The organism is Mycobacterium asiaticum (genome assembly GCF_001673635.1).
In the GTDB taxonomy this organism is placed as follows: Bacteria; Actinomycetota; Actinomycetes; order Mycobacteriales; family Mycobacteriaceae; genus Mycobacterium; species Mycobacterium asiaticum_C.
The window spans coordinates 56,995-114,665 of sequence record NZ_LZMH01000043.1 but is presented as its reverse complement, the minus strand read 5'-3'; the positions used below and the strand labels follow the sequence as shown (position 1 = coordinate 114,665).

At 65.0% G+C, this 57,671-nt stretch carries 49 protein-coding genes and 3 pseudogenes (2 of these 52 only partly in view); 29 read left to right on the top strand and 23 right to left on the bottom strand.

Annotation, left to right across the window (positions count from 1 at the left end):
- Positions 1-636, top strand: partial view of a hypothetical protein gene (locus A5645_RS12620; protein ID WP_065129719.1) — the 3' portion only. 396 nt of this gene lie to the left of the window's left edge; only the last 636 of its 1,032 coding nucleotides appear in the window; the start codon falls outside the window, past its left edge; the stop codon is at positions 634-636.
- 26 nt (positions 637-662) lie between these two features.
- Here the strand turns inward: A5645_RS12620 and A5645_RS12615 are convergent, their stop codons facing one another.
- Positions 663-1,700 (bottom strand): hypothetical protein, encoded by a 1,038-nt coding sequence (locus A5645_RS12615; RefSeq protein WP_253866971.1) that lies wholly within the window; start codon positions 1,698-1,700, stop codon positions 663-665.
- Between the two features lie 153 nt (positions 1,701-1,853).
- Between A5645_RS12615 and A5645_RS12610 the strand changes: the two are divergent.
- Positions 1,854-2,402: pseudogene (locus A5645_RS12610) on the top strand (type 1 glutamine amidotransferase domain-containing protein); the annotation flags it as partial.
- A 219-nt stretch (positions 2,403-2,621) separates the two neighbouring features.
- Positions 2,622-5,165: an excinuclease ABC subunit UvrA gene (locus tag A5645_RS12605; protein WP_065129717.1), complete on the top strand. Its 2,544-nt coding sequence runs from the start codon at positions 2,622-2,624 to the stop codon at positions 5,163-5,165.
- Positions 5,166-5,181: 16 nt separating this feature from the next.
- Here the strand turns inward: A5645_RS12605 and A5645_RS12600 are convergent, their stop codons facing one another.
- Positions 5,182-6,114, bottom strand: coding sequence for a DUF389 domain-containing protein (locus A5645_RS12600; RefSeq protein WP_065035582.1), 933 nt, complete (start codon positions 6,112-6,114; stop codon positions 5,182-5,184).
- Between the two features lie 102 nt (positions 6,115-6,216).
- On the opposite strand from A5645_RS12600, the gene A5645_RS12595 reads away from it, so the two are divergent.
- Complete coding sequence (locus A5645_RS12595) at positions 6,217-6,981, top strand: RsiV family protein (protein WP_065129716.1); 765 nt, start codon at positions 6,217-6,219, stop codon at positions 6,979-6,981.
- A gap of 132 nt (positions 6,982-7,113) precedes the next feature.
- On the opposite strand, the gene A5645_RS12590 is transcribed toward A5645_RS12595, so the two are convergent.
- Positions 7,114-7,596, bottom strand: a complete 483-nt coding sequence (locus tag A5645_RS12590; RefSeq protein ID WP_253866969.1) for a MarR family winged helix-turn-helix transcriptional regulator — start codon at positions 7,594-7,596, stop codon at positions 7,114-7,116.
- A 195-nt stretch (positions 7,597-7,791) separates the two neighbouring features.
- Between A5645_RS12590 and A5645_RS12585 the strand changes: the two genes are divergently transcribed.
- A complete protein-coding gene (locus A5645_RS12585) occupies positions 7,792-8,439 on the top strand; it encodes an FMN-dependent NADH-azoreductase (protein ID WP_065129715.1) in 648 nt (215 codons plus the stop codon).
- Entirely contained in the window at positions 8,381-9,076 is a 696-nt protein-coding gene (locus A5645_RS12580; protein ID WP_301336991.1) for an NADPH-dependent F420 reductase, read from the top strand. The genes A5645_RS12585 and A5645_RS12580 overlap by 59 nt, the downstream gene beginning before the upstream one ends.
- Positions 9,077-9,132: 56 nt before the next feature.
- On the opposite strand, the gene A5645_RS12575 is transcribed toward A5645_RS12580, so the two are convergent.
- Positions 9,133-9,966 (bottom strand): hypothetical protein, encoded by an 834-nt coding sequence (locus A5645_RS12575; RefSeq protein ID WP_081288316.1) that lies wholly within the window; start codon positions 9,964-9,966, stop codon positions 9,133-9,135.
- Between the two features lie 252 nt (positions 9,967-10,218).
- On the opposite strand from A5645_RS12575, the gene A5645_RS27755 reads away from it, so the two are divergent.
- Positions 10,219-10,656 carry a hypothetical protein gene (locus tag A5645_RS27755; protein ID WP_155767981.1) on the top strand — a complete coding sequence of 146 codons (438 nt, stop codon included), beginning with the start codon at positions 10,219-10,221 and terminating at the stop codon, positions 10,654-10,656.
- A gap of 87 nt (positions 10,657-10,743) precedes the next feature.
- Here A5645_RS27755 and A5645_RS12570 read toward each other — a convergent pair whose 3' ends face one another.
- A complete protein-coding gene (locus A5645_RS12570) occupies positions 10,744-11,688 on the bottom strand; it encodes an AraC family transcriptional regulator (RefSeq protein WP_065129713.1) in 945 nt (314 codons plus the stop codon).
- Between the two features lie 194 nt (positions 11,689-11,882).
- Between A5645_RS12570 and A5645_RS12565 the strand changes: the two genes are divergently transcribed.
- The 4 genes from A5645_RS12565 to A5645_RS12555 all read left to right on the top strand — a co-directional run bounded on the left by A5645_RS12565 (position 11,883) and on the right by A5645_RS12555 (position 16,520).
- Complete coding sequence (locus A5645_RS12565; RefSeq protein ID WP_065129712.1) at positions 11,883-12,365, top strand: YkgB family protein; 483 nt, start codon at positions 11,883-11,885, stop codon at positions 12,363-12,365.
- A gap of 96 nt (positions 12,366-12,461) precedes the next feature.
- Entirely contained in the window at positions 12,462-12,605 is a 144-nt protein-coding gene (locus tag A5645_RS27750) for a hypothetical protein (RefSeq protein ID WP_155767980.1), read from the top strand.
- A gap of 168 nt (positions 12,606-12,773) precedes the next feature.
- On the top strand, positions 12,774-15,524 hold the full coding sequence (locus tag A5645_RS12560; protein ID WP_081288315.1) for a glycoside hydrolase family 2 protein: 2,751 nt from the start codon (positions 12,774-12,776) through the stop codon (positions 15,522-15,524).
- 39 nt (positions 15,525-15,563) lie between these two features.
- Complete coding sequence (locus tag A5645_RS12555; RefSeq protein WP_065129710.1) at positions 15,564-16,520, top strand: NAD(P)H-dependent flavin oxidoreductase; 957 nt, start codon at positions 15,564-15,566, stop codon at positions 16,518-16,520.
- Between the two features lie 168 nt (positions 16,521-16,688).
- Here the strand turns inward: A5645_RS12555 and A5645_RS12550 are convergent, their stop codons facing one another.
- The 11 genes and pseudogenes from A5645_RS12550 to A5645_RS12505 form a co-directional block, all read right to left on the bottom strand.
- Positions 16,689-17,477: an alpha/beta hydrolase fold domain-containing protein gene (locus tag A5645_RS12550; RefSeq protein WP_172830526.1), complete on the bottom strand. Its 789-nt coding sequence runs from the start codon at positions 17,475-17,477 to the stop codon at positions 16,689-16,691.
- A 291-nt stretch (positions 17,478-17,768) separates the two neighbouring features.
- Positions 17,769-18,419: pseudogene (locus A5645_RS12545) on the bottom strand (IS3 family transposase); the annotation flags it as partial.
- Positions 18,420-18,573: 154 nt separating this feature from the next.
- Entirely contained in the window at positions 18,574-19,053 is a 480-nt protein-coding gene (locus tag A5645_RS28345; protein WP_216638313.1) for a DUF3427 domain-containing protein, read from the bottom strand.
- Positions 18,996-21,659, bottom strand: a complete 2,664-nt coding sequence (locus tag A5645_RS12540; protein WP_216638304.1) for a DEAD/DEAH box helicase family protein — start codon at positions 21,657-21,659, stop codon at positions 18,996-18,998. The genes A5645_RS28345 and A5645_RS12540 overlap by 58 nt, the downstream gene beginning before the upstream one ends.
- A 168-nt stretch (positions 21,660-21,827) precedes the next feature.
- Positions 21,828-22,400, bottom strand: a complete 573-nt coding sequence (locus A5645_RS12535) for a nucleotidyltransferase family protein (RefSeq protein ID WP_436405494.1) — start codon at positions 22,398-22,400, stop codon at positions 21,828-21,830.
- Positions 22,369-25,446 (bottom strand): multicopper oxidase domain-containing protein, encoded by a 3,078-nt coding sequence (locus A5645_RS12530; protein ID WP_065129774.1) that lies wholly within the window; start codon positions 25,444-25,446, stop codon positions 22,369-22,371. The genes A5645_RS12535 and A5645_RS12530 overlap by 32 nt, the downstream gene beginning before the upstream one ends.
- A gap of 127 nt (positions 25,447-25,573) precedes the next feature.
- On the bottom strand, positions 25,574-26,017 hold the full coding sequence (locus A5645_RS12525; RefSeq protein WP_065034879.1) for a nuclear transport factor 2 family protein: 444 nt from the start codon (positions 26,015-26,017) through the stop codon (positions 25,574-25,576).
- Positions 26,014-28,734 (bottom strand): molybdopterin-dependent oxidoreductase, encoded by a 2,721-nt coding sequence (locus A5645_RS12520; protein ID WP_065129708.1) that lies wholly within the window; start codon positions 28,732-28,734, stop codon positions 26,014-26,016. The genes A5645_RS12525 and A5645_RS12520 overlap by 4 nt, the downstream gene beginning before the upstream one ends.
- Entirely contained in the window at positions 28,731-29,531 is an 801-nt protein-coding gene (locus tag A5645_RS12515) for an FAD binding domain-containing protein (RefSeq protein ID WP_065129707.1), read from the bottom strand. Before A5645_RS12515 ends, A5645_RS12520 begins: the two co-directional genes overlap by 4 nt.
- 99 nt (positions 29,532-29,630) lie before the next feature.
- A complete protein-coding gene (locus tag A5645_RS12510; protein ID WP_065129706.1) occupies positions 29,631-31,583 on the bottom strand; it encodes an aconitate hydratase in 1,953 nt (650 codons plus the stop codon).
- A gap of 78 nt (positions 31,584-31,661) precedes the next feature.
- Positions 31,662-32,150, bottom strand: a complete 489-nt coding sequence (locus A5645_RS12505; RefSeq protein WP_065129705.1) for a glutathione peroxidase — start codon at positions 32,148-32,150, stop codon at positions 31,662-31,664.
- 62 nt (positions 32,151-32,212) lie between these two features.
- Here A5645_RS12505 and A5645_RS12500 point away from each other — a divergent pair, with 62 nt between their 5' ends.
- Complete coding sequence (locus A5645_RS12500) at positions 32,213-33,100, top strand: TPM domain-containing protein (protein ID WP_065129704.1); 888 nt, start codon at positions 32,213-32,215, stop codon at positions 33,098-33,100.
- A gap of 3 nt (positions 33,101-33,103) precedes the next feature.
- Here A5645_RS12500 and A5645_RS12495 read toward each other — a convergent pair whose 3' ends face one another.
- The 3 genes from A5645_RS12495 to A5645_RS12480 form a co-directional block, all read right to left on the bottom strand.
- Positions 33,104-34,666, bottom strand: a complete 1,563-nt coding sequence (locus A5645_RS12495; protein WP_065129703.1) for a serine/threonine-protein kinase — start codon at positions 34,664-34,666, stop codon at positions 33,104-33,106.
- Positions 34,667-34,821: 155 nt separating this feature from the next.
- Entirely contained in the window at positions 34,822-35,349 is a 528-nt protein-coding gene (locus tag A5645_RS12490; RefSeq protein ID WP_081288327.1) for a hypothetical protein, read from the bottom strand.
- A gap of 603 nt (positions 35,350-35,952) precedes the next feature.
- Positions 35,953-36,351, bottom strand: a complete 399-nt coding sequence (locus A5645_RS12480; protein WP_172830524.1) for a DUF732 domain-containing protein — start codon at positions 36,349-36,351, stop codon at positions 35,953-35,955.
- 131 nt (positions 36,352-36,482) lie between these two features.
- Here A5645_RS12480 and A5645_RS12475 point away from each other — a divergent pair, with 131 nt between their 5' ends.
- Entirely contained in the window at positions 36,483-38,252 is a 1,770-nt protein-coding gene (locus A5645_RS12475) for a DUF6311 domain-containing protein (RefSeq protein WP_065129699.1), read from the top strand.
- A gap of 104 nt (positions 38,253-38,356) precedes the next feature.
- Positions 38,357-39,715, top strand: a complete 1,359-nt coding sequence (locus A5645_RS12470; protein ID WP_253866988.1) for a phosphatase PAP2 family protein — start codon at positions 38,357-38,359, stop codon at positions 39,713-39,715.
- Between the two features lie 3 nt (positions 39,716-39,718).
- Here the strand turns inward: A5645_RS12470 and A5645_RS12465 are convergent, their stop codons facing one another.
- Positions 39,719-40,417 carry a sensor domain-containing protein gene (locus A5645_RS12465; protein WP_253866965.1) on the bottom strand — a complete coding sequence of 233 codons (699 nt, stop codon included), beginning with the start codon at positions 40,415-40,417 and terminating at the stop codon, positions 39,719-39,721.
- Positions 40,418-40,517: 100 nt separating this feature from the next.
- Between A5645_RS12465 and A5645_RS12460 the strand changes: the two genes are divergently transcribed.
- The 10 genes from A5645_RS12460 (at position 40,518) to A5645_RS12420 (ending at position 49,117) form a co-directional block, all read left to right on the top strand.
- A complete protein-coding gene (locus A5645_RS12460) occupies positions 40,518-41,105 on the top strand; it encodes a MerR family transcriptional regulator (RefSeq protein WP_065129698.1) in 588 nt (195 codons plus the stop codon).
- Positions 41,102-43,897, top strand: coding sequence for a DUF4349 domain-containing protein (locus A5645_RS12455; protein ID WP_065129697.1), 2,796 nt, complete (start codon positions 41,102-41,104; stop codon positions 43,895-43,897). Before A5645_RS12460 ends, A5645_RS12455 begins: the two co-directional genes overlap by 4 nt.
- A gap of 50 nt (positions 43,898-43,947) precedes the next feature.
- A complete protein-coding gene (locus A5645_RS12450; protein WP_065036293.1) occupies positions 43,948-44,460 on the top strand; it encodes a hypothetical protein in 513 nt (170 codons plus the stop codon).
- Positions 44,453-45,064, top strand: a complete 612-nt coding sequence (locus A5645_RS12445; protein ID WP_081288312.1) for an RES family NAD+ phosphorylase — start codon at positions 44,453-44,455, stop codon at positions 45,062-45,064. The genes A5645_RS12450 and A5645_RS12445 overlap by 8 nt, the downstream gene beginning before the upstream one ends.
- A gap of 4 nt (positions 45,065-45,068) precedes the next feature.
- Positions 45,069-45,944, top strand: coding sequence for a hypothetical protein (locus A5645_RS12440; protein WP_065129696.1), 876 nt, complete (start codon positions 45,069-45,071; stop codon positions 45,942-45,944).
- A gap of 83 nt (positions 45,945-46,027) precedes the next feature.
- Positions 46,028-46,300 (top strand): hypothetical protein, encoded by a 273-nt coding sequence (locus A5645_RS28340; RefSeq protein WP_155770118.1) that lies wholly within the window; start codon positions 46,028-46,030, stop codon positions 46,298-46,300.
- A gap of 99 nt (positions 46,301-46,399) precedes the next feature.
- On the top strand, positions 46,400-47,332 hold the full coding sequence (locus A5645_RS12435; protein WP_065129695.1) for an SAM-dependent methyltransferase: 933 nt from the start codon (positions 46,400-46,402) through the stop codon (positions 47,330-47,332).
- The gene (locus tag A5645_RS12430) at positions 47,329-47,952 is read left to right on the top strand and encodes a class I SAM-dependent methyltransferase (RefSeq protein ID WP_065036290.1); all 624 of its coding nucleotides are present in this window, start codon (positions 47,329-47,331) and stop codon (positions 47,950-47,952) included. Before A5645_RS12435 ends, A5645_RS12430 begins: the two co-directional genes overlap by 4 nt.
- 126 nt (positions 47,953-48,078) lie before the next feature.
- On the top strand, positions 48,079-48,555 hold the full coding sequence (locus tag A5645_RS12425) for an ATP-binding protein (protein WP_081288311.1): 477 nt from the start codon (positions 48,079-48,081) through the stop codon (positions 48,553-48,555).
- A 109-nt stretch (positions 48,556-48,664) separates the two neighbouring features.
- Complete coding sequence (locus A5645_RS12420; protein WP_065129694.1) at positions 48,665-49,117, top strand: anti-sigma factor antagonist; 453 nt, start codon at positions 48,665-48,667, stop codon at positions 49,115-49,117.
- Between the two features lie 9 nt (positions 49,118-49,126).
- Here A5645_RS12420 and A5645_RS12415 read toward each other — a convergent pair whose 3' ends face one another.
- Positions 49,127-51,400: a SpoIIE family protein phosphatase gene (locus A5645_RS12415; RefSeq protein ID WP_253866964.1), complete on the bottom strand. Its 2,274-nt coding sequence runs from the start codon at positions 51,398-51,400 to the stop codon at positions 49,127-49,129.
- A gap of 189 nt (positions 51,401-51,589) precedes the next feature.
- A complete protein-coding gene (locus A5645_RS12410; RefSeq protein WP_216638303.1) occupies positions 51,590-52,258 on the bottom strand; it encodes a TetR/AcrR family transcriptional regulator in 669 nt (222 codons plus the stop codon).
- 50 nt (positions 52,259-52,308) lie between these two features.
- Here A5645_RS12410 and A5645_RS12405 point away from each other — a divergent pair, with 50 nt between their 5' ends.
- The 3 genes from A5645_RS12405 (at position 52,309) to A5645_RS12395 (ending at position 55,859) form a co-directional block, all read left to right on the top strand.
- Positions 52,309-53,592 (top strand): glycosyltransferase, encoded by a 1,284-nt coding sequence (locus A5645_RS12405; protein ID WP_065129692.1) that lies wholly within the window; start codon positions 52,309-52,311, stop codon positions 53,590-53,592.
- A 75-nt stretch (positions 53,593-53,667) separates the two neighbouring features.
- Positions 53,668-55,593, top strand: a complete 1,926-nt coding sequence (htpG, locus tag A5645_RS12400) for a molecular chaperone HtpG (protein ID WP_065129691.1) — start codon at positions 53,668-53,670, stop codon at positions 55,591-55,593.
- Positions 55,594-55,643: 50 nt separating this feature from the next.
- Positions 55,644-55,859: a hypothetical protein gene (locus A5645_RS12395; protein WP_065036285.1), complete on the top strand. Its 216-nt coding sequence runs from the start codon at positions 55,644-55,646 to the stop codon at positions 55,857-55,859.
- On the opposite strand, the gene A5645_RS12390 is transcribed toward A5645_RS12395, so the two are convergent.
- Positions 55,860-56,828, bottom strand: coding sequence for an aldo/keto reductase (locus A5645_RS12390; RefSeq protein WP_065129690.1), 969 nt, complete (start codon positions 56,826-56,828; stop codon positions 55,860-55,862).
- A 93-nt stretch (positions 56,829-56,921) separates the two neighbouring features.
- Here A5645_RS12390 and A5645_RS12385 point away from each other — a divergent pair, with 93 nt between their 5' ends.
- Together A5645_RS12385 and A5645_RS12380 are read left to right on the top strand one after the other, a co-directional pair.
- Positions 56,922-57,446 (top strand): VOC family protein, encoded by a 525-nt coding sequence (locus A5645_RS12385; protein WP_065129769.1) that lies wholly within the window; start codon positions 56,922-56,924, stop codon positions 57,444-57,446.
- 19 nt (positions 57,447-57,465) lie between these two features.
- A pseudogene (locus A5645_RS12380) lies at positions 57,466-57,671 on the top strand (MBL fold metallo-hydrolase); it runs 378 nt beyond the window's last position.

The window sequence follows — 57,671 nt, the reverse complement described above, 5'->3', positions numbered from 1 at the left end:
GTTCTCGGCGGACGAGACCGTCGGATCGCGCCTACCACGCGGCTCGATGGCCCGCCCGTTTCGGTCGTTGACGCGTGGTTGTGGTCCGCGGAGTTCGATGAGCTTCTCGCCCTGGGCGGCAGCCTCAATGGAGCGGATGCACGCGGGCCTGCACTGACGGAACCGACTCGCTGCTTGCTTTTTCCCAACCCTTATCTGGCCGAGCAGCTGGGGTCGTTTGCCTTCCGAAAACACCTGCGGCTGCAGCAATCACTTTCGCGGCCGAGCCTGATCGTCGACATGGACGACGATGCGATCCGCCTGATCGAGCCGGATAGCGATGGGCCCACTGCCTGGGCGTCGCGCGGGCATGTGACCGCAACACCGGCGGTCTTCCAGCCCGACAGTGTCACGAGCGGCGATGGAAGCACCTATAACTATCCCGCGATCACCGGCCTCGTTGTGTCCCTTCCGGGTGCGCGGCCACTGACGATCGGGTGCCTCGATTTGGTGGGGTCGAGATTCAGATTCACGTGGCGAGGAGATGTGCCTAGGCGGAATGAACGTACTACTCATGTGGTCTCCGGCGGTGACTTGATGGGTTTCGCCGAGAAATTCGGGTTGACCGCGGCCTTGGAAGACAGAGCTATTCGTTGACTCGCGGTTGCGGGTGCCCGGCCGACTCAGTTGCCGGGTGTGCGCGAGTTCGCCTGTGCGAATCGCTGCCTTTGTCGAATACCGTATGCCGCCGCCTTCACGGCGTCGTCGTCCTCCATCCCCGATCCCAGGGCACCGCCCAACGTGGCGACCGCCGCCACGAGCCAGGCCATGAACAACAGGGTCGGGAGGCTGACAGGGTGGCCAATGTTCTTGGCGACCAATTGCGGAGGGAGCGTCCACCAGGCTGTCACCAGCAGCAGGAGAAACAACGCAGCGTGGAAGATCACGACACCGATCAACAGCGTGACGACAGTAGATGCGTTGTATAGCGCCGCGCGTTCACGTTCGTCAGGTGAGTGCGGGCGTTCCCATAATTTGTGTTCGATGATGAGCCAGGCGATCAACGCTGTACTCGCCAAAATCGTCGCCGTGCTCAATCGCCAGCGGCCCATGGTGTCCGACAGCTGCCACATCGTCGGATACGCGAGGCTTACTGCGCCCGTGGCGAATGCCGCCATCATCACCTTGGACATGCCGGTAACCAGTCGCCACGGGCGATTCGCGTAAACCATCCCCGCCAGCAGTCGCAGACGTGACAGAGTTCTCGGCCCGACGTAGCGGACAACGTCGTGGTCCTGCGTCCGCGTGAGCCTCTTCACCGACGGATTGCACTTGTCCGACTCACCCGTTACCTCGGCCACGATGGTCTGCGCCAGGTTCGCCACCCGGCGGTCGATGAACACACCACCGACGCAGGGAATGGAAATCACTCCGAGTCGGCCAGACATGCTGATGTCGGCTATCACCGGGGTGGTCCCCTGGCGTCGGGGCAGGTCCGTCAGATAGACGACAATGTCCTCCGATTCACCACTCGGGTCGATGGTGCCGACCACCTCCGATACTTCGGCATGCTCGTCGATTGGGTAGGCGTGACGACGCACAGACACTTCCCACTTGTCGCCTGCCGCGGCCCCGTCCGTGAGCGCCGCCCCTAGCCAACCGGACAGGCGTTCGGCAATCGCCGTGGGCGCTCCGGGATCGGCGATCAGCAAGATTGACATTGGTTCGCCTGGCATCATCCTCGCCTACCCGGGCTCCGCGCGGCCAAACGTCGCCCAAGTTGGAGCATGTGTGCACTCGTCGTATGTGGGTACGCGTGGACGGATTGGTCAGCCGTCGGCCCGCTATGGGGCCACGAGTGAAGCGAGGAAGCCATGCCCAACGTGCGTCGCCTGTCAGGACGAAAAATCGCCGCTCTGGCGGCTGATGGCTTCGAGAAAGTCGAGTTGACGATCCCGATGCGCGCGTTGCAACTTGCCGGCGCGAAGGTCGACGTCATTTCCCTGCGGCACGGACGGATACGGGGAGTGAACCTGCACATGCCGGCCACGCGGGTCGGTGTGGACAAGGTTGTCACCGACGCCGACCCCGGCGCCTACGACGGATTGCTGCTTCCCGGCGGCTTTATCAACCCCGACCTGTTGCGGCAGTCGGCGGCGGCCCGGGAATTTGTCCGCGCGTTCGACCAGGCTGGAAAGCCGATCGCCACGTTGTGTCACGGGCCGTGGGTGCTTGCGTCGGCAGGATTGCTCGATGGGCGGACCCTGACCTCGTGGCCGGGGATCCGTGACGACCTGGTGAACGCCGGCGCCACCTGGCTTGACCGCGAGGTCGTGCGTGACGGCAATCTCGTCACGAGTAGGGGGCCCCAGGACATGAGGGCGTTCTTGCCGGCGATCCTTGACATCTTTGGCGAGTCGACGGATCAATCGCAGACGGTCAGCAACCACAACGGTTCGGATCCGCAGCTCGACAAGCCGCTCGGCTGGGCAGTGTCCGCGTTGCGCTGGTCGCCGAAGCCGTCGGCGGCGGCACTGACCAGTGCGGCTGCGGCTGTGCTGGCGTCGCCCCTGCGGAGACGGGTCTCCATCAAGAACTAGCCATGCTTGCGTGGCTGCGGCGCGGGTACTCGTCTGAGCGCTATGACGGAAATGTCCTACCGAAGCGCGGACGACATCGACCCTTGCGTGCGTGTCTACGGCACCCGGGTCCACAACCTGCGGGGTGTCGACGTCGCAGCGCCGCGTGATGCGCTGGTCGCGTTCACCGGCATCTCCGGATCGGGCAAATCGTCGTTGGCCTTCGGCACCATCTATGCCGAGGCGCAGCGCCGCTACTTCGAATCCGTGGCACCGTACGCGCGTCGCCTGCTATTGCCAGCCGGCGCGCCGAAAGTCGATGACATCACCGGGCTACCGCCCGCCGTCGCATTGCAGCAGCGCCGGGGCTCGGCGACGTCGCGGTCGACGGTCGGCACCGTCACCACCCTGTCGAACCTGCTGCGGATGCTGTTCTCTCGCGCCGGTACCTACCCGCCCGGCGCCACGGAACGACTGGATTCCGACGCCTTCTCCCCGAACACCGCGGTCGGAGCGTGTCCAGAGTGTCACGGGCTCGGACGCATCCACCGGGTGACCGAAGAGACACTGGTGCCGGACCCGTCGTTGACCATCCGTCAAGGCGCCGTCGCAGCGTGGCCGGGGGCCTGGCAGGGGCAGAACCTGCGCGACATCCTGATCACGCTCGGGTATGACATCGACAAGCCATGGCGCAAACTCCCTAAACGGCAACGCAATTGGATCTTGTTCACCGATGAGCAGCCGACTGTCGAGATCGATCCGACCCAGCATCCGGTGCAGGCGGATTATTACTACAACGGCACGTTTTCCAGCGCCGAGCGCCATGTCCGTCACACATTGGCGAACTCCCACAGCGCGATGATGCGCCGTCGCGTGTTGCAATTCGTCGAAAGCGCCGATTGCCCGCTGTGTGAGGGCTCCGGGCTGCGGCCGGAGGCGCTGAAGGTGACTTTCGCCGGGCGCACCATCGCCGAGTACGCGGCGATGCCGTTGGCTGACCTCGCTGACATGTTGCGCCCGACTGCTTCTCGGACCGATGCTGCGCCAGCTTACGAGTCGACGGAATCCGGTGAGCGGACGGAAGTTGCCACCATGATCGCCGCGGACCTCGTCGCGCGCCTGCAGGTACTCATCGATCTCGGCCTCGGCTATCTCACACTCAGTCGCCGCACTCCGACGGTGTCACCGGGAGAATTGCAGCGGCTGCGGCTGGCCACGCAACTGCGAGCCGGCTTGTTCGGCGTGCTCTATGTGCTCGACGAGCCATCGGCTGGATTGCACCCCGCGGACGCCGAACCGCTACTCGACGTGCTGGATCGCCTACGGCGAGCTGGCAATTCGATATTTGTGGTCGAGCACGACATGGACGTGGTGCGTCGGGCGGACTGGATCGTCGACGTCGGACCCGGGGCCGGCGAGCTTGGCGGGGACATCCTCTACAGCGGGCCGGTGTCGGGTCTCGCCGACATCGAGGGGTCGATCACTCGCTGCTATCTTTTCGACCGGGACGAGCCGCCGTCGCGTCAGCCCCGCCAGCCGACCGGGCGACTTCGGTTACAAGGCATCAACTTTCACAACCTGCGCCACCTCAACGTGGAACTGCCATTAGGTGTGTACACGGCGGTCACCGGAGTGTCCGGTTCGGGCAAGTCGACATTGGTGGTCAAGGTCCTCGGCGATGTCGTGCACAACCATCTCGGCACCGGACGCGCTGCCGAGCCGGCCGAATCGGACGACGGCGAAGCCGGCGCCGGGATCGTCGACCTGGATCACGACGCCAGCATTGGTGTGGCGGCCGAGGGGGTCGAGGAGATCAACCGGTTAGTGTCGGTGGATCAGCGCCCGATCGGGCGCACGCCACGCTCGACGCTAGCGACATACACCGGCCTGTTCGACGCCGTGCGCCGCGAGTTCGCCGCGACCCCGAAGGCGCGCCGTCGCGGTTGGACCGCGGGCAGGTTTTCCTTCAACGTGGCCGAGGGTCGCTGCCCGACGTGTCAGGGGGAGGGGTTCGTGTCGGTCGAATTGTTGTTCCTGCCAGGCACATACGCCACCTGCCCGGCGTGTCACGGTGCGCGCTACTCCGATGAGACGCTTGAGGTTCGCTATCGGGACAAGACGATCGCCGACGTGCTCGCGATGACGGTCGACGAAGCCTCGGAATTCCTTACCGACGTCGCCGGCGCCGCGCGGAGTCTGACCACGCTGCAGGAGGTGGGACTGGGCTATCTCCGTCTCGGACAGCCCGCGACCGAGCTGTCCGGCGGCGAGGCGCAACGGATCAAACTCGCCTCCGAGCTGCAGCGACCCCGTCGGGGGCATACCCTGTACGTCCTTGACGAGCCGACTACCGGGCTGCATCCCGCTGATGTGGATCTGCTCGACGGGCAATTGCACCGCCTGGTCGACGCGGGCAACACCGTCGTCGTGGCCGAACACGACATGCGCATGGTTGCGGGCGCCGACTGGGTGATCGACCTGGGGCCGGGCGCCGGCAGTGATGGCGGTCAGGTCGTTGCGGCGGGTACGCCGGATGCGGTGGCGAGTGCGAAAGCCAGCCGCACGGCGCCCTATCTCGCGAAGCGATTGGCGTCGGCTCGGACGTGACAGAGGCGAACGGTAACTATCCCCGGCGCTGAGGCCGCCGGCGCGACCCAGTTCGGAGATAGACCCAGAGGACAAGCACCCCGGCCAATACGATTCCCGCCAGGTTGACTCCGAGTTGGGTCGCAGACTGCTCCGCGATCTGCCAATCGCCCACGGTTGCGGCGACCACTGCGAACCCCGCGGCGGGGACCGTGGTCACCGAGATGAAAACGCCGACCAGTGCAGAAGACTTCGCCGAGACCAGCGACAGCATGCCAGCCGCGCCTGCCAGCAGGGCGACCACGAACGACAGCGGCCCGACCTGAAAGATGAAGTCAACTTGATGGAGCTGCCGGATGGTGCCCAGCCTGATCCAACCCACAGCTTCACCGCCCAGCACGGTGATCGCCGTGACGCACATAGCCAAGGGGAAACCGACCACCAGCGCCAGCGCCGCGCGCCGCGCAAGGTAGCCGCGCCGTCGCACGATCGCTACCGCGAGCGCGGCAAGTGGACCGAACTCCGGGCCCACCACCATTGCGCCAACAACTGTGACCGGGGAATCGGTGACGACCCCGACCGCCGCGATGAGACAAGCCAGGGACAGAAACGATAGGTAGGTGGCGTTCAGCGCCGACTCTTCGCGGGTTCTTTCCGCCAACTCGTCCCAGATGACCGCATCGGCGGGGTCGCCTTCGGCTTCCCTCTCGGCGCGATATGCCGCGGTCGACACCACCGTGTCGACGACATCGAGCGTGATCGCTCCCTGCCGTTTCAGCCCAAGCGCCTTCAGTTCGTCGATGACGTCGTTGGCGCTTTCGCGCGCGACGTCAGCCGTGATCTCGTCACCCCTCGGATCCAGGGCGGCTTCGCGGTGGACGACGATATGAGTCACCCCCACCTCGCGGCGAAGGACTTCGAGCACCGAGTCGGTTGACTCAGTTGGAGCGATCACCCGCAGATGGAGCATTCACGGCACCTTAGCGGCTTCGACGGTTTATGTTCCGCGGTCGCTGCACGCTAGTGTCGTGACGGCGGGGGGCTGCCGCGTTTGCTAGGGAGGGATTCACTTATGCGCATGTTCAGTGTTGCCGTTGTCGTCGCGGCCATCTTCGGTTCGTCTGTCGCACCGGTGGCGGTGGCGGCGCCGAAGGATTACTGCGCCGACCTCAAGGGCAGCAGCACCGGCAGCACATGCGAGATCCAGCTCTCCGACCCTGCCTACAGCGTGGACATCAGCATCCCGCTGGATTACCCCAACCAACAGCCGATCGCCGACTTCATCTCCCAGACACGCGACTCGTTCGTCAACGCGGCCAAGTCGGGCGCGTCCCACTCTGAGCTGAAGATCAAGCCGACGGAGTACAACTCGGCAATCCCACCGCGTGGCACGCAAACGGTGGTGTTCAAGGTGAACCGAAACGTCGGTGGCGCGCAGCCGCAGACGACGTTCAAGGCGTTCAACTGGGACCAGACCTACCGCAAGGAAATCCTCTACACGGCCAAATCTGACGACAAACAAAACACGCCGCTCTGGCGGGTCGACGATCCGCTGAAGGTCGTCGCGCCGATCGTCCAAGCCGAACTGTCAAAGCAGCAGGCGCCGCCGCCAGCGGCCGGGCCAGCAACGCCGCCCGCGCAACCGGGACAACCGGCCACTACTACGCCGCCACCGGCGGTGCCGATCTCGGCAACCGCGCTGTATGACCCCGCCAACTACCAGAATTTCGCGGTCGTCAACGATGGGGTGATCTTCTTCTTCGACCAGGGCGCGTTGTTGCCGGACGCGGCCCAGGTGCTGGTGCCGCGGTCGGCGATCGACCCGATGCTTGCTTGAGACCCCGCAGCGCTGGTCCCCTCGAACTCGCGCTCGACATGGCCCTTGCACACATCGCCGCCTACCGACGTAAGTCGACGGGAGAACCACCGCGCAGATCTGCTGGGCGGGGGTAGATTCACTTTGCGCACTTCAGACTCGTGTTGTTCCCGCAGCGACTTCGTCAAGACGCGCTGCGTTCGCCATGGCTTTCGACAGGAGTGTGTGCAGGTTAGCGATTTCTTTCGGTTTCAGGCCGAGGACTCGTTCTTCGATTACGGAGGCGACCCGTTCAATCTCCGCGAGCCGGCGACGCCCGGCCTTGGTGATCGACACGTTGTGCTTGCGTCGATCCTCTGCTGACCGCCGGCGCTCGATGAGTCCTTCGTCTTCAAGGCTGTTTAGTAGCGCCACGACACCGGTGGAATCGATTCCCAAAGCTTGCGGCAGGTCCGACTGAGCCTGTTCGCCAAAGTCGCGCAGGAGTGTCAGCGCGATGGCGTGCCGGCTCTTCATCCCATGCGGCAGGAGACCACGATCCGCTTCGGCGCGTAGGCGCCGAAGCAGGTAATCCATGATGACGCCAACCAGGTTGTCCGGTGACTGAACAGCATTGCGGTCTGTCAAATTGCTCACCTCGATAAGACTAACGGTGGTTGTTGATAGTCCCACTTTCCGATCAGTTGATGTGTCGCAAACGATCATTGGCGCGGTCGCCGCAGACATTCAGGACAAGAGGGTCGGGAATAACGCGGCGCCATGCGTTGTCATGATAGTTTGCAACGTACAAACGATCTGTGACACGCTAGGTAAGACCCGAAAGGTACAGACATGAGCCACCTCCTGCACATCGACTCCTCGATCCAAGGTGATGCATCCGTCAGTCGCAGGCTGACCGCGTATGCCGCCCAACGTTGGGTTGAAAACCACCCCGGCGGGACGGTGACGTACCGCGACCTGGCCGCCGACCCGATACCGCACTTCGATGCCGTCAGTGGATTGGCTCGCAACGTCCCCGCCGAGCAACACACCCCCGCCCAGGCCGAATCTTTCGCTCTGTCAAGGCGTTTGGTCGAGGAAATCAAGGCGGCCGACACGGTTTTGCTGGGCTTGCCGCTCTACAACTACGGCGCCCCCAGCATTGTCAAGTCATGGGTGGATCACATCGTCGCCGGCGGCCTGTCGTTCGATCCCGCGACCGGCGCGGGCCTGCTCGGCGACACCGAATTCGTGGTCCTGGAAAGCCAGGGCGGCGGATACGGGCCCGGCACCCCGCGCCACGGCTGGGACCACGCGGGCAACTGGATTGTGCATGGCGTCTCGCCCACCGGACTGGTACCGCGCATCATCAGGGCCGAACTCACCATGGCACCGGTCAACCCCGCCATGGCCGGCCTGATTCCTCTGCACGAGAAGAGTTTTGCCGACGCACTGGCCGAGATCGACAGGCTTTGGGCTGCCGCCGACCTCACCGCCTGACACGCCCACCTCGTCACTTCACACGGAAAGAAGACCCCAAATGAAGATCGGATTTATCGGCGCCGGCATGATCGGCCGAGCCGTCAGCACCCAACTGGCCAAGGCAGGTCACGACGTACTGGTCAGCAATAGCCGCGGACCGGAGTCACTGAAAGAGACATTTGATCCGCTCGGCATCAGCGTGGGCACTCCACAGGAGGCCGCCGCCCAAGACGTAGTGTTCCTAGCGGTGGCCTGGAGCAACATTCCCGCAGCACTAGCGGGAGTGGACGTGTCCGGCAAGATCCTCGTCGACACCAACAACCCGATCATCATGCCGGGCTTCACCCGCGCCGACACCGGCGGAAAAACCTCGAGTGAGGTCATCGCTGACCTCGCGCCGGGCGCGCACATTGTCAAGGCGTTCAACCACATGCTGTTCTCGAGCTATGACGAAGGCCCGCTGGTTGACGGGTCACCCAAGGTGCTCTTCCACTCCAGCGACCACGACGACGCCCACGCCGTGGCCGAACGGCTCATCAAGGATCTCGGCTACGTGCCGATCAATCTCGGCGGCCTTGTCAGCGGCGGTGCCCTCTACGAGTCACCGGGCCCATTGGCCGGTCGCGTCTTCGTCGAACCCGCAGTCGCTCAGTAACCGGGTCCGTGCCCCAGGCGACCGATCCTTCTAACCACACCAAACTGCGCGTTTCGCTACGTTGCCTTTTCGGGCACCATCGATGATCCGGTGAATGGGACCTCTACGCCACGCTGGAACGACAGGGCCGCGCCCTGAAGCAGCAACGTAGCCGCGAGCAGGCCTACCCACACCCAGGCTTCGGTCGGCGAGATGTGTCCGGCCGGATTGGCATATCCGAGCAATGCGACCGAGCGCATGGTCACGGCGATAGCGAGCGCGATCGTCGTGTACGGGACCGATGACTGGAAGTGTTGGGCTAGGCCGCTCACCGGTGCTTCGGAACGCCTCCGTTTGATCCCGATCACCCACATGACGGCACTAATGCCGATGAGTGCCACCGGTATCAGGGTCGAGAGGTGATTGGCCTGGTCCCAGAGCGGTTGCAGGGGCTGCCGTGTTTCTGGGTTGCCTAGTGCCAGTGCGAGATGCGCGAGTGTCTGTGCGACGAACGCCACGGCCAGCGCTGGAGCGATGACGGCGAGGATGAAGACACAGTGTCTGACGAGGAGGGCCGACGTACCCGAGAAGAACTGCACGATGGCGTACAGCAAGGTGTAGAGGGAGGCTGCCAGCGATACCGCCGCCAGCACCGCCGCGGACCCGGCTCGGCCTTCGGTGAGGGCACATCCGCTCTCGCCGGCGAGCAGGCTGTAGCGCAGGGTGGTCAGAACCAGCCCCAGGAACGCGCACACCAGCGCGATCCCTATCTGGGTTTCGTGCGCGGACTCGCGCGGATCGAGCACACGACTATCGCCACGACGGCGATAGGCACGGTCCAGCACGAGATTGATGACGACGAAAGCGAAGCCCGCCAGGATGCCGGCGAATTGGGCGTAGCTTCTGGCCACGATAGAAGGATCGAAGCCAGACCAAAGGACGCAGGGTTCAGCAACTAGTCCTATCGCCATTGCCGCATATTAATGACGCTCCTGGTATTCAAGTGCGCTGTGACGCTGCGTGTCCGAAGTCTGCGACGATGCGTTTCGCGCACTGACGCCCTGCGCCGCCTCGCGAACCCGTTCGACGGGCGCCATCGGCTTAGTCTTTGTGCTATAGCAAATTCCTAGGCCGTCGAGCAGGTCATAGGGGAGGATGCCGACATGACCGTTTCACGACGCATCGCCGCAGCCGTCGTAGTCGTGGTGTGGCTGGCTATTGGTTCGGCTGGTACCGCGTGCGCTGCCCCCGCTCTGAGTGGCCACTACGTCGCGACCGTAACCTCAGCTTCGGGTGAGACCACCGATAGTGACTGGTACTTCACTCCCTGCGGTGATGGCTGCGCTTCGGTGGCAAACGCGCCCGGTGGACCGGCTTTCGGTAATGCACGACTGGTTAACGGCCAGTGGACCCTGGTGTGGCACTCCGATGCGTTCTGTCCAGGGGGTTCGCGGGTTCCGGGCGTGTACGTCAGCTACGCAAGCTGGGATCCGGTCACCCTTGAGGGCAAAGATGACTCGGGCATCGACACGCCGATATGCGGCTCGGGAGGCAGACCACCAAGAGTCACTCAGCATCTGCAACTCACCCAAGTGGGCTGATTGCCGCGCGCCTTGGATTTGACGCAATTTGCGAAACGGATACGAGCGAATCTCGTTGAACTGCTTGCAGAAAGGTAAGCCTCGCCCTTAGTCGCGAGGGGTCGTGTTTTCCTGCCATCGCCGCTGCTGGGTACGTCGAAAGCGAGCGGGTGTCGTTCCGATCTCGGCGCGGAAGGCGCGGGAAAACGCCGACTCGGACTGATATCCGACCTGAACAGCGATGCTGGCGACGGTCGCGTCACTCGAGCTGAGCAGGTCTGCTGCAGCCATCAGGCGCACACGCACCAGAAATACGCCAACTGTCATGCCGGTTTCCTGACCGAAACGACGTATGAACGTCGCCCGCGACATGGCGGCCGTACGACTTAGCCGATCGATGGTCCAGTCGGCGCCCGGCTCTAAGAGAACGCTCTCGATTGTTTTGGCGATACGTGGATCGGATACCGCAGTCCATGACGCGCTTGTCCGAGCGGCGCTCTCCGAGGATCGCAGCGTCATCGCCAACAGCACCGTGGCGAGGGACGAAAGGACCGCGGCCGTTCCTTGGCCCTCCAGCTGCGCCTCCTTGCGCATCATGGTGCTCACCATGCCTAGCATCTCCTCGGTGTCAGCGGACTGGCCAAGTGACACCTGCAGTGGATCGGGCAGACTGCCGAGCAGCACCGCGCCCGCCCCTGCGTCGAAGGCGTAGTGACCGCAGAACAAGTCGACGGCCGGGGTGCCGCCGCACACACTACGCGTGGTCACGAAAGCATCACCCGCGGCATCGGTGGTGCCCCGCCTGCGACCGGGCCCAGCGGTGAAAACTCGATGCGCAACTCCGCTGGGAATGAGCACGACGTCACCGCGTCGCATCTCAAGGATTTTGGAATCAACGTGCAGCTGGCACTCACCCTCGAGCAGAACGTGAAACGGCGCCTGCAGCTTGGGGTATGCCGCGACGTCCATGCGTGTGGTTCTGCCCAACAGGCAGCGCTTATCGACTCGGGCGTCGACCCGCGCCAATGCCAACAGACGGCTGACAGCATCCATGATGAGACTTTCAAGCAGAAAATGAGTATTTTTTAGTCTATTTGTACCAGATTCTGGCGCGTAGGTTCAGGAAGTGCCGGCTCGCCGGCAGCTAGCTCACCCGCCAAGTTCACCCGCTTTAAGGAGCCGACATGATCGAACGCATCACACCAAAGGACTCGGTAATCGATTCTGCAAGAGGCGGTGTCGCCCGCATGGCCATCCAGCTGTTGCCAGGGGTGGACACGGCGGCCGCGGCGTTGCTTCGGTACGGACTCGTCATCGTCATCGGCTGGATCGGATTGCTGAAATTCGCCCATTACGAAGCTCACCAGATAGCACCACTTGTCGCGCACAGCCCCTTCATGGGCTGGCTCTACAACATCTTTCCCGAGTACACCTTCTCGGTACTGCTCGGCATCATGGAAGTGAGTGCCGCGGTACTCCTGGCCGTAAAGCCAATCGCGCCAACTGTTTCTATCCTCGGCAGCCTGCTGGCGGTGCTGCTATTCGTTTCGACCATCACATTCCTGTTCACCACCCCCGGCATCAGCGAACCGGCAGGCGGTGGTTTCCCCGCCATTACGCTACTGGCCGAGTTTCTCCTCAAAGACATTGTCCTGCTGGGCGCTTCGGTGTGGACACTGGCCGACGCCATTCGGTCAGCGTGGCCCAGCAATCAGCGCTCGCCGCGCTGAGCAGACTACCTGAGTTGCCGACGCCGAATTCTTCCCCTCGAAGATTCCTATCGGTGAACGGGGGTATGGGTCTCGGATCAAGGAAAGGAGACAATCGTGATCCAGCGGCCCGAAGACGATTCGTCCAGCGACGCCAAGCACGAGTCCGAAGCCAAGGAGGACGAGGCGGTGGTGGCCGAGGCCGGCGAGGGACCGTTCCCTCCGATAGCCGGTGAGCCTCGGCCACCCATTGGGAACTGATACTGGCACTGGTCAGCTCGGGGCGCTGATAGGAAGGACATGCTCGCGACGGCGTTAACCGGACACGGTGCTCGAGCCGACCGTGCTGATCGTGCGGAGCCGTATTGCCCCCGGCGGAAGGTCGACGGCATGATGAGCCGAACGCCGGATTCGAGGAGCCGAGACAGCATGCGGAAGGTCGCCATCAAGGTCTTCGTCGTGCTGGCGCTAACCTCGCTCTCATTGTGTTCTGCAGCGCATTCGCCGGTAGCCACTCGCGCGCCGCTCGCTCCAATGGAGCGCGTTGAGTTAGCTGACAATTGGACGCTGTCAGCAGCCGACACGATCGCCGCGGATGGCGAAGCCCTCTCGCTATCGGACTATGACGCCGCCGCGTGGTACCGCGTTCGCCGGATGCCGGCCACCGTGTTGGAGATCCTCCGGGAAAACGGGGGCTACGGGGATTTGTACGTCGGGAAGAATCTGCGTGACAACGTGCCGCAGGACCTCTATCGACACGATTGGTGGTACCGCACCCAGTTCACCGCCCCGCAGGGCCAACGAACCTATTTGTTGGGATTCCCCGGCATCAACTACCGCGCCGACATCTGGCTGAACGGACGCCTGGTTGCCAACCACGACGAGGTCGTGGGCATGTACGCCGACCATCAGTTCGATGTCACGCCGCTGATTCGGCCGGGTTTGCCGAATGTGCTGGCGGTCAAAGTGATCCCGGAGCGCGCGCTGCAGGACGTCGATGGCGTGGAGTTGGCCGACAGTTGGAACGACTGGGTCAACTGGGATTACCTCGGGTTTCCGCCGCTCAATGGCGATCCGGACCGGCGCGGAACATCATTCGTCCCCGACCGAAATGCCGGCATCTGGAAGCCGGTGTACCTGACGGCCCTTGGAACCGTGGGAATCGGTGCGGCGACGGTCAATTCGGAACTCCCGCTGCCGCGCACCGACAGCGCCCGGCTGACCATCCATGCCGACGTACACAACTATTCCGCACAACGCACCCGTGGCGTTCTCCGTGCCACCATCACTCGCCCGGACAAGACCACCGTCCACGTCGAACAGGCGGTCCTCCTTGCGCCCGGCGAAGACCAGCAGGTGACCTTCACACCAGATCAGTTCTCACAATTGAACCTTGACCATCCGGACCTGTGGTGGCCCTACACGATGGGCCAGCCGAATCTGCACAACCTTCGGTTGGAATACCGGGTCGACAACCAACTCAGCGATACCAAGGAACTGCGTTTCGGCATCCGGACCGTCCGCCAGTATCGCGACGCGGGATTCTCCGCCGACGGCGGAGACTTCTACCTAGAAGTCAACGACAAGAAGTTTCCGGTGCGCGGCGCCGCATATACGCCCGATCTGCTATTCAGGTACGACCCCGACCGCGAAACCGCAATCCTGCACTACGCCAAGGATTTAGGTCTCAACATGCTGCGGCTTGAGGGCAAGCTCGCCAGCGAACACCTCATCGAGGAAGCCGACGAGCTGGGGATCCCGTTAATGGCCGGCTGGATGTGCTGCAACCAGTGGGAGAAGTGGGAGCAGTGGGACGCCGAAGATGAGCGGGTGGCGATGGACAGTTTGCGCTCACAGATCCGGTCGCTTCGAAGCCACCCGTCGGCGTTCATTTGGGCCAATGGCAGTGACGGGTTGCCGCCGCCGAACATCCGTGCCCGTTACCGGTCCGTTCTCGATCAATTGTATTGGCAGAACCCGATCGTCGACACCGCCTCCCCGCAGGCAAAGGACGCCGACGGCGTAGTGCAGTGGGACGGCATCGATATGACCGGACCGTATACCTGGCGCCCGCCCACCTACTGGTTCAGTGGCCGTTACGGTGCCACCTGGGGGGCATCGGCCGAACAGGGCAGCAATGAACAGATCCCCCCGTTCGCCAGCCTTCGGAAATTCATCCCGCCCGACCAGATGTGGCCGATCAACGACACCTGGTCCTTCCATGCGGGCGCGCAGTACAAGAATGCGGCCCTGCTGAGTGCACAGCGTTCCATCGGGATGCGCTATGGGGTTTCCGACAGCGCCGAGATGTTCGCCGCCAAAGCCCAACTGGCTCAATATGAGTCCGCCCGCGCGCAGTTCGAAGCGTTCGCCGCCGCGGGCTGGGACACCCACAAGATGACGATCTACTGGATGCTGAACAGTCACTGGCCATCGTTCTTCGGGCAGCTGTTCGACTACTACTTGCGCCCGGGAGGCGCCTATTTCGGAGCCAAGAAGGGACTGCGGCCGCTGTCCGTGGTGTTCGATTCGTACGCACGTGGTATCGGCAACTCGGCCCACGTCAGCGTCGTCAACCAGTCGCCGTCGGATGTGGATGGTGTCCATGTCCGCGTCAGGGTCTACGACTTGCAGGGCATCCTCCAGGCGGACGGAACGTCGGACAGCATCAGCGTCCCCGCTGGCGGCGCCGTCGACGCAATGACGCTACCGAGTGGTCTCGCGAAGTCGCCCGTTTTCTTCGTTCGGTGTGAGCTGACGCGCCCGTCCGGGGAAGTCGTTGCGGAGAACGTGTATTGGCAGTCGCAACAGCCCGATGACGTGGGGGATCCGGACAACGACCGGGCGTTCGATTCGATGCAGGCGAGCTGGGCGGACATGACCGCATTGAACTACATGCCACGCGTACCGTTGGACATCACGGCTTTTCACCAGACGGACCCTGGGGGAGTGGTGATCCGGTTGCACAACCCCACGTCGAACGTCGCGTTCTTCGAACGTGCCGAGATCATGTCGACACGCGACGGCGACGAGATCCTGCCGGTCGAGTACGACGACAACTACGTGACCGTGTTTCCCGGGCAGACGGTGGAGATCCGGGGGAGTGTGCCGGCTTCGCTGGCGAACTGGGTTCGGGTGACGGGGTATAACTCGTCGCCAATCACCCTGGCGGTTGAGTAGCATCCGTGGCTTCGCGGGTCGTGTCGGTAGCCTGGAGTGATGCCTGCAGCCTTTGACCTGCGTCAACTGGACGTGCCGGTTGTTCAGGCTGGCATGGGAACGGTAGCGGGGTTCGAACTCGCTGCGGCCGTGTCGGAGGCAGGTGGTCTGGGAACGATCGCCGGTGCGCGTGCCAATGTCGCCGGTGAGGTGGCAGCGGCACGCAGACTTACCGGACGGCCGATCGCGGTGAACCTGTTGCTGCCCTTCGTGCGTCGCGGCGATGTGGAGGCGGCCGCAGCCGCCGATGTGATCGTGACGTTTTGGGGCGTTCCTCGCCGGCTCGCCGCGACCACCTGGTTCCACCAGTGTGGGTCCGTCGAAGAGGCGAAAGCCGCAGAAGCTGCGGGCGCGGACGGTGTGATTGCTCAGGGGGTGGAAGCTGGCGGCCATGTTCGCGGGACGACTCCTGCGCTCGAGTTGCTCGATCAAGTCCGTAAGGCTGTGAGCATTCCTGTGCTGCTCGCGGGCGGAATCGTCCATGCGCAAGGCGTGCGGGAAGCGCTGGATGCCGGTGCGGTCGCCGCCGTCGTCGGGACCCGCTTCCTGCTCAGCGAGGAATGCCGCGCGCACCCGGAGTACAAGCAGCGCTGCCTTGCGGCCAGTGAGACGGTGCTGACCGAGCTGTTCGGACTGGGCTGGCCCGATGCGCCGCACCGGGTGATTCCAAACGAGGCCACTCGACGATGGTTGGGCAGCGATGCGCGCGGGCCGCGCTGGCTTCGCATCGCTAATCGGATCGCGTCCCCACTGGCCAATGCGATGCCGGATGCGGCCCAAAACCGTGCTGTGCGAGTGCAATTGCCTTTGTGGCTGCCGTATGCGATCGCCCAGCCGCCCGCTGCTGACGGACCCGCCGAGTTGGTTGACACGCGTCCGCTTTATGCCGGCGCGAACGTTGGGCGGATCGTTGATGTTCGACCGGCGGCTGAGCTGGTCGGGTTGCTTACTCCGTAGGGCAAGCGGCTCCCGATACGTAGTGGCACTGACGATGCTTGAATTATGACCGGATGACAAGTACTAGTGACCGGACCCCGTGAACTGGTCCACGGCGAACGAGAGTCGTTCATCGATGAGTACGAGTAGCAGGATAGCGGGTCAGGTTGTAGCTCAGGCGGTCCTCGGTCAATCGGTGACTGGGTGCCTTGGATTGCCTGGGGACAGCACGTCGCGGATGAACTCGATTGCATCACGGACGTCGCGGCCCAGGGGGGGCCACCCCATCCAGCCATGGATGCCACCGTCGAGTTCGTACCAACCGATTTCGACGCCCTCGGCTTCGGTCCGCCGCCGAAATGCTCGGGCATCAGGATTGAGCATGTCGTGGGTGCCGGTCATCACCATGATCTTGGGTAAACCGGATAGCTCGCCCATGCCTGGGCTGACCAACGGATGGTCCAGCGGATCACCACCTGCGTAGCAGGTCGCGGCCCGGCGCATGAACGGAAGGTTGAGTATCGGATCGACTCTGGCCACTGCAGGAACCGCGGGATCGGGCAGCCCAGCGTGCAGCCAAGGTGAGAGCAGCACCGCGTCACTCGGTTGCGGCAAGTGCTCTTCCCGGGCTGCGTGACACAATCCCAACGCCAAACCACCGCCGGCCGATTCACCCATGAAAACAACGGATTCCGAATCGTGTACGGCAAGGATTCGGCGATAGACATCGAGGAGAAACGGATAGATCTCCCGGTAGGTGTGCTCGGGCGCGAGCGGAAACATCGGCACGGTAACTGTACGGCGAAGCAGGACTGACAGCTTGGCCAAGAATGGCCAATAGAGCGCTGGCGCGAATTCGACAACATAACAGCCGCCGTGCAAATAGAGCATGTGGCCGTTAAGTCCCGCCCCGTCGGGAAGCTTTGGGCTGATCTCATATACCGGCCACCCGTCGAGGTCATCGCGGATGATGTCCACCTTCTTGAGTACGCGCTTCGGGGGCGATCCTGCGTAAGGGTGGCGTGGCGGTCCAGCTGCCCACCGGTCAATCATGACCGGCCGAAGGGTCAAGTAACGGAGCCGGCTAAGCAACAACGCTTTCGCCAGGCACCGGTGCTGCAACCGCGCGCGGGGATTCACCCTGACGATTATCGACCCACGGAATAACACATGCGAATTTCGGCCCCTCTAGTGCCAGGCTCACAAGACTGCTTGTTGAGCTGGTGACCGCTCCTCGTGGCCTTGGGCGCGACGGCCCAGGGTCGTTCATTAGTGGGTGCAGGTGGCAGCGTAGACGGCTGGGGGTTGGTAGCCCAGTGACGAATGCCGCCGATAGTGGTTGTACTCGTGCTTCCAGTCGCTGCTGACCACACTGGCCTGGGCCATCGACCAGAAGCTGTTGATATTCAAGCATTCGTCGCGGATGCGGGAGTTGAAGGATTCGACGTAGCCGTTTCGCCACGGCTCGCCGGGCGGGATGAAGTGCAGGCTGACCTGACCGGCGGCCCAATCGGCCATTGCGCTGCAGGCTAATTCGGGACCGTTGTCGCATCGCAGGACGGCCGGGTAGGTGCCACGCTCTGCGGCCAGAAGGTCCAGCTGGGCGACGAGGTGCTTGCCGGTGATGCTGCGCTCAACCATCCCACCGAGGCATTCGCGGGTGTGTTCGTCGATGATCGAAACGATCTTGATCGGACGTCCGTCGGTGGTGGAGTCGAACTGGAAGTCCACCGCCCATACTCGGTTGGGCGCATTGGCGATTACAGTCGCTGGTGCGGTGGAGCTGCCGTGGCGTTTGCGGTGGCGGCGCTGCGGTACTCTAAGCCCTTCTTCGCGCCAAAGGCGTTGCAGCTTCTTGTGATTGACTGCCCAGCTTTCAGCGCGAGCGTCGTGATACGCAGGTCGGAACCCACGCCGGGGAATCGAACGCGACTCCTTCCGTCCGCGGACGGGCACAGCCGTGCAGTGGGTCGGAGAAGGTAGGAGACGACCCTTGACTGACCTACCCTGTGCCGTGTCGCCGGACGAATGATTACCGGTCTACAGCAACGACTTGATCGAGTAGGCGAATTCCTTAAGCCACTGCGGCAGCGAACGACTGATAGAGATCACCGGGCAGCGGAGTCTCTAGTTCCCACGTGATGGCCATCGGCTTCTCGCCCACGTGTCCGCGGTAGGTGGCCGGTCCGAGGAACCAGAAAGCGCGGTCATCCGCGCGGAGCCGCGTGAATAGCATGATCGACCGGCCGTCGCGTTTGTGATTGCGATAGCGGAGACCGGTTTCGCTATCGGCGCGAGTCATCGATTGGCTCTCCCAATGGATAAGCGACGGACTGATGGCGTAGTCGCGGTAGCGGGTGGTCGGTGAGAACCTTCCGCTACTCTTGTCGAGGGTGAATGCCAGCAAGTCGGCATTGGCGCTCTTGGCTTCGTAGACTCCTTCCCTCCAAGAAACAGCCTTGGCATGATCACCAATACCGAAGGCGCCCAGGATTTCTACGCGCGAGTACCGGGCGTGCACTTGCAGCGGTACATCGGGATGCTGGTCGAGCACACCGTGCAGGTGGTCGACTCGCTCGGCAAGCTCGACGAGTAGCTGGGCGAGTTCAGCACACACTTGCGGATGCGACCACACGAGATTGACGGCGTCCTGCAGCGAGTTGTTGTTGGTGAGCACCTGGTCACCCAGACTCCCGACAAGCATCCGCACCAGGCGACGCTCCCGCTCCGAGAGTGTGGATACGTCCAGCGGCGTTGGCATCTCGAGAAGACGGCGGTAGGTGGCGATGCGTTCGTCGTCGTCGATGTGGAGCAGACGGCCAAGAGCCCTACGAAGCGAGGTCTCTTGCTCCCCCGATGGCTCAATGGGCACGCCCGCCGCCACGCATAGATCGGACCAGCAACGGGTCCCGTCGTACACGTCAGGCAAATCGAGGCCGGATTCCTCCAGGTATTGCGAGAGGGTGACTTCTGGGTATTCTGGTGCACGACACGCAGTTCCGTCACGCGAGAAGGCCACCGCGACGGAATCGCTTGCCGGAGGCTGCGCAACACGACCTCAGATGCCTTCGCATCTAAATGCATGTAGCACCCTGCCGGCAGGAATGGGAAGCCTTGCTGCACTGCACGTTCGACGTCACGTCGGGTGCCGCCTAGTAAAGCGCGGTAGCGGCGGTCGAAGCGGAACTCTTGGCGATGGTTGCTTACAAAGTCTAGGACGGTGCAGAAGTTCTTCGCCCTGGCTCGGCGGAGTCCGCGCCCAAGTTGCTGGAGAAACAGTGTCGGACTCTCGGTTGGGCGCAGCATGAGCAGGGTGTCCACTGTGGGAACGTCTACGCCTTCGTTGAACAGATCTACAGAGAAGACGACTCTCACCTTGCCGGCCGCGAGGTCGCGTAGGGCTGAGCTGCGGTCAGCGGGCGAGCTGTCGCCCCAGACGGCGACTGCAGGAACACCGTGTCTATTGAAATGCCTTGCCATAAACTGAGCGTGCTCGATGCCGACACAGAAGCCGAGCGCTCGCATCGAGTCGGGATCATCTGCCAATCGCAAAACTTCCTGCAACACGGTGCGTGCCCACGCGTCAGTGCTGGTGTACAAATTGCTGAGCGCTTGGTCATCGTAACCCTGCCCTCGACGCCACGGGATATCAGTGAGGTCCAACCCGTCGTGAATGCCGAAGTACATGAACGGGCAGAGGCGATGTTGATCGATCGCATCCCAAAGCCTTAACTCAGCGGCGATGCGGTCATCGAACCAGTGCAATACTGAAAGATCGTCACTGCGTTCCGGGGTGGCCGTCAGGCCGAGTAGTTCCTGCGGTTGCACATGGTTCAGGAGTTTGCGGTAAGAGGGTGCCGCCGCGTGGTGGAACTCGTCGACGATGACAACGTCGAAATGGTCGGGCGCGAGGTTTTCTAAGTTGGCAGTATTCAGGCTTTGAATCGAAGCGAATACGTGCTCGAAGCGTTGTGGTCGAGAACCGCTGATCCATTTCTCTCCAAAGGAGGCTTCGCGCAACGCGTGGCGGAACGTCGCGAGGCTCTGGTCGAGTATTTCGTTGCGGTGGGCGACAAATAACAACCGAGATCGGGAGAGCTGATCTCGCAGGCGGGCGTAGTCGACCGCAGCCATCACAGTCTTGCCGGTGCCGGTGGCGGCGACGAGGAGGTTCCGATGGTGACCGCGGACGCGTGACAGCGCGATTCTTTCCAAGAGGCGCTCCTGGAATGGTTCGAGGCGAATCTCGATCGGGCTGAGGGCCACCGTTAAACCGTTGTCAGTGCGGCTGGCACGCTCATTCTCTTGGTCAAACCGGTCTGAGTCATACTTGACGAAGTCCACACTCTGCCAGTAGCTCTCGAAGACCGCATTGCATTTCGCGAGGATGTCGGGGTTACGCGCGGCCGACGCGCGGACATTCCATTCGAGGCCAGTGACCTGGGCGGAGTGGGTGAGGTTGGACGAACCCACGTAAGCGGTCGAGAAGCCGGAGCGGCGATGGAAGATCCATGCCTTGGCATGTAGACGGGTCGTGCTGACGTCGTATGAAATGCGGACTTGGGCACCAATGTCCGTTAGCTGCTCGAGGGCTTGGCGCTCTGTGGAGCCGGTGTAGATGGTTGTCAGGACGCGCAGAGCTTTGCCGCGTTCGCAGTGTCGGCGAAGTGAGCAGAGAAGCGGGTTGATACCGCTGCGTCGGATGAAGGCCATGACAACGTCGATTGCGTCCGACGACTCGATCTCGGCATCCAATTGGTGCAGCAGGCCGGGATCACCGGGGGCGTTCGTCAGCAGGGTGGTATCCAACAAAGGGATCAGGGGTTCGACAATGGGCGCCGGTGTACCGTCCGGCCGCCGCTCCAGGATTGCGTGCAGGACCTCGCCTGGTTCTGCCGGCGCCTCTGAGGTGTCTGCTTTGATGACTTGGGCGAGTCGGGTGATCAAGTCGCGCGCCAATTTGATGCCCACTTGGACTCGCTCACGGTCATTGACAGAATCGAGAGCCTGTTGAATATATCGACTGAGGTGCAACGCGATTCGGTCTGCCGCCTCGGCGGTACGTAGCGGTTGAACATCATCGTGGAAGCGTGTGTTGATTGGCCGGAGTTCGGCCCTTAGCGCCTCGGTGATAAGAACCTCATAGATCCCAGGCTCCATTGGGGTCACTGTGAAAACCCCTGTAGTCCTTGGGCACGATGTTCAGCGGGTTGGCTACCGCCGTCGGCTTGCGGTGCCGCTTCCTTATTCGTGATCACGTCTCCTCATGCATGCCGCTCTAAACTTGTTTGTTCTTATACTGCCCAGCGCACGGCTGCGCCCTGCCGCCTACGCCGGCTCGTCGTAATCGACCCCACTCGCTAGATCTTCACACTGCACTACCTCCACATCCCCCCGCGCTCGCAGAAACGGACCCGCCCCCCGATCCCCGGCAACGCAAGAGATCACCTCACCGAAGTACCGCCGCGCGATAACCACCGGATGCCCAGGCCGCTCCCCAAAGTAAGCTTGCGCCAGCCCACTACGAGACCCCAACGCCCGCTGCACCACTCGCGCCACCACCGCCGCACCAACATCCGGTGTATCAACCACATGCAGCACCGCATACTGAGCGCCCACCGTCGCAGCCTCCGTCAACCCAGCCCGCACGGACGCGCTCAACCCGATCTGCCAGTCGGACGCAGTAACCCCGATGACGTCGTCGGGCAAGGCCACAGTCGCAGCCCCCAGCACGACAAGAACGACATCACACCCTCCATCCCGCAACGCCGCCACCGCCGAATCGAGCCATCCGGTCACAAGCACTTTCGGCTTGCCGTAGCGCCGACCCGCGCCAGCCGCTAGCAGCACACCAACAACACCAGCCAAACTAGCGACCACCCAACGGCGCGGCGCCAACAGAACCAGAAGCCACAGAAACCGGACCAATCAGCTTCGGCGCCAGAGTATTCGCGTTCTCACCCGCCCGGGCCAGCGAGTACTTGCGAACCTCGGCCCCGCCCGGCGCCGCTGCACTCACCAACAAATCCGCGCCCGTGACAGTGCTTGTCGTCGCTACCGTCACCGCACCAGCATTAACAAAAGGCTCGAACGACGCCGTCTGCCGGAACATCACGTGCCCGGAATGCGCATCCGGGCTGTGCGTGTACATGACAGGCGCCCCGTCCAGCCGCGAACCCGACGACCACACCCGCACCGTGCCGCGGTCGGCGAGCTGTCCGGTGATAATGCTCTGCGCGCCGCCCTCTTCGCCCGCGACCCACCCCGTCGCCAGCGAGATGCCGCCGGTATAACCCGCGTCGAAAGCGGAGAACTCGGTCACCAATGCGGGCGCACCGGGCCCACCAGACGGACCGCCGGAACGTGCAGTTGGAGTGAACAGGTCGTACCGGAACACCTTCACCTGCGCCGGACCTCCCGGGCCGGGCCCGGTGATGATGTTCTGCCGTCCCTGCTCATAGCTGACCAGCCCGGTGGCCACGGTGACGCCGGTCTGCGACCCGGGGTAGGGCTTGAAGCTTGAGAACACCTCGGGTGCCTTGCCCACCGCCGGCAGCTTCGAGGAGAACACCTTCACCTCCGACTCCACACCCGGACCGGTCCCGACGATGATGTTGTCCGCCATCGGATTTGCGTCGATGTTCGCGGCCGCCACGTTCACGCCACCCTTGAAGCCGGCGTCGAACGGCGCGAACCGGGCCAACTCGGTCTTGAACGCGTCGGCGCCGCTGTACACGACCACCTCCGGAGCCACCCCGGCACCGGTGCCGACGACGAGGTCAAGGATGGTGTCGCCGTTGACGTCAGCCATCGCCACCGAGGGCGCCCCTTCGAACGCCGGGAACGGCGTGACGGTCGTAATCACCTTGTCCCCGTTGCCATCGAGCACCTGGACGGCCGCCGGGAAGCCCGGCCGACCCGGGACCCCCACCGCATACGTCGACACCTGGGGGATCACGTTCACGGTGGCCATCAAACCGTTGTCCTCGTGGTTGAGGCGATGGCAGTGGATGACGTAAGTGCCGCCGAACTCCTCGAATTCGGTGCGGAACGTGAGAGACGATGGAGCGGTGGCGTTGTCGTGCGCATCGACGATCGGCGGCGGTACATTGGCGGTGTCAACACTGAACATCTGCACACCGGTCGTGGTGTTGGCGGTCGGATTTACCACCTGCATCACCTGATAGTCGTTGACGTGGATGTGCATTGGGTGACCGTCGTTGTTGTAGTTGACAATTCGCCACTCTTCCATCGTGTTCAGCCGGGGCTGAATCAACGGAATGTTAGGGAAGATGTTGCCGTCGAACTGATAGGTGAACGCCTTCGCATCGCTCTTGCTCGCATAGTTGTTGCCGAACCCACCGGAGATCGTCAGCTCACGGGTGTAGTCGGGCGTGCGTACCGAGTCGTCGCGGAACGAAGTGGGCGAGTTCAATTCCATCCCCGGTTCGAACACGGTGGTCCGCCCCTCACCGTTGTCGGCCGTGGCACGTATCAACGTCTGAGTGGGATAGGCGAAGAACCCGTCGGCGTAGCTGACGAATCTGGGCTCTACGTTGAGTTCCCCCAGCACGGCCGGTGGGATCTTGGCGCCGTTATTGGTATATAGCACAGCCTGACTCGTCCTGGGCTTGCCGCCCTGCATCGGCGGCATCTCCAGCACAAGATCACCGGTCTTGGGCATGGTCACCGCGATCGCGAACCGGGACGCCGGCGGAATAAATAGCAGCGAACCGTCGCCGTCGACCGGCCGCTGCACCGTGGGACACGGATTGCCGTCCTGGCCCACGATGGCGAACTTGGGATGGTTACCGGTCGCAGTCTCCGTCAATTGCATTGACATGTAGGCGATGTCACTGATGTTGGCCAACACCCAGATCTCGGTTTGACCCGGCTTGATCTTCAACCGCGGCTGAAACTGCCCGTTGACGGTGAACTGCACATCGCGCTGATTGTCGGGCAACCCAGGGTCGGCAGGGACGTTAACGGTCGGGCTGGTGAAACTCTGCAGGTTCGTCGGAATGAACTGGTTGGCGCCACGCTTGTTGTCGACCGACAACGGCCCTTCGTGCCAACCGCTGATGTACTGAGCGCCCTTGGAGGTCTGCGCGAAGTTCACCGGCGCCAGGCTGCTGGGGTAGGTGCCGTCGGCGAGTTGGTTACCCTCCGGTGGTTTCAAGGTGTTGACCCACTGCTCCCAGTACGGGTTGTTCAGTTGATGCCCACCGTTTTTGCGGTCGAACACGAAGTTGTACTGCAACGCCATGTCCCGGATCGGAATGTTGTTCTTCGTCACCAGAGGCAGCGCGCCGTCGGGACGCCCGATCTCCAACAACCCCGCGAGACCGAGATAGGTGTGCAGCGCTGTCAACATGTGCCGGTGGCTGTGGTACCAATACAGGCCCTGCGGCATGTTTTTCGGCAGGGGGTAGTCATAGGTGTTGCCCATCCCGGCCGGGATGTTCAGCAGCACATTGTCGGCATTGCCCGACGGGCTGACATGCAGCCCATGCGTATGCAGATTCAGCGGCGACGACGTCAACGCGGGCGGAAACAGCGGAACCTGCTCGTTGACCGGCACGTAGGACGGATCGTTGAAGTCGGCGATCGTCAGACCCTGTAAATCATTGTCGTAGTGCACGATCAGCCGCTCGCCGGGGTTGACCCGCAACGTGGGAGCCGGATAGACATTGTCGCCCTTGGTTGAGCCGTCCGAACTCGTCCCCTTCATGAGCTCGTAGCCGTACACCAGGAAATTGGTCACCGGTTCTTTCACGGTGTCGAGGTTGACGGTGCCCTGGTGCGCGGACAGCCGGACCTCGAGCACACCGTCCTTGCTCGACAACCGCACCGGTTCCTTGAAGTCGGCCGGATGGCCGTCCTTCCCGGCGTTGACGCCGATCTCAGGGTGCGCCTGGTTGTGCCGCGGCGAACAGGACAGCGTCATCGCCACCAACAACACCACAAGTGCCAGCGCGACAGCGCTTTTCCTCGGTCGGATCACGACGCACCCCAATTCGCAGCTGGGTGAAGCTTTGCCGATGGGAGATTACGCCGCCCAACGAGCAAATGGGTCAGATCGCGGTTTCCTGTGCGCACAGCGCCAGCCAGTTACCGCCCTCGAGCACGAACACGTCGGTGAAACGCTCGCGGTGCACGCCGCGGCTGCCGGAATTGATGGTGTTCACGCCATGCACGACGGCGACATCCCCGGCGAAGTCGACGACCTGTTCGGACGGGGTCATCGTCAGCGATAACGGCTTGGTGTTGGCGATCTCGGCGGCCCGGTCGAGAAAACGACCGTCGCTGGTGGTGTGGCGGTAGTTCGGACTCAGGATCGACTCGATCGTCGCGGCGTCGCCGTCGGTGATCGCCGTCAGCCACCGCGCCTCCTGCGCAAGCACATCGGCGCACGGTCCGCTCACGATCGCGGTGTCCGTACACACGTCAGAAGCCCTGGCGACCGCCGGGGCAACGGTCAGCCCCGCAACCAGCACAGCCACAGCGACGAGCCTCATGGTCCGGGAACCCCCACTCTGGGTGACTGCAACGCGCTGAAGATCCGGTCGGGCGTCAGCGGCAGCCCGCGGTATCGGACTCCGGTCGCGTCGTGAACGGCGTTGGCTATTGCCGGCGCCACCGGATTGATGCAGCATTCGGCGATTCCCTTGGAGCCCGCCGGGCCCGCCGAGTCGGTCGAGTCGACCAGGATCACCTCCGTGCGTGGGGCGTCGGCGTAGGTGGGGATGCGGTAGTTGCGCAGATTCGGATTGGTCATGACGCCGTTCTCGTCGACGTGATGGTGCTCGGTCAGCACGAAGCCAAGGCCTTGGGTCACGCCGCCTTCGATCTGTCCCCGCACCTGCGCGGGATTGATGACCACGCCGGCATCGGTGGCCTGCACGCTGTAGAGGATGCGGATCTCGCCGGTGATCCGGTGCACCGCAACGCGGAAGCCGTGTGCGTTGTAGGTGAGGCTGCGCGGTGAGCCGTACGCCTTGCGCGATTCGGTCAACCGGATGCCGCGATCCGTGGCGGCTGCGGCGAGGTCGGTTAGTAGCACCCGCGCGTCACCGCAGCGCACGGCATCGTCGTCCATGGTGCAGGACGCGACGTCGATGCCGGTGTGCGCAGCAGCGAAACGCAGGATCCGCTCGCGCAGCGCGGCCGACGTGTATTGAACGGCGTTGCCGGCGACGAACAGTCCGGCGCTGGCGAAAGCACCGGTGTCGAATCCGGTGCGGTCGGTGTCGGACTGGACGAGCCGGATCCGGTTCGGAGTGGTGCCCAGCTGGGCGGCGGCGATCTGGACGTGGGCAGTCGATGTTCCTTCGCCGAATTCCACCGTGCCGATGGCGATCTCGTAGGTGCCATCTCGGTCGAGCGTGGCCCGCCCGACCGAGATGTGTTCGGTCGGCGGTGCGGTCTCGTGCATCGAAATCGCCGCGCCGGTCCCTACGTGCCAGTTCTCGTCCAGTGCGTGCCCGTTGGGCTGCACGCGCAACGCGGCCTCGACCCGGTCGATGCACTGCACCAGCCCGTCCTCGGTGAACGCGACGTCGTCGGCTTCGTCGTGGATCGACAGCAGCGGATCGCCGGGCCGGATGATGTTGCGGCGGCGCAACTCCAGCGGATCCATGCCGAGCGCGACGGCCAGCTCGTGCATCGCCGACTCCATCGCGAACGCCGGCTGCGTCATGCCGTACCCGCGCAGCGCACCACTGGGCATGGTGTTGGTGTACACCGAATACGCGTCGAATCTCTTATTGGGACAGCGGTATATCGCGACCGCGGCCCCACCGGCGAACAGCGTCTCGCCGCCGTGATTGCCGTAGGCGCCGGTATTGGAGATGTTGCGGAACCGGATCGCGGTGAGCGTCCCGTCGTGGCGAGCACCCAGCTTGACGGTGATCTTCATCGGGTGCCGGGGAGAGGCCGTGATGAATTCCTCCTCGCGGGTGTACTCCCACGAGACCGGACGGCCGGTGTCCAGCGCGGCCAGCGCCACCAAGTCCTCGCTGATCACCTCCTGCTTGCCGCCGAAGCCGCCGCCGACCCGCTTGCAGAACACCCGTAGCTGGTCGGGGCGTAAATGGAAGAGGTGGGCCAGTTTGCCCTTGGCAATCGACGGTGATTGCGAGCTGGTGCGCACGTGCAGCCGGCCGTCTTCCATCCAGGCGATCGACCCGTGCGTCTCCAGATGTGCGTGCTGCACGCGCGGTGAGAAGTAGGTGCCTTCGTGGATGACGTCGGCCTCGGCGAATCCCGCGGCTGTGTCGCCGATTTCGCCGTGCAGCTCCAGCAGGATGTTGCGCTTGGGGTCCTGCACGAACGGGTCGTCGAAGCCGTGCAGCTGCGGCGCGCCGTCCTCCATCGCCGCCTCGGGATCGAAAACCGCGGGCAGCAACTCATATTCGACGACAACCTTGTGGCACCCCTCCTCGGCGGCGCCGATGCTGTCGGCCAGCACCGCGACCACCCGCTGGCCGACGAACCGCATCACGTTGTCCAGGATGTACGTGTCATCTGGGTCGACGAGGTGATCGGTGTGGATCGCGGTGGTGAACCGCTTGCGCGGCACGTCTTCCCACGTGTAGACACGATGCACCCCGGGCACGGCCAGCGCCGCGGATTTGTCGATCGAAACGATGCGGGCATGGGCGTGCGGCGAATGCAGCACCTTCAGATGGAGCATGCCCGGCAGCTCCGTGTCCATCGTGTATTCGGCGCGGCCGCTCACGACTTCCGATCCGGCGGGCGCGCCGACGCTCGCGCCGATCGCCTGGCCGGGCGCTGCCTCTTCTATTGTGGTGACGCCATTGATGGCATCCTCGATCGCGCGGTAACCGGTGCAGCGGCACAGGTTCCCCTTCAGCGCGCGGGGGAGGTCCGTCCGTTGTTCGTCGGTCAGCGCGCACGCCGTCATGATCATGCCGGGAGTGCAGAAGCCGCACTGGAATCCGGGGGAGTCGCGGAACTGCCGCTGCATTGGATGCAGGTCTTCGGGGGAACCGAGGCCCTCGATCGTCGTCACCTCGAGTCCGTCGGCGCGGAAGGCCGGCGTGATGCAGCTGTGCACGGGCTGCCCGTCCAGCCAGACCGTGCACGCGCCGCAATCACCTGCGTCGCAACCCTTTTTGACGCCATAGCAACCCAATTGGCGAAGGAAGGTCCGCAGGCACTGACCCGGCCTTGGTTCCTTCGCGAACGACTCGCCGTTGACCGTGTAGCTCACCGCACGCCGCCGAGTTCGATGCGGATCTCTTCGGCGTAGTGCTTGGCCAGGTGGCGCCGGTGCTCGGGTGTGCCGTTGGCGTCGGCGAACCAGACCTCGTTCGGTATCGCATCAATGCTGTCCTGCAGGGCGTCGGCGTCGGGAAGCGTGCCGAATTGCAGCACCACCGGGCGCGTGGTCGCGGCGGTGATGCTCAGTGTCAGATCATCGCCGGTTTGGGTGCCGACCATGAAGATGGTGGAGCGGCCGAGCTTGGTCAGGGTGAAGCGCCGCTGGGCGTAGCGGCGTTGTAGGGCATGGGTGGGAAGGTGGATGCTGCGCAGGATTTCCCCGGGCGCCAGCACGTTTTGGTGGTTGCCGACGACGAAATCCTTGGCCGCGACCCTGCGTTCGGTTCCGTCGGCGGCCCACAGGCGATAGGTCGCGTCGAGCGCCACCGTCATGGTGATCATCGGTCCGGCGGGCAGCGCCATGCAGATGTTGCCGCCCACCGTCGCCGCGTTCCACACCTTGAACGACGCCAGGAACGCCTCGCAGCTGGTCCGCAATAGCCGACCGGCCGCCCATTTTTGGGGCGGTAGGAAATCGTGCAGTTCCTTGACCGTGCAGGTGGCCGCGATCTCGAGACCGTGAGCGTCGGCCACCAGGCTGGGCCAGTCAAGTGCGGTCAGGTCGAGCAGCCGCAACACGGCGGGTTGCGGTTCAGAGAAGAGCCACGTTCCGCCGGCCAGCCATGCATCTCCGGTGCGCCAGGCCGCGCCCGGCCGATCGGGCGGGCGGCGCAAAACGTCAACCACCGAGTTGAGATCCGTGTGAGCCTCCCAGGACTAGCGGTCAAAGCTGACCAACTTTAGATTGTCCCGGGCGGTGTGTGGGTCACTTTGCCGGGGGCGGAGCTACGAATCTTCCTCCGCTAGCCGCGGAATCAATCCACCCGCCAACACATCCTTGACCTGCCGCGGCGAAAGCCGATGCCGCACGGTGAAAGACGAGTCCTTGGTGACGTTCTCGACCTGCAGAGTGTCCGAATCGGCCAGCCCATCCAGGTTCTGGATGCGGAGTTTGTCGTCCTGATCGACCGAGTCGTAATCATCCGGATTCTCGAACTCGACCGCGAGGATCCCGTAGTTGGCGAGGTTTTGCCAGTGGATGCGGGCGAACGACTTGGCGATGACGACCCGCAACCCGAGGTAGCGGGGGGCGATCGCGGCGTGCTCGCGCGAGGAGCCCTGACCGTAGTTCTCGCCGGCGACGATGATGTGCCCGCTCTCCTCGGCCTCCTGCGCGCGCTCCGGATAGGAGTCGTCGACCCGGGTGAAGCTGAACATTGCCAGCTTCGGGATGTTGGACCGGAACGGCAGTGCTTGCACACCGGCGGGGGAGATCTCGTCGGTGGAGATGTTGTCGCCAACCTTGAGCAGCACCGGCGCCTCCAGCTCCTCGGGCAGCGGTGACAGTTCCGGCAGGCTGGAGATGTTGGGGCCCTTCACCGGTTCCACCTTTTGGGCTTCCTCGGGGTCGAGCGGCGGCACCAGCATCGCGGTGTTGACCGAATTCTCTTCGGGCAGATCAAGTTTCGGGTATTCCATGCCGACCTCGCGGGCCCAGTCCCGCGGATCGGTGATCACGCCGGTCAGCGCCGACGCCGCGGCGGTTTCCGGCGAGCACAACCACACCGAATCTTCCTTGGTGCCGGAACGGCCGGGGAAGTTGCGCGGCATGGTGCGCAGCGAGTTGCGGCCCACGGCCGGGGCCTGACCCATGCCGATGCAGCCCATGCACCCGGCCTGGTGGATGCGCGCACCGCCCATCACGAGTTCCAGGGTCGCGCCCATCTTCGTCAGGTCGGCCAGGATCTCGCGCGACGTCGGGTTGATGTCGAAGCTGACCTGCGGCGCGGTCTGCCGGTTGGCCACCATCGCCGCCGCGATCGCGAAGTCACGCAGTCCGGGATTGGCGCTGGACCCGATCACCGCTTGCGCGATCTCCTCGCCGGCTACTTCCCGCACCGGCACCACGTTGCCCGGCGAGGACGGCTTGGCGATCAGCGGCTCGATCTCGGATAGGTCGATCGTGTCCTCGACGTCATAGTCGCACCCGTCGTCGGCCAGCAGCTCCACCCAGTCGTCCTCGCGTCCTTCGGCGCGCAGGAACTCGCGCACGGCGTCGTCGCTGGGGAACACCGTCGTCGTGGCGCCGAGTTCCGCACCCATATTCGCGATCACGTGCCGATCCATCGCGGTCAGGTTGGCCAGGCCGGGACCGTAGTACTCGATGATTCGGTTGACCCCGCCCTTGACGTCGTGGCGGCGCAGCATTTCCAGGATCACGTCTTTGGCCGAGCACCACTCCGGCAGTTCGCCTTCCAGCCGGACGCCCCATACCTCCGGCATCCGGATGTGCAGCGGCCGCCCGGTGATGGCCAGCGCTACCTCGAGCCCACCGACACCGATCGCCAGCATGCCCAGCGAACCGGCGGCCGGCGTGTGCGAATCGGATCCCACCATGGTCTTCCCCGGGACACCGAACCGCTGCATGTGGGTGGGGTGCGAGACGCCGTTGCCGGGTTTGGAGAACCACAGGCCGAAGCGTTGCGCCGCGGTGCGCAGGTATTCGTGGTCCTCGGCGTTTTTCTCGTCACCCTGCAGCAGGTTGTGGTCGACGTACTGCACGCTGACGTCGGTCTGTGCCTGGTCGAGGCCGAGCGCTTCGAGTTCCTGCATCACCAGCGTGCCGGTCGCGTCCTGGGTCAGCGTCTGGTCGATGTGGATCGCGATCTCTTCCCCGGGTTTCATCTCGCCGGACTCCAGGTGGGAATCGATCAGCTTGTAGGTGAGATTCATGGACATCCTTGGCTCCCTCCTGACCGCGACGGGTGACGCGCCGCTTGGAGGGGGATACCCCATAAATTCCGGTAGTACTGCCGCCTACCGCGGCAAGACCTCCTCGATCGCGCTGATCACCTCCGGTGCGTCCGGCTCGGTCCTCGGCCGGAACCGCTTGACCACCTCACCGTCGGGCGCCACCAGAAACTTCTCGAAGTTCCACTGGATGTCGCCGGCGTTGCCGTCGGAGTCGGTCGCCTTGGTGAGCTCGGCGTAGAGCGGGTGGCGGTCGTCGCCGTTGACGTCGGTCTTGGCCAGCAGGGGGAAGGTCACCCCGTAGGTCGTCGAGCAGAACGTCTGGATCTCTTCGGCGGTGCCGGGCTCCTGGCCCATGAACTGATTGCACGGGACACCGACGACCGTCAGGCCGCGGTCGCCATAGTCCTTGGCGAGCTTCTCCAATCCCGCGTACTGCGGGGTGAGTCCGCACTTGGAGGCGACGTTCACGACAAGCGTTGCGCCGTCGGACAATTCGGCCAGCGTGGCCGGCTTGCCGTCGAGCGTGGTCAGGGGAATGTCTTTGATAGTCACGCCGCTGACGCTAACACTGCTCGGCTCGGGTATACGGCCGGGCGGTCGCGGTAGATTGCCGTATGCGGATTGTTCGCTCGTTCGGTGTGCTTCTAACGACCCTGATGACCCTGGCGACAACATTGCTGCTGGCCATCCCGGTCGCGGCGCAGCCACCGGACAAGCTCACCGACCACATCACCGACAGCAATCACGTGCTGACCGATTCGGGACGAGCGGCGGTCAGCTCGGCCATCGACCGGCTCTACCGCGACCGGCACATTCAACTATGGGTGGCCTACGTCGACAACTTCTCCCGCTTCAAGCCCGAGAACTGGGCCGTCCGCACCCGCGACGCCAGCGGGATGGGCTACCACGACGCGCTGCTGGCCGTGGCAACGAACACCAAGAACCCCGACGCGTACACGTTCACCCTGCCGAAAGGTCTCAGCGCAGACGAGCTGAACAGCTTGCAGCGCAATCAAATTGAGCCTGCGGTGAAAGCCAAGGACTGGACCGCCGCCGCCCTCGCCACCGCCGACGCGTTGAACAAATCGGCAAGCGCGCCTTCGCGGAACTGGCTGCCGATCGTGATCGCCGTCGTCGTCGTGGTGCTGCTCCTGGTGCTGGTTCTCCTGTTTGTTCGGGCGCGGCGCCGGCGCAGAGCCCACGCGCCGGGCCCGCTCGATGTGAGCATCGGAGGCGGCGATCTGCCGCTCGACCAGGCGTTGGCCCGGGCAGACGCCAGACTGGACCAAATAACGGACTACGTCACCAGGCACCGCAAGAACGTCGGCGCCGAAGCTCAGAAGCAGTTCGCGCAGGCCAAACAGCAGCTAACGGCGGCGCACGACAAGCAAGCGACCAACCCCTCCGACGCGATCGGCCATGCCAACGCGGCATCGACGCTGGCCGCGAAGGCGCAGACGCTGGCCAACGCGGACGTGCTCAAGGCCCACCGCGGCAAGTAGCCGTCAGTTGTATTTCGTGCTCCCCGCGATCGGGTGCGTCGTGCTGATCAACTTCGCGATGCAGTGATCCCTGTCGAATCCATTGCTCTTGCACCAGTTCAACGCACCTTGGGCATCGAGGAATGTGGTGCCGGCAATGCTCACCCAGTAGTCCGGCTCGGAGAACGTCGACCAGTCGCCCGACCACAGCAGCTTCGCGTTGTACAGCTGGCGCAGCCGTAGATGCTCCTGCAACGCCATCGCGTTGTCCCAACGGACGCCACCCTCGATGGTTCCAGGACGCTTGGAACTGAGTTGCGGAACCCAGTGGCCGACGGCCTGCGTCGCAACAAGGGGGCGGTCGTTGTTCACGTACTGCCTCAACTGTTGCTCGGCATCCGGCGCCGCGGACGTCGTAATTGTCGGCGCCGGACGCGAGGCCGAGGCCGATGTCGTTGAGTAGGACGGCTCGACGGTGACCGTGTGCGTGGGCTGGTAGGTCGGGGGTCCGGGGGGGGGGTAGGCGACCGTCGTCGGAGACGGATCAGAGTCGGAATTCCCCACGAATGCCACCACCAGCACGATGACAACGACCACCAGCGCCGCCGCGATCGCGATCAACGTGGGCACCAGGTACTTGCGGGAGTCGTCAGCGCTGTACGGCGGAACCGTTGGGGGCGGCGGGAAGCGGTAGTGCTGATGTCCGCCGGGCGGTGGTGGGTTGTGCGGCGCGAAGATCGTATCCGCGGTCGCCGTCGCCGATTCACCCGCGGACAGCGCACGCTTGGCGGCCCGCGCCAGCGCACCCGCACTGCCGTAGCGGTCGTCGGGATCTTTGGCCATGCCCCGGGCGATCACCTCGTCGAGCGCGGCGGGAATGCCCTTCCGCACCGCACTGGGTCGCGGCGGCAGCGACGACAAATGACCGGCGATCACCTGTTGGTGACCACCGGCGAACGGCTGACGACCGGTCAAGGCTTCGTACAGCACGCACGCCAGCGCGTAGACATCGACCGCCGCGGTGGCGGGCTGATTGCTGTTCAGCCGTTCGGGTGCCATGTAGGCGAAGCTGCCCACCTGGTAGCCCGTCATCGTCAGGTGCGTTTCGCCGCGCGCTTCGGCGATGCCGAAGTCGACCAGGTAGGCGAAATCGTCGGGCGTGACGATGATGTTCTGCGGTTTGACGTCGCGATGGATCAACCCGTTGGCATGCGCCGCGTCCAAAGCGGCGGCAACCTGGCGGATGATGTCGATCGCTCGTTCGGGCGTCAGCGCCTGCCGCTCGAGGATCTCGTGCAGCGTCTGACCGTTGACCAGTCGCATGTCGATGTACAGCGTGTGGTCGATCTCGCCCCAGTCGTGAATCGGAATGACATGTGGCTCTTGCAGAATCGCAGCCGCGTGTGACTCGCGAAGAAAGCGCTCACGGAACGTGTCGTCGTCCGCGAACTGCTCGGTGAGCACCTTTAGTGCCACGGCTCTGCGCTTGTCGGTGTCGAACGCCTCGTACACCTCGCCCATGCCGCCCTTGCCAAGCAGCCGGCTCACTTCATATTTGCCGAACGTTCCGCCGACGAGCGATTTCATGCCGTTTCCTCCTGTCGGCAAGTATGCGACTGGGGTACGACAACCTGCAGGCGTTTGCCGAGGCGATTTTTCCGCGGACCGGCGACGATCCTTGCGGCCCTGAGTCTTTCGTGACGAAAGTGGCTCAAGAGGGTGATGTTGCTACAGAGGCAGCATTATGGCTCGCGCGCCCCGCTGATCCCGTGCCGCTTCCGCGCACCGCGCGGCACAGTCAAGTTAGCGAAGGGCAGCGGCAGGTCGGGATCGCGGACGGCCGCCCGCGCCGGCGCGGACACGCCACTCACAAAGGTGTCGAGCATCGCGCGTTCTGCGGCGTCGACGGACGCGCACGGCGCATAGTGCACCCACAGCTGGTCCAGATTGGCCAAGGTCTTCAGCGGCCAGCCGCCGGCGTGCGGCTTCCGGGCACCGAGCGCCGTCTTGTAGTACTGCCGCACCCGCCGGGCAACCGAGGTCCCCGCCAGTCCGATGTAGAGAACCGTTTCGTCGGCCAGCCACATCGAAGCAAGGCGATCGGCGAGGGCGTCGGCGGTGGGCCGTCGACCGTCCAGCAGGAGCTCGGGGCGTGCATCGAGCAACTGCTGCACGGCGGCGGCCGAAACCGGGCAAACCGGTTCTGTGGCAAGGTTATCCGGCGCTTCGGCGATCGCGACGAGGTATACGCCCGGTTCGTCGAGCTGCACCCGTTGGTGCCATCGAGTCGCTCCGGCCCAGTCGAGTTGGACGGCCCGCAAGAGACTTTCAACGGTTGACGGCATGCCTATTGGCCAGCCGTCCCGGCCCGATGTCGATTCAACCCACGGGCGATGTCGCTACGGCTGGGGCTCGTAGAACCGCGCGCACTCGGGTGTCCATAGGACGCCCTGCTCCCGCTGAATCCTGCAGTAAGCAATCATTTCTTCGACCGCACCCGGATCTTCTTCTCCGCAAGTGTGATTCAGCAGGCACGGGTCTTCGGGCGTCGCGGTAATCGAGACCGGGCTGTTGGTAAACGTATCGGCCGCACCGGCACCGATGCTGACCGCCAAGCCGGCGGACACAGCGAGCACCCAGAGTAACCGCGTCGAACGGCGAGCGACGCCAGTCCGTGACGCCGTACATGCGGACAATTGTTTGACCATCTACTGCTCCTTTCATAGCTGGCGGCTCATTATGGCAATTAATTCTGGAAGTCGCCTGTCGAGAGATGTTGCGGGCTCCGCTGCCGCGCCCAGCCAGCCGGTCTCCAAACGCCAGCGCGCTGACATGCCCTGCTGCACAATCGCTTTCAGACGGGCCGAAACTACCTATTGCACTTCACCAGGAACCATCGGTGCATTCAGGCTGGTGTTGTACTGCGGGCAGTACGCCAACGTCGCGGCGTTCACGACATTCAGGGCGGTGCGCTCGTCGTCAATGCTGGACCCGGTGGCCAAGCCCAGCGTGCCCACGCCGTTGCCGGCGAGTACCAAACCGGCCGCCTGCAGGTCGGTTTGGCCTTGCGACCTTGCGGCGCACACCTGCTCCGCCAGTGGAATGACCTCCCGGGCGGCGGCTTCCGACGTCGGCGGAGTGAATACGCGCGTCATGTAGTCGACGAAGAAAGTTTCGCCGCTGCCCGGGCCCGGCTCCGCGTGCGCGGCAGGTGCGAACGCGATCGCCAGCACCGCGATTGCCGGCGTTACTCGAATTGCGAAGCCCGACACGTGTCCTCCCACCGTCTGTTTGGTCAGCGGAGCTTACCGGTCAATCCCGCCGCAAAGGGGCAGACGCGCGGAGATTGTTTGCTGAGCAGTAGTACGGCAAGAATCGTCGGAGACGAGTGTAGGAGGGGTCAATGCCGGTGTCCGGTGCGCTGAAGAAACGCACCATTCGCGGGCTCGCCGCGTTTCTCGTCTACCTCCTCGGTGCCCTCCTGCTCACCTTCCGCGCTTGGAGCGACCCGGCCCACGGCTGGGCGGGCAACTGTTGCGACCAGCAACAGACTATCTGGTACCTCGGCTGGACCCCGCACGCGCTGGCGAACGGCCTCGACCCGTTCTTCACCACCCAGATCGGCGCTCCCGCCGGCGTGAACCTGATGTGGAACACGCCGATGACGCTGCTCGGACTCCTCGGCTGGCTGCCCGCCAAGATCGGCGGCCCGATTTTCGGGTTCAACGTGCTGATGGTCCTCGGTATCACCCTCAGCGGATTTACCGCGTGGCTTGCGATCCGCCGCTACACCGGTGACGGCCTGGGCCCGATGGTCGGTGGCGCCGTCTATGCCTTCTCGCCGTACGTCGCATCGCACGCGGCGTTGCACCTCAACCTGACCACGGCCTGGGTGCCGCCGCTGTTCCTGCTCGTGCTCGACGAGCTCCTGGTCACCCGACGAAGACCGCCTTGGAAGTCCGGGATTACGCTTGGAATCCTCAGCGCCGCACAGCTTTACATCACTGAGGAGATGCTCGCCGCGAGCGTGCTGGCGGCCGCAGTGCTTGTCATCGTGATGGCGTTGGTGCGCCGGGAGGGCCGAACACGAGAAGCCGCCGCCCGGCTCGCGACCGCACTCGGCGTCGCCACTCTCACTTTCCTGACCCTAACGGCTTACCCGCTGGCCGTCCAGTTCTTCGGGCCGCAACGGATCAACGGCCAGGTGCAGGATCCCAAAATCTTCTCGACCGATCTGCTGAACCTGGTCCTCCCGACGCCCTACCAGCTCATCGCTCCGGACGCGGCCACCGACGTGTCGGAAAAGTTCAGCGGCCTCTATCACGAGGCGACGGGCTACCTCGGCCTGCCGCTCATCGTGCTGATCGTCGTGGTCGCGATCCGCCAGTGGGGCGACTTGCGGGTCCGCATCGCGACCATCACCGGGGCGCTCATTCTCGTGCTCTCGCTTGGGCCAGAACTGCACGTCGGCAACAACGCGTGGCACATTCCGCTGCCGTGGTTGCTCTTCGCGAAGCTGCCGCTGCTCAAACATCTTCTGCCGGGACGGTTTACGTTGTTCGTCTGGCTCGCAGTCGCCGTGGTCATCGCGATCACCGTCCAGCGCGCCACCAAACTGGACCCGCGCAACCGGGCGCGGTGGCTTGTCGCGACCGCGGCCGCGCTCGTCGTCATCCTGCCCGCCCCGCTGGAGCACAGGGCGTCCTACACACCGCTGTTCTTCCGCACCTGGGCAAGCCAGGGCATCAAGCCCGACGAAACCGTCCTCGTCGCCCCGTACTTCCTCGACGCGGCCGGCCGCGCCGAGCCGATGCTGTGGGCCGCCGAGGCCGACTACGGGCTGCGGATGCCCGAGGCCTACGCCTACATGCCGCAACCGGACGGCCGCACGCGCACCGGGCCGCCGCCGACGCGGCTGGCCCAGATCATGCTGATGATCCAGGACGACAAGATTCCCGTGCTGGCGCGCGACGAGGTGCGCGCCCAGATCGCTGCCGACCTGCGTGCCGCCGACGTGCGGCACGTGATCGTGGGGCCGATGCAGGAATGGCCGGCCATGTTTGCGTTCTTCACCGACCTGTTCGGCCGCGATCCGCAGCGCGTCGGTGAGATCGGGATCTGGCGTGACGTCAACGTCCGAGGCGTCGTCGCAGCCCCCGCGGAGCCTCGATAACGGCGCTGATCGACAACGCCCCGCTAACGCTCAGCAGAATTCTTCCCACCGACCTCGATCGGCCACCTAAGATTCAGCGGGTGTTCATCGGCGAAACGCAGCGGGTGCAGTGGCAGACCCGACTGGCCCGCACCTGGCCGGTGCTTGCCATCGCCGCGATCACGCTGCTGCTGATCGCGCTGCAGGTCACGGCGACCAGCTCGGGATTCCAGGGCCCGCTGCACAGCCTGCTCAGCGACTATGTCGCCACCCCCAAATCGGCGACGGTGCCGTGGGTGGGTCTGGGCATGGCCATGGTCGGGCTGGCCAACCGCAGCCGCGTGATCGCGCTGTCGGTGGCCGCGGGCCTCGACGTCCTCTTCGCCGGCGAGCGGCTACTGCGCGGCGGCGCCTTTGCCGTCGGCAACGGACCGGTGATTGTGCTCACCGTTTTGGCGCTGGCCGTCGGCTGGCGACGCGTGGTGAAGGGCGAACAGATCGTCGCCGCTCGCGGCATCGCGTTCGGCGTCCTGCTGGTGATCGCGACCAAAGTCGGCGACGCCTGGCTGAAGATCACCGCGCTCTACCGGCCGAGGGTCCTGGACGAGTACGCGCTGCTGGCCGACCATGCGCTGGCCCAACCGTCCTGGCTGATGGGTCGCCTGGTCCACGCCACCGCCCCCGTGCTGAGCGGCGTGCTGCACTGGGTCTACATCGAGTTGCCGGTGGCGGGTTTGGTGGTCGCCGTCTACCAGTTGCGCAACGTCCGTACCGCCGGCTGGCCGCGGCATTTCCTGGTGCCCACGTTCCTGGTGCTGGGCCTGATCGGGCCGGTCATCTACATCCTGTTCCCGCTGGTGGGACCCGACTTCGCGTTCGGCAGCGGCGGCAAGGGCTTCGAAGTCGGCGACTTCTGGCCGCACGCCCTGCCACCGATCGACTGGTCACCGCGCGCGGTCGCCTTCGACGACTTCACCCCGCGCAACTGCATGCCGTCGATGCACACGGCCTGGGCGCTGGCGGTGTTCCTGCACTCCCGCGGTGGCCCCCGGTGGCTGCGCGCCGGCGGCACGTTCTGGCTGCTGTGCACCATCGCCGCGACGCTCGGCTTCGGCTACCACTACGGCGTCGACCTGATGGCCGGCGCGGTCCTGTGCCTGACCGTCGAGTCGGCGTTGCGCGAACTGCAACCGGGCCGGGTCTGGTCGCGGCTGGGGATGGTGGCCTTCGGATCGTCGTTCCTGGTGGTTCTGTTGCTGTGCTGCCGCTACCTGGCCGAGGTGATGGCGCGCCATCCGCTGCTGTTCGGTCCGCTGATGATCGGGACCATGGCGGTGTTCTGCAGCGCCTTCTACGCCACCTTCATGGCTCAGGGCGCCAGGCCGGTCGAGGCCAGAGCACGCGCAGTCGGCAACAGCCTCGCCGCGGCCATGATGACGGCGGAGCACACCGCCCAACCCGAGCCGGGAACCAGCCGGGCCTGACGGCTACGACCTGGAGTTCAGCAGCTCGTCGATCTTCTTCAACCGCTTGGTGACCAACCCGGCGATATCGACGGAACGGTCCGGCGAGCAGGTGACGATCTCCGACACCACGTTGGCCTTGGCGATCACCGCGAACTCACACACCCACTTCTGCCCGACCAGATTCGTCGACCACTGCGCCACTTCGGGCGGCGCGTCGGCCAACGGCGTCGGATGCACGGTGTTCCGGCGGCCGTCGTCACCCCAGGCGGTCACCGGGCGCTGACAGTTGGTCACCGTCTTGCGCACCGAATCGAGAAACCCCGCGGCGCTGAAGTCGCTCGGATAGGTGGCCGACACCTCCAACAACTGGTGCTGGTCCACTTGGTGGTCCTGCTGGGTGCGCGCCTCGCGGCCGGTGTAGTTGCTCGGGAACAGCGGGTAGCGGCCGAACGCGACGGCACCGTGGCACTCGTCCGGATCGGCGCCGATGAACAGGGCGGACTGCATGTCGGTTTCGGTCAGCGGGCTCTTGGCCACCACCGCGAACGACCCGGATGCCGTCAGCAGATCCTCGAGTTGCGACGGAAAGATCGGTCCGGTGGCCTGCGCGCCCTTCGGCGCGGCCTTGGGGGAGCCGTCGACCACGCTGTCGCAGGCCGAGAGCGCCAGGCAACATCCGAGCGCCAGGAAGCCGATCCGCAACGGAAGACCAGCAGGCACGGTCACAAGCTCCAGCATCCACCAGAAGGCCGGCAAATCGCGCAGCAACTCCGCGGATTCACACCTTGACAGTGTAACCATTACAGTGTCATCGTTAGGCATGGGCGAGCGGGCGTCATGGACGCTGGACGAGTTGGTGAGCAGGGTCGCCGACGCCCTGGCCGCCGCCGCCTACCCGGGATCGCCCAACGGCCGCGTTCGCGAGGTACCCGATCGGCGCGCCATCCGCTGGTACGCCACCACCGGACTCGTCGACCGCCCGACGATGCAGGGCCGCACCGCGATGTACGGCCCCAGGCATCTGCTGCAGGTCGTCGCGGTGAAAAAGCTTCAGGCGCAGGGCCTTCCACTTGCCCAGATCCAAGCCGAACTTGCCGGTGTGACCGAGAAGACGCTGCACCGGATCGCCGGCATCCCCGATGAACTTCTCACCGCAGACCCCAACCACGTGAAGCCGGCGCCCACCCCGCGCCGCACCCGGTTCTGGGCCGACCCGGTGCCGGAACCGACCACCAACGGTCTGAGCACCGCGCTGACCGCCGTCGGTCTGCCCGGTGGGGCGCTGCTGCTGTTGCCCGCCCAACCCGCCGAAGACGACATTCAAGCAATTCGTGCGGCCGCCGGGCCGCTGCTGGAAGTGCTGGCCGACCGCGGCCTGCTGCCCCTCGATGAACGGAGTTCGTCATGACCGTCCGCACCCCGTCGACGACCGGCGCAGCGAGCGCAGCCGATGGCCACCTCGGTGCCCTGCGAACCGAGCGGGGCAACCTGCCGCTGGACCGCGTCGACGTCCGCGTCGACGTCACCGGGCTCACCAGCCAGGTCGAGGTGACGCAGGACTTTGTCAACACCTTCGACGTACCGCTGGAAGCCAGCTACGTGTTCCCGCTGCCGGACCGCGCGGCCGTCACCGACCTGCGGCTGACCCTGGACGGCCGTGTCGTCCCGGCCGAACTTCAGGAACGCGAGGAAGCCCGGCGCGGTTACGACACATCGGTCACCGCCGGACGGCGCGCGTCCATCACCGAGGAGGAACGCCCCGACGTCTTCACCATCCGCGTCGGCAACATCAAGCCCGGTGAACGGGTGAGCGCCGCAATCACGTTGGTCATCCCGCTGTCCTGCCAAAACGGTGAGGCGACGCTCCGGTTCCCGCTTGTGGTTGCGCCCCGGTATATCCCGGGCGAACCGCTCGCCGGTGCCGCGGTGGGCGACGGCCACGCCTATGACACCGATGCCGTTCCCGACGCATCACGGATCAGCCCACCCGTGTTGCTGCCGGGCTTTCCTCGCCGCGTTCCGCTGAGCATCGACATCGGTATCGACTCCGTGGAGCTTTCCGACGTGACCTCTAACCTGCCAACGGAGACCACCGACGAAGGCCGCCTCAGGGTGCTGACCGGCGCGCGCGCCGACCGTGACCTGGTGCTCCGAATGCCTTACGCCGCAGACGATTCCCTGCTGCTGGTGCCTGACGCCGACGGTGACGAAGGAACCTATCTGTTGACGGTGCAGCCGCCCGCGTCGAATACGCCCGCGCGCCCACGCAACCTGGTGCTGTTGCTGGACTGCTCCGACAGCATGAGCGGCTGGAAGGCAGCGGCCGCCCGCCGCGCCGCCGCCCGCATCGTCGACTCGCTCAACGCCGCCGACCGGTTCGCGGTGCTGACTTTCGCCAATCGTATCGACCGCCCCGCAGGCCTGGCCGATGGCCTGGTTGCGGCCAACGACCGCAACCGCTTTCGCGCGATCGAACACCTGACCCGCGTCGAGGCCGAGGGCGACACCGGCCTGTTCGCGCCCTTGCAAGACGCGCTCACCTTGCTGCGGGACTCCGAGGACGCGACCGTCGTCCTGATCTCCGATGGACAGGTCGGCAACGAGGACCAGATCCTGCGCGGGCTGACCACCGGCCTGCAGCGGGTCCGCCTGCACGCGGTCGGCATCGACCAAGCCGCCAACGCCGGATTCCTGCGCCGGCTGGCCGGCGTCGGCGGCGGCGATTGCGAACTGATCGAGAGTGAGGACCGGCTCGACGACGCCCTGCAGGCCATGCAGCACCGAATCGGCGCGCCACTGGTCCGGTCACTGTCATTGCGCGCCGACGGTCTGTCCCTTCTCGACGACACCGCAAGCCCGGCGCGGCTGCCCGACCTGCTACCCGGTGTGCCACTCATGGTCACCGGGCGCTACCGCGGCAGCGCTGAGGGTTCGCTGACAGTGCGCGGCGTCGACCGCGACGACGCGGACTGGTCGGTCACGGTTGCGGGACAACGTGTTTCACTGCCGGCGGCAAGAGCTCAATGGGCCCGCGCGCACCTGCGCGACCTCGAGGACCGCTACGCCTCGGCGCCGGACCGGGCGACACGAATCGTCGAGACATCCCTGCGGTTCGGGGTGTTGAGCCGCTTTACGGCATACCTGGCCACCGACGAGCGGATCGTCGCCACAGGCGGGTTGCAGCACCGCGTCATGCAGCCGGTCGAGATGCCGGCCGGCTGGGCCCTCGATGCCAAAGCCATCGGCACCAAGCAGTCCGAGCCGAAATCGCCGCGAACCGTCAAGTTGCGCAACGTGATTGCGGTCGCGGTTGCCGGTGCGGTGCTGTTGGGCGGGGGTGGAATGTTGTCGCTGAGCCGGGACGGTTCATCACCAGCGACGCGCGACGGCGTGGCCGCGGGCAAGCTGACCGAGGCGCCGAACCAATACCGACCCGAGCCCAGCAGCGGCCTCCCGGCGACCCTGGGCGGCGGCATCGCCGACAACACCACAGTCGCACCGGCGCCGCTGGCACCACCAACCGACAGCACGTTGAAACGCGACATCGTCACCAACGGGTCGCTGCAACTCGTCGTCACCGAGCCTGGCCCGGTCGCTGACCGGCTCGTCAACGCGGTCACCGACGCCGGCGGGCGGGTCGACTCGCGAACCGAGCGGTCCGGGTCGTCGTCGCCGGTGGTGGGTCTGGTGCTGCGCATCCCCGCGGACAAGCTGGACGCGGTCCTTGCCGACGCGAAGAAGTTCGGGACCGTGCAGTCGATGTCGATCAACCACACCGACGTCACCACCCAGCGCGTCGATCTTGACGCCCGCATCGAGGCACTGCAGACGTCGGTCAAGCGGCTGCTGGAGCTGATGAGCAAAGCCGGCAACGTCGCCGACCTGCTTTCCGCGGAATCGCAACTGACCCAGCGGCAGGCCGAACTCGATTCGCTCAAGGCGCAGCGGTCCACCCTTGGTGACGAAATCTCTTATGCGACAATCAATGTCAACATATCTACCGAGTCGAAAGAGACGCCACAAGGTTTCTTCGGGGCGCTGGGACGCGGGTGGCATTCACTACTCGGCGCCGCGCACGCCGGCCTGCTGTTGGTCGGCTTCCTGCTGCCGTGGCTGGTCCTGTTGTCGGTGCCGGTGTTCGTGCTCGTGCTGTGGCTGCGTCGCAAAGCGGCAAAGGGAGCGGCAGAGGTGCACGCCTGAAGGTCTGTTTCAATTGTTTCAATTGGCAAGCCGCGGGATAGACTGGTGCCATGTCCCCGGTCAATGCCCTCGTCACACAGGTTGAGGAACGCGTACGCCGCGACCCGGATTTCGCCAGGCTCCTCGACGCGCTGCTTGACGTGCCGACCGTTCCGCTCGAGCAGCTGGAGCGCGTCGCCGCGCGCAAGCTGAACAACGAGCGGCGGGCCGGGATGATGGGTGACTTCCGGGCCGGCGCCATCCCCACCCGCGAGGTCCAGGCCCGGCTGGGCTACGAGACGCCCCAAGCGGTGCACGAACTGCGCCGCCGCGGCAAGGTGCTCGGCGTCACCGTCGGCAACAACACCTGGTTCCCGGCCTGGCAGTTCCAGGACGGCCGGTTGCGGTCGGACCTGCCCGAGATCCTCACGGCGTTGGCGCGCTTCACCTCCGACCCGGTGGCCGCCGACCGCATCATGCGAATCAAGCGCGAGGAACTGGACGGCACGTCGATCTCGGAAGGGTTGCGGCGCAAGAAGACCGCCGACACCGCCTGGCGGCTGCTCGCCGGACTCGGTGCCTAGCCTCGCGGCGGGCTACCGGGCGCCGCTGCCGGACAGACGTCCGGTCGGCCTGGCCAGCCGCACCGTCCCGGTGGGCACCGAACTGTGGCGCGTCGAAGCGGCCGCGCCTGCCGACTGGACGTGGAGCGGGTTCCCACAACCGCGGTTCCGGTTCGATCCGGAGTCGGGCGGCTTCCGCACCCGTTACGCGGCGACCGCATCCGAGGGCGCGTTCCGGGAGCGCTATCGCGACACCGGCCGGATCATTCCCGCCGACCACGCGTCCCAACACCTGATCCGGCTGGTCGCGAACCGGCCGTTGCGGATCTTCGATCTCAGGACGCAACGCAATCTCGATGTCCTCGACGTCGACGACCAGATCAGCACCGGCCAGCGCAGCCGGGTATGGCACACCTGTCACCGACTGGCCGATGCCGCCCGCCGCTGGTGGCCCGAGCTCGACGCGATCGTGTACCGGTCGCGCACCACTCCCGAAACCTCGGTTAATTACGCATTCTTCGCCCACGACGCGTTCACTGCGGAATCGTGGTTACTTGCCGATCGGACCGATATCCTTGTCGACTTGGTACTTCGGCATGACTTCACCGTCAACTGGGAGATCTAAGGGAATGTCCGAAACGCCGACGCGCCCAGCGGCGCATCCGGCGTTGCGTGCCCTGGCCCGGGCATGGGCCCCGCGACCGACCGCGGCCAAACGTGCCGCCAAGGATTTCTGGCGGCCGCTGCCGCTGGCCGTGTGCGCCGAGGTCCGCTGGGCATTCCATCCGCCGCGGACCTGGCTCTCGGGTGTCCTGGCCAACCTCGTGCTGGCGGGCGCCTGGCTGCTGGTGCAACCACTGGCTTCTCGCGCCGAACATCCCACCCCGCACTTCCACCACAATCAGCTCGACTGGGTGGTCCTGGTCAGCACCTACTTCTCCTCGTTCATCCTCGCCGACGTCACGACCACCAATCTGCTTGGCGGCGACCACTATCGGGTCGCACAGGGTCTGGCCGACGGGGTGCCGATCTGGCGTGTGCTGGTGATCAAGAACCTGGCGCTGATCGTGATCGTCGGCCTGCCGACGCTAGCCGTCGCGGCGGCGCTCACGCTGTCCAAGGAAGGCGTGCCGCAGCTGGCCATGACCATCCCCAACGTCGCGGTGCCCATCGTCTCCTGGCTCGGCGTGGGCAATGTGCTTTCGGTGTTGCATCCGGTGCCGGCCGAACCCCTGATCCGCCGCTGGCGCCAGCGGCACAATCGGCGCCGCACCACGAGCTGGCTGGCCGCCGTTACGGTGCCGTACGCGGTGTACTACGTGGCCGACCCGATGGGCAGCTTCGAGCACAAGGTGTTCTGGACGCAGATACCGGCCGCGATCGGGCCGGTGTTCGGCCGCGACACCAAGAGCTTCGTGCATCTCGGCATGGCCGTGGCCGTGTGGATGGTCGGGACGGTTTTCGCGGTGCTCTGGGCACGTAAACGCGGGGTGCGGTTCGGCTGAGGCGAAATGGCGCCGAATTGCCACGCGCGACTCCAGCAAAGCGCACAATCGACCTACCGGCAGATCACAGCAGGAGGTTGGGCATGAGCCGCGTTCTTCGGCGTTGCGCGATCGGCGCGTTCGTTCTCGCATCGACGGTATCGACGTCACTGGCCGCGCCGGCCGTCAGTCGCGCCGACGACTGCGCGCCCGGCTGGGCGTGGAGCTTCGAGTTGAATCAGTGCGTCTTCGTGCTTCCCGCCGTGAATGGGCCCGGCGGCCCAGGGGGACCGGGCGGACCCGGTGGTCCGGGTGGACCGGGCGGTCCCGGTGGACCCGGCGGCCCAGGTGGCCCGGGCGGTCCCGGCCGCCACTGAAGCCCGGCCGGTGTGAATCGCTTCACACCGTCCCGGTTCTTAACCTAGCTAAGCGTTAAACTGGCTAAGTATCCTCTGGCTCGATATGGGAGAACAGCCGTGCCACGCACCGACAACGACACTTGGGATCTGGCGAGCAGCGTCGGCGCCACCGCGACCATGGTGGCCGCCGCCCGCGCAATCGCGACCAACGCCGACAACCCGGTGATCACCGACCAGTTCGCTGAACCGCTGGTCCGAGCCGTCGGCGTCGACTTCTTCACCCGTTGGGTCACCGGCGACCTCGCCGCCGCCGACGTCGACGACGACGAGTCGACCTGGAAGCTCGAACACATGCCGGCCGCGATGGCCGCGCGCACCCGCTTCTTCGACTCCTTCTTCCAGGACGCGACCCGGGCGGGGATCCGCCAGGCCGTCATCCTGGCGTCCGGACTGGACGCGCGCGCCTACCGGCTGACGTGGCCCGCCGGCACCACCGTCTTCGAGATCGACCAGCCCGAAGTGATCGCGTTCAAGACCACCACGCTGCAGAGTCTGGGCGCCGAACCGACGGCAGAGCTGCGCACGGTCGCCATCGACCTACGCCAAGACTGGCCCGCGGCCCTCGTCGAGGCCGGCCTGGACACCAGCAAGCCGACCGCCTGGATCGCCGAGGGCCTGCTCGGGTATCTACCGCCCGAGGCCCAGGATCGCCTGATGGACAACATCACCGCGCTCAGCGCCGACGGCAGCCGGCTGGCGGTCGAAGCGATCCCGAACCGGCCGGAGCGTGACACCGAGCAGGCGCGCGAGATGATGCGCCGCGCCACCGCCAAGTGGCGCGAGCACGGATTCGAGCTGGATTGGGAGAGCCTCGGTTTCGAGGGTGAGCGCAAGGACGTCGCCGAGTATCTGCAGCAGCTCGGCTGGCAGACCAGCGGAGTGCAGATGGGCGAGTTGCTCGACGAGCACGGTCTGGAACCCGTTCCGCAGTCCCATGACTCGGTGACGATGGCCGACACCATCTACTACACCTCGGTCCTGACCAAGTGACCGCTCCGCGCCGCGTACTCAACGACGCTGTCACCTCGATGTGGAGCGTGCTGTCCCCGGCCTACGACCTGCCGTTCCTGCAGCAGTGGGTCTACCGGCCGCCGCACGACGAGGTGATCGCCCAGCTGCGCGCCCACGGGGCCCGCCGGATCGCCGACATCGCCTGCGGCACGGGCGTGCTCAGCACCCGGATCGAACGGGAACTGCAGCCCGACGAGATCTACGGCGTCGACATGTCCGACGGCATGCTGGGTCAGGCCCGCGCCAAGTCCGACACGGTGCGGTGGCGGCGCGGTCCGGCCGAACAGCTGCCCTTTGCCGACGGGGAGCTGGATGCGGTGGTGACGACCTCGGCGTTTCACTTCTTCGACCAGCCGGCCGCGCTGCGCGAGTTCCACCGCGTGCTCGCCCCCGGAGGCCTGGTTGCCGTCGCGACCCTGAGCACCCGGCAACGGTTCCAGGTGCCGAGCAGGTGGAAACCGCAGCACAACCCCTCTCCGGCGGAGATGCGGACCCTGTTCGAGGACGCCGGCTTCACCGTCAGCGACCAGCACCGTATCCCGCGGCCGGTGTGGACGCGGCTCATCTCGGACCTGTTGACGGTGGGCACGAAAGGCTAGCCGCTGCTGGGAATCTGTCGCGCAGAGCCGGTAAAAGGCCAGGTGACTGCTTCCCGCTAAACCGCGCAGGTGCGGGACCCGTCACACCAGGTGTATCGGCGCGCGCATTCGGGTAGCCCAAAACCCGTGAGTGGTTCCACGTCAAGCGATCCGGTCGGCATTGGTGATGCCGACGAGTTCGGCGACTCCCATACCGGGACGGCCGACCCGCACACCGTGGCCATGATTCGCCGCAAGTTCGGCCACTGGCTCGACCAGCATCTGGAACTCGACGAGGAGCGCGCCGCCGACATCGTCCTTGCCACCGACGAGGCGATGTCCAACTGCGCCGACCATGCCTACCGCGTACTCAACCACGTCGGCGACCTGACACTCAAAATCACGTACTACCCGGTGTCCACCGAGCTCAGGGTCTGCGTCATCGACCACGGCCATTGGGTGGAGCCCGACACCTCGCCGTCGAACGCTCGAGGCCGGGGCATCATGCTGATGCGCACCCTCGCCGACGACTGCACCATCGACGGCGGAGCGGAGGGCACCACAGTGTGCCTCCGGTTTTTCGGTTGCCCACCGAACAACTTCGTCTTCAGCCAAGCAAGTTGATCGCCGCAAAGTCGAGCGTTTCAGGCCCGACGAATGCGGCTAAACCTCGGCAGGTTCATAAGTGAGCCTTCCGAGGGTCGATTTCCCCCGAGTGGTTGAGGAGCGCAGCATGAGCCGTGCCGTCACCGAAGTCTTCGCTACACCCCTGCGATTGAGCGCGCGCCTGGTTTCCGAACTCGGTGCGGAGAACAGCACGATGCGTGCCACCGTCCAGGGCTTCGATTCGGCGGTGATCGTCTATGTCGGTGGCGACATCGACGCGTGCAACGACGGCAATTGGCGGCTACTGCTGGCAGAAGCGTCGGCCTTCGTCACCGCACCTCAACTGTTCATCGTGGATGTCAACAGCGTGGAGTTCATGTCCTGCTCGGCGTACGAGGCGCTGGCCGAGGAGGCCCACCGGTGCCGGGAACGCGGCATCGATTTGTGCCTGGTCAGCATCGACCCGTCGGTGCGCCGCATCGTCGCCGCGTGCGGTCTTGACGACATCCTGTCCGTGCACGCTAGCGCGCCGCAGAGCCTGCAGCTCGTCGAGCCGTCGCACCACTATCAAGCCTGCTGAATCGCGTGCCTATGGGCGCCGCAAGGTGACGATGGTGATGTCGTCCTCGGTGTCGTTGGTAGCCATCGCCGTCCAGATCCAGTTCGCCGTAGCATCGCCGGTCCGACTCAGCGTCTCGGCCAACCGGTCCAGTCCGTCGTCGATCGACTCACCGCGCCGCTCCACCAAGCCGTCGGAGTACAGGACCAGGCCTTGCCCGGGCTCGACGGTGAACGCGCTGGCGGAGTAGGTCACGCCTCGCACGCCGATCGGCGGGGACAGTCGGATCGGCGCCGGAACCGAGCCGCCGCCCGAGTTCGTCAGGTAGGGGATCAGGTGGCCGGCGCACGCGGCCTCGACGTGTCCCAATTCCAGATCCACCCGCGCGGCGATCACGGTGGCGAACGCGCCGGGCATCAGGTGTAGACAGAAATCGTTGAGTTGCTGCAACGCGTCGGCCGGTGCGGCGCCGGCGAACAACTGCGAGCGCAGCGCGTTGCGCAGCTGTGCCATCGTGCCGGCTGCCGTGACGCCGTGCCCGGCGATGTCACCGATCAGCACGATCAGCCGGCCGTCGCGCAACTCGAACGCGTCGTACCAGTCACCGCCGACGTTGTCGCCGGCGGCGGGCTCGTAGTGCGCGGACAGCTGCCAGCTGTCGAGCGTCGGAATTGACTCCGGCAGCAGGCTGCGCTGCAGCGTCTCGGCCACCCGCAGCGCACCGCGCGTGCGGCGATACAGCGACTCCACCAGATAGCGCCGTAACGCCTCGGCGGACTCGCGCTCGGTGACCGTCCACGGTTCGCTGCGCTGGTGCACAACCTCGCGCCACCGGTCGAACGATTTGCGTGGGCTGAGCCGGACTCCGGAACCCTCATTGGTCGCGATCGCCTTGTTGTGCGGGTCGCCGCCCCAGTCGACCGAACGCAGCACCTCGCGGCGGAACCAGATGGCCGACTGGCCATCGGGCAGGTTCAGCGCCAATGCACCGGCGGCCAGCTGCGAATCGAAGCCGAGCTCGGGCAGCTCTTCGGAGAGGCATTCGCTGCTTGCGATCTCGTCGCCCGCGCCCCGCGCCCACTCGGCGACGGCGGACACGACTTCCGGCGGCGGCACCGACCCATGGGTGCGGCGGTCGCCCTGAATGTCGACAACGACGCCGTCGGCGGGCACCAAGTCGAGTAGGTCCGGCGCTCCAAGCAGGGTGGCGGCCAGCGGTTGGCTGTCGTCCGCCGCGGCGGCGGTGAGCTTGGCCAGCAGCGCCTGCGCCGCCAGTCGCTTCTGCAGCAGGTCGCCCTCGAACCGGTCGACCAGGCGCAACGACAGGGTTGATCCGAGGAACTCGGCGGCAGCGCGAGTGCCGAACGGCGGAAGGTGCGGGCCGGCGTAATGGTGGCAGGCGATGAGCCCCCACAACCGTCCGTGCCGCAGCAACGAGATCGACATCGACGCGTGCACGCCCATGTTCTGCAGGTACTCGATGTGGATCGGCGAGACACTGCGCAGCGTGGCGAAGGTCAGGTCCAGCGGCGCGCCGTTCGACGGGTCGATGGTCGGCACAATCGGCACCGGCGTGTAGTCGACGTCCGAGATCAACCGGATCCAGTTCTTCTCGTACAGCGCGCGGGCCTGAGCCGGGATATCACTGGCCGGATAGTGCAAGCCGAGGAACGAGTTCAGGTCGTCGCGCTTGGACTCGGCGACCACCTCGCCGTTGTAGTGCGCGTCATAGCGGTACACCATGACCCGGTCGAACCCGGTCAGGTCGCGCACCGCCCGCGCGGCCAGGTCGTACAACTCGGTGAGGGTGGCGGCGCGGTTCAAGTCCTCCACCGAGCTACGGACGGCTTGGTAGGTATTGGGAAAGGAAAACGGGCGTTCGCCATAGGCGATCTCGATTTCGACCAGCAGCACCCCGCCGGGGTCGCGGTGCAGGATGATGTCGAACGCTTTGGCTTCGCCGGCCACATCGATCACACACTCGACCGGATTGCGCTGCGCGAGATTGCCGAACGCGGATGCCGTCTGTTCTACGCGGGCGGCCTGCTCTTGGCCGAGCAGCGCCGAGAGGTGCCGTCCCACGACGGCGTCCACCGAACGGCCCAGCAGCCGTTCGACGTTGGCGCTGACCTGACGAACTTCGAAGCCGGGCTCACGCACCACGGCGAGCACGCCGCGCGGCTGGATACTGCCCGGGATGTGGATCGGTTCGCGGGCACAGTTGTCCAGGTCGATGGGTGTGCCGACCGGAAGCAGGTCCGCGACAGGTTGACCTTCCGGCGGCGGCGTCGGGATCCGACTCACGCGCACTCACCAACATTTTTTCCGGCCCTCAACAGGGCCTCACGGTTGTCGGCGGAGGCTGGTTCGAAAACGTGCCCGGTTCCCGGAACTGACTCCGCGCCTTGTGGCGACTAAAGGCTGCAAGCTCAACCCCATAGACAATCTACGCACATTGGCTCGGTCCCGCACGATCCACGCCGCGAAATCGAGCTATTCATCAGGAGCGAAAATGTTTTCGGCCATCATCCGCCGGCACCACGGTCGATAGCGGTCCGCGGTCCAGCCGTCTCGGGTGAGGCGCAGGTAGCTGTCGACGCTGCAGATCACCGCGGTGGTCTCGAGGAGTTCGTCGAAGGGCAGATCCTCGCGCAACCATCCCCGTTCGTGCGCAATCTCGAGAATTCGCCGAATCTGCTGGTTGATGCCGACGTTCAATTCATGCAGAAAGCGATCCACCTCGGGATCGTGGCTGGCGGCGCCGATCAACGCCGGCGCGATCCGCGCCGTCCCGAGGTGGACATTTGTCAGCGCCTCGATCAGGTGGCCGAGCGCCTCGTCGCTGGTCGCGCTGGCGGCGAACAGGCGCCCCACTTCGAGGTTGCGAATGTCCTCTTCGCCGGCGATGCCGAATGCGGCGTATTCGACGGCCGCCGTCAACAGCGCACCCTTGGGCCCGTGACCTTGCACTGTTTCCGGCGAGACGCCGGCGGCTTCGGCGATCTTGGCGAGCGTGGTGCGGGCATAGCCCTGCTCGGCAAACAACTCGGCCGCAGCGGCGAGTATGCGTTGCCGGGTCTGCTGAGCCTGGCGTTGGCGCAGCTCTGATCGATACGCGCGGGCGGGCCGCGCGGACGTCTTCGATATTGACTCCGGTGCCACAGTAATGAATACTACCATCAGGTAGTGAAGCATGACGCCAGGGGGCGAACATGGCATCGATCATCATCGGCAGCTTTCCCGCCCATGGTCATGTCTCGCCCATGCTCGAGATCGCCCGGATGTTCGTCGAACGCGGTGACTCCGTGCGGTTCATCACCGGAGCCCGCTTCGCCGATCGGGTGCGGGCGGTTGGCGCCGTGCACATTGCGCTGCCGCCCGAGGCCGACCTCGATGAGACCGTGCTGAAGAGATTTCCTGAACGCGCAAAGCTCAAGGGCCTCAAGGCTGCTGCCTTCGACATCGAGCACGTCTTCGTCCGGCCGGCGATCTATCAATATCAGGCGATCCGCGCGGCACATGCAACTGAACCCGCGGACTGCGTGCTGCTAGAACCGGCCACCATGGGCGGCGCGCTACTGCTCGGCCACCGTTGCCCGACCCGTCCGCCGATCGTCGTGTGCGGTGTCGTGCCGCTGCCGATCGCCAGTGCGGACACGGCGCCGTATGGCATGGGACTACCACCCGCCCGCTGGGCCAACCGGCAACGCAACGCGGCGCTGGGCGTACTGGGCAGGCGAATGTTGGCTGGGCCCAACAGGACCGCCGATGAGTTGTACGGGCAGGTGCACGGTTGCCGGCTGCCCTATTCGTTGATCGACTGGTGCGGCCATGCCGACGCGATCGTCCAGTTCACGATTCCTTCGTTCGAATATCCGCGCTCGGACGCGCCCGCCACACTGCACTTCGCCGGACCGCTCGGCGCCGCCGGCTCGCAGGCCCCGCTGCCGGATTGGTGGTCCGACCTGGACGGTTCCCGGCCGGTAGTGCACGTCACCCAGGGCACCGTCGCCAACGTCGATTACCGCCAGGCCATTGCGCCGACGCTGACGGCCCTGGCCGACGAGGACGTTCTGGTTGTGGTCAGCACCGGTGGGCGCCCGTTGGACACGCTACCGCCGTTACCCGAAAACGCCCGTGCCGCAATGTTTCTCCCCTACGACGAGCTGTTGCCGCGCACGGACGTCTACGTGACCAACGGCGGTTACGGGGGAGTGCAGTACGCCTTGCGGTACGGCGTGCCGATCGTGGCGACCGGCGGCAAAGAGGACAAGCCCGAGGTCGGCGCGCGGGTGGCGTGGTCGGGCGTCGGGCGCCGGCTGCGCACCGAACGGCCGTCGCCGAGGGCATTGCGCCGCGACATTCTCGCCGTGCTCAATGAGCCGCGCTACCGGGCACGAAGCCGTGACATCGCGGCCGAGATGGCCGCGGCACCCGGGTTCGCTTGCCTGGCGAACGTCGTCGACGACCTGATGCGCGCACCCTCGCCGCGGTGACCCCCGGCTCACCAACAATTCACATCTGACTAAATTCAGGGCGGATAGTTGGCTTAAGAGCTAGGAAGGAACCTCATGAACGCGCAGGTCGAGCAGCTGGAATTCCAGGCAGAGGCCCGGCAACTGCTGAATTTGATGGTCCATTCGGTCTACTCCAACAAGGACTCGTTCCTGCGGGAGCTGATCTCGAACGCCTCGGACGCGCTGGACAAGGTGCGGCTGGAAGCTTTGCGTAACAAGGACCTCGACGTCGACACCTCCGATCTGCACATCGAGCTGGACGTCGACAAGCAGTCGCGCACCCTGACTGTCCGCGACAACGGCATCGGTATGACCCGGGCCGAGGTGGTGGACCTGATCGGCACGCTGGCCAAGTCGGGCACGGCCGAACTGCGTCAGCAGCTCCGGGACGCCAAGAGCGGTGACGCATCCGAGGAACTGATCGGGCAGTTCGGCATCGGCTTCTACTCCTCGTTCATGGTCGCCGACAAGGTCGAGCTGGTGACCCGCAAGGCCGGCGAAAGCGAGGCCACCCGCTGGGAATCCAGCGGTGAGGGCACCTACACCATCGAGACCGTCGAGGACGCCCCCCAGGGCACGTCGGTCACACTGCACCTGAAGCCCGAGGACGCCGAGGACGAGCTGCACGACTACACCTCGGAGTGGAAGCTCAAGAGCTTGGTCAAGCAGTACTCGGACTTCATCGCGTGGCCGATCCGGATGGAGGTCGAACGCCGCACGCCTTCGGAAGAAGAGGGTGGCGAGGAGACCGTGACCATCGAGACCGAGACCCTCAACTCGATGAAGGCCCTGTGGGCCCGGCCGAAGGAGGAGGTGTCGGAGGAAGAGTACAAGGAGTTCTACAAGCACGTCGCGCACGCCTGGGACGACCCTCTCGAGGTCATCGCGATGAAGGCCGAAGGCACCTTCGAGTACCAGGCGCTGTTGTTCATCCCCTCCCAGGCACCGTTCGACCTGTTCAACCAGGACGCCAAGATCGGGGTCCAGCTTTACGTCAAGCGCGTGTTCATCATGGGTGACTGCGAAGACCTGATGCCGGTGTACCTGCGCTTCGTCAAGGGGGTCGTCGACGCACAAGACTTGTCGCTCAACGTTTCTCGCGAGATTTTGCAGAAGGACCGGCAGATCAACGCGATCCGCCGCCGGTTGACCAAGAAGGTGCTGTCGACGATCAAGGACATCCAGACCCAGCGGCCCGACGACTACCGCACCTTCTGGACCCAGTTCGGCAAGGTGCTCAAGGAAGGCCTGCTGTCGGATTTCGACAACCAGGAGACGTTGCTGGCCATTTCGTCGTTCGCCTCCACGCACAGCGAAGAGGAGCCGACCACGCTGGCGCAGTACGTCGAGCGGATGAAGGACGGGCAGACGCAGATCTTCTACGCCACCGGGGAGTCGCGCCAGCAGCTGCTGAAGTCGCCGCACCTGGAGGCGTTCAGGGCCAAGGGCTACGAGGTGCTGCTGCTCACCGACCCGGTCGACGAGATCTGGGTGGGCGTGGTCAACGAATTCGACGGCAAGCCGCTGCAGTCGGTGGCCAAGGGCGAGGTGGACCTGGATTCCGAGGAAGAGTCCTCGGCGGCCGAGCGCGAGGAGCAGGCGAAGGAATTCGCCGACCTGCTCAGCTGGCTCAAGGAAACCCTGAGCGAGCACGTCAAGGAGGTGCGGCTTTCCACCCGCCTGACCGATTCGCCGGCCTGCTTGATCACCGACGCCTTTGGGATCAGCCCGGCACTCGCGCGGCTCTACCAGGCATCCGGACAGGATGTGCCGGTGGGCAAACGGACGCTGGAACTGAACCCGAACCATCCGCTGGTGACCGGGCTGCGCCAAGCCCACGCGGACCGTCCGGACGATGACACGGTCGCCGAGACGGCCGAACTGCTCTATGGCACCGCCCTGCTGGCCGAGGGCGGCGCGTTGGAGGATCCGGCCCGGTTTGCCGAGCTGCTGGCCGACCGGCTGGCCCGGACGCTGTAAAAAACCAGGTTGGCGGGTTGAATACGGCCCGAAATGGTTACACGCATCGCATGACTGTGTTCCGGGCCATAGATCCGCATGGTCATGTGGTGGCGACCAGCGACTTCGACGACGCCGAGGCAGCGCACCGGTGGTTTGCCGAGACGATCGCCGGACGCTACCAACATGGCTGGCGGATGGAGGTTGACGACGACGGTCAGTGGGCCGGCTTCGACGACACCGGCGGCTTCACGGCCCCGTTGAGTCGGCGCCGGGTCGCCCACTGATTAGCGTCCCAGCTTCTCCTTGACCAGGTCGGTGATGAACCGGCCGGTCGAGACCGGCTTGAACGCACGTGCCGCGGCGGTGAGTGCGTTGCGCGACTCGGTGCTCAGCTCGATGTCGGCGGCGGCCACGTTGAACTCCAGCTGCTCGACGCTGGAGGCACCCGGAATGGCGACCACACCCGGCAGGCTGATCAGCCAGGCCAGCGCGACCTGCGCCGGCTTGGCGTCGACCTCGGCCGCCACATCACGCAACGTCTGCAGCAGCGGCTCGATGCGGCGCAGGTTCTCGGTGCCGAACAGCGGATTGGCCGCGCGGACCCCGCCGGGCCGGTTGTCGACGCCGTACTTGCCGCCGAGCAGTCCCTGCGCGAGCGGGCTGTAGGCGATGATGATGCGGTTCTCGCGCTGCGCCCAGGGCACCATGTGTTCGAGCACCCGCGGTTGGGCCAGCGAAAACTGCACCTGGTTGCTGATCACCGGACGCCCCAACGCGTCGTCGGCCTGCTGCCAGCGCGACAGCGAATAGTTGGAGACGCCGGCGGCGCCGATCTTGCCGTCGTCGAGCAGGTCGCGCATGCCCGGCATGATCACCGAGTCGGGAACCAGCGGATTGGACTGGTGGATCTGATACAGCGGGATGCGGTCGAGTTGCAGCCGGCGGGCGCTGGCCCGCGCGCGCTGCTTGATCACCGCCGGAAACGGGGCGACCGGAAAGATCTTGCTGGCCACCGCCACCTCGGCGCGCTCGGCACCGAGTGCTTCGCCGAGGATCCGCTCACTCTTGCCGAGGCCGTACACCTCGGCGGTGTCGAACAGCGTGACTCCCAGCGCGCGTGAGCGCTGCACGATGTCCCGGGCAGCACCGGAGGCGTAGCTGTCCCCGTAACCCCATTCCCGTGAGCCGAACTGCCAGGTGCCGAGTCCGATGCGACTGACTTGTCCGACGCCCTCGACGTCCACATATTTCATGAACCCCACCGTACCGACCGCCGATGACCTTGACATGCCCAGGCGAGCGTGCGATGACTGTCGGTGGTCGTGGTGGACGAGAGGGAGCGCTCGATGAGTCGAATGTTCGGCAGCATCAACCAGATTGGCTACGTGGTGCGCGACATCGACGCCGCCATGGATCGGTGGGTGCGCCACGGCGTCGGGCCGTGGTTCTACATCGGGGACGTCACCGTCGACTACTTCCGCTACCGGGGCATTGACTCAGACCTGAAAATGAGCGTCGCACTTGCCAATTCGGGTGAAGTGCAGCTGGAACTGATCCAGCAGCGCAACGACGCACCGTCGATGTACAAAGACTTTCTCGACTCCGGGAGGGAAGGGACCCAACACATCGCGTATTGGAATGACGACTATCAGGGACTGTATGACCGCGCGATAGCGGCCGGTTACACCGTCGCCCAGGAGGGCTGCATCGGCGGTGAGCGAGGGCGGTTCGCGTATCTCGACACCGAGTTCGAGCAGGGCACCGTCATCGAGATCAGCGATATCAGTGGCCCCAAGGGACAACTGTTCGGCTACATTCGCGAGGTAGCCAGGAACTGGGATGGCACCGAACCCGTCCGCGTGCTCGGATGAACAGCGGAGGGGCGGCCAGATGAAAGTTCATCACCTCAACTGCGGCAGCATGGATGCGCCGGGCAGCGCCTTGGTGTGTCACGTGCTGCTGGTCGAGTCCGACCGGGGACTTGTGTTGGTGGATACCGGATTTGGCCTACGCGACTGTGAGAACCCTGCGCGGGTTGGTCCGTTCCGGCATGTGATTCGCCCTGCGTTCGATCCGGCCGAGACCGCGGCGCGCCA

Coding starts and splice junctions, on each gene's coding strand:
- A5645_RS12615 (WP_253866971.1), bottom strand. CDS start 1,700: ATGTCAATCTTGCTGATCGCCGATCCCGGAGCGCCCACGGCGATTGCC.
- A5645_RS12605 (WP_065129717.1), top strand. CDS start 2,622: ATGACGGAAATGTCCTACCGAAGCGCGGACGACATCGACCCTTGCGTG.
- A5645_RS12600 (WP_065035582.1), bottom strand. CDS start 6,114: ATGCTCCATCTGCGGGTGATCGCTCCAACTGAGTCAACCGACTCGGTG.
- A5645_RS12595 (WP_065129716.1), top strand. CDS start 6,217: ATGCGCATGTTCAGTGTTGCCGTTGTCGTCGCGGCCATCTTCGGTTCG.
- A5645_RS12585 (WP_065129715.1), top strand. CDS start 7,792: ATGAGCCACCTCCTGCACATCGACTCCTCGATCCAAGGTGATGCATCC.
- A5645_RS27755 (WP_155767981.1), top strand. CDS start 10,219: ATGACCGTTTCACGACGCATCGCCGCAGCCGTCGTAGTCGTGGTGTGG.
- A5645_RS12570 (WP_065129713.1), bottom strand. CDS start 11,688: ATGGATGCTGTCAGCCGTCTGTTGGCATTGGCGCGGGTCGACGCCCGA.
- A5645_RS12565 (WP_065129712.1), top strand. CDS start 11,883: ATGGCCATCCAGCTGTTGCCAGGGGTGGACACGGCGGCCGCGGCGTTG.
- A5645_RS12560 (WP_081288315.1), top strand. CDS start 12,774: ATGCGGAAGGTCGCCATCAAGGTCTTCGTCGTGCTGGCGCTAACCTCG.
- A5645_RS12555 (WP_065129710.1), top strand. CDS start 15,564: ATGCCTGCAGCCTTTGACCTGCGTCAACTGGACGTGCCGGTTGTTCAG.
- A5645_RS12540 (WP_216638304.1), bottom strand. CDS start 21,659: ATGGAGCCTGGGATCTATGAGGTTCTTATCACCGAGGCGCTAAGGGCC.
- A5645_RS12530 (WP_065129774.1), bottom strand. CDS start 25,446: ATGACGCTGTCCTGTTCGCCGCGGCACAACCAGGCGCACCCTGAGATC.
- A5645_RS12525 (WP_065034879.1), bottom strand. CDS start 26,017: ATGAGGCTCGTCGCTGTGGCTGTGCTGGTTGCGGGGCTGACCGTTGCC.
- A5645_RS12510 (WP_065129706.1), bottom strand. CDS start 31,583: ATGTCCATGAATCTCACCTACAAGCTGATCGATTCCCACCTGGAGTCC.
- A5645_RS12500 (WP_065129704.1), top strand. CDS start 32,213: ATGCGGATTGTTCGCTCGTTCGGTGTGCTTCTAACGACCCTGATGACC.
- A5645_RS12495 (WP_065129703.1), bottom strand. CDS start 34,666: ATGAAATCGCTCGTCGGCGGAACGTTCGGCAAATATGAAGTGAGCCGG.
- A5645_RS12475 (WP_065129699.1), top strand. CDS start 36,483: ATGCCGGTGTCCGGTGCGCTGAAGAAACGCACCATTCGCGGGCTCGCC.
- A5645_RS12460 (WP_065129698.1), top strand. CDS start 40,518: ATGGGCGAGCGGGCGTCATGGACGCTGGACGAGTTGGTGAGCAGGGTC.
- A5645_RS12455 (WP_065129697.1), top strand. CDS start 41,102: ATGACCGTCCGCACCCCGTCGACGACCGGCGCAGCGAGCGCAGCCGAT.
- A5645_RS12450 (WP_065036293.1), top strand. CDS start 43,948: ATGTCCCCGGTCAATGCCCTCGTCACACAGGTTGAGGAACGCGTACGC.
- A5645_RS12440 (WP_065129696.1), top strand. CDS start 45,069: ATGTCCGAAACGCCGACGCGCCCAGCGGCGCATCCGGCGTTGCGTGCC.
- A5645_RS28340 (WP_155770118.1), top strand. CDS start 46,028: ATGAGCCGCGTTCTTCGGCGTTGCGCGATCGGCGCGTTCGTTCTCGCA.
- A5645_RS12420 (WP_065129694.1), top strand. CDS start 48,665: ATGAGCCGTGCCGTCACCGAAGTCTTCGCTACACCCCTGCGATTGAGC.
- A5645_RS12405 (WP_065129692.1), top strand. CDS start 52,309: ATGGCATCGATCATCATCGGCAGCTTTCCCGCCCATGGTCATGTCTCG.
- htpG (WP_065129691.1), top strand. CDS start 53,668: ATGAACGCGCAGGTCGAGCAGCTGGAATTCCAGGCAGAGGCCCGGCAA.
- A5645_RS12395 (WP_065036285.1), top strand. CDS start 55,644: ATGACTGTGTTCCGGGCCATAGATCCGCATGGTCATGTGGTGGCGACC.
- A5645_RS12390 (WP_065129690.1), bottom strand. CDS start 56,828: ATGAAATATGTGGACGTCGAGGGCGTCGGACAAGTCAGTCGCATCGGA.
- A5645_RS12385 (WP_065129769.1), top strand. CDS start 56,922: ATGAGTCGAATGTTCGGCAGCATCAACCAGATTGGCTACGTGGTGCGC.